The following is a 57,671-nucleotide window of genomic DNA, read 5'->3' as shown; positions in this document are numbered from 1 at the left end:
CTGCTCCCACTCGTAGGACTCGTGCAGCTCGGGCTGCTCCCACTCGAACGATTCGTGGACACTCATCAGTTGACTCCTTCTAAGGCGGCTGGAAAGGCTGGAACGGTGCTCTGCCGGCGGCGCTCAGGCGCCGTAGATGACGATGCGGCGGCCCTGGCGCACCCAGCGCCCGGACGTGCGACGGCCCTGGAGGCCGCCGCCGAGGACGACCGGGACCAGGCCGGGGAGGTGGCGGCCGGCGGCGGTGGCCACGGCCTGCGTCGCCGCCTGTCGGGGCGGCAGCTGGCGCGTACGCACGGCGATCCTCGCGGCGTCCTGCGCGGTGCGGACGAAGGCGCGGGCGACCTCGAACTCACGGTCCTCTTGCGAGAGCGCCTCGAGCTCGAAGCGGCCGCCCAGCCAGCGTCCGGCGGCGGTGCCGAGCTGGCCGCCGGTGCTGCCGCCGAGCGCGGAGCCGACGATGCCGCCCACCTGGGGCAGGACCTGCCGAGCGGCGTTCTTGAGCACGCCGCCGAGGGCCCGTCCTGCGGCCGACCCGGCGAAACTGCGGGCCGCCGAGGTCGCCGAGCGGACGAGGCTGCCGAGGAAGTCCTCGAGCTCGTCCTCACCGCTGACCTCGAGCAGCCGACCGGCCAGCTCCATCTCCATGGCCTCGGCCTCGTGGCCGGCCTCGAAGGACTCGTACTCCTGGGCGGCGCCGTACTCCTGGGACTCGTAGGTCTCGTAGCCGGTCTCGCCGGTCTCGCCGCTTAGCTCGAACATGGCGCGGTCGATGTCGTGCATGGGTGTCTCCTGTCGGTCGATGGCTCTGCCCACATCCATGCAAGTTCCGTGCCACGCCTACCCGGCGGCGCTCCGGCGAGTCGAGCGAATTGACGTTCGCTTGAGCGGCACCGGGTCAGCGCATGGGCGAAGCCGGCTTCGTCACGAGGGCGCGGTACTTCGCGACAGTGCGGCGCGCGATCGGGTCGCCGACGCGGGTCAGGAGCTCCGCGAGCTCGCGGTCGCTGGCGCCGGGGTTCTGCTCGAGCGCCATCGCGACTCGGACCCGAGTGGAGGTCACGGCACCGAAGTAGGCGGCCATCGGTACCTGCCGGCCGTCGGGGCAGCGTGTCACCTTGCCAGTGACGACGCGACCGACAGTCGACGGGTGCACCTCGAGCGCGGCAGCGACCTCCTGGCGGCGCAGATGTGCGTGCCCCTGAGGTCCGTCCAGGATGAAGCCGCGCTGTCGGACCGCGAGCTCGTCGGCGACCCGCTGCAGCATGTGCCCGCGCGCCGCGACAGCTGCGAACAGACGCTGCGCGGCCTCCCTGTGAGGCGCCACCCAGGCGCGTGCCTCGAGCGTCTGCACCAGGAGGTCCGGCACCACGACGAGGCCCACGGCGGCGGCATCGGCGACGTGGGCGACGAGCGGTCCGCCCCCTTCGGGCTGCGTGAACACGACGTCGGTCGGGGAGCTGCGGGCCCCGCCACCCGCGAGCGCGACGTACGGCCGGGTGCGCGCCCGCAGAACCTCCACGGCTCCACGGACAGCCGCCTCCGTCGTGCCGGTCGCGGCCGCCACGTCGGCGTACCTCTCGTCCGCGACCTCCGCGAGCCAGCGGTCTGCGAGCTCCTGGACGATCGGCGGCACTTCGCCGTCGGCCACAAGCGCTGCCGCCTGGACGCGTACGCAGTCGACACGGGAGCGGGCCGCGATACCGGGCGGGCCAATAGCGCGCAGACCCGCAACGACGAGGGCGACGGCGTCCGCGGGGGCATCCGGCGGGACCGGCATCAGCCCGTGGTCGTCGAGCGCCGCAACTACGAGCTCGAGGACCGGGCGCAGAGTGGCCGGCAGCTCGGCCGCCGCGTCACGGAGGAGATCCCCCCGCCAATCCACGGTGGCCTCGGGCTCGAAGTCCCAGTGGGCCGTCGCGCAGGCGGCGCAGCGGTCAGCCACCGTCGCCAGCCCGCACGTGGGGCAGGAACGCCACGGAACTCGCTCGAGCAGCGGGTTGTCAGCGACCGCCCGGTCTATCGCCGCATCGAGCTCGACGGCACTCGCAGGGAGCAGGGCTAGGAAGGACAGGATTCGCAGCCCCGGCCGCGCCTCGAGCCGGGGGGTCAAGCCGAGTGCCGGCCCCGACCGTTCCACCAGGCACACGCTACTCCCGGCCAGGCCGTGCGCGCACCGCTCCAGCCGGCGCAGCACCCCGGCATCGGCCAGACGTCGTGGTCGACCCGTCACGCCCATCCACGAGTGCCAGTGTCACGACATGATTGCCAGCGGGTCCAACCGACGGAACGATGTCTGGAACGCCATGGCAGGCAGCGTGCGTTCCAGTACTGCACGGGCGCATGTCGGTGCAGGCCCTGTTGACGAGCTTCACCGACGCGAGGATGCTGGGCGGAAAGGGGGTCGCAGTCGCCGTCGTCCCAGAACGGCGGCCACGAGGCCCACGGGGTGGTGCACCATGCCTTCCGAAAAGAAAACCAGGACCTTCTGGAACCGAGGATGGGCAGTCATCCTCGGTATCGGAGCATTGGCTTCGGTAATCATCGCGGTGTTCGGGGTGTTCAACCTGTTCAAAGACCCGGCTGACCAGGCGTCGCTCGCGGTCACCCTCGGTGCGCCGATGACCCTCCAGCAGTACACCTCGATGAGGGAGGCCGAGGACTCAGGGACTGACACGGGAGCACCCCGATCTGAGTCCGGCCAGATGGCGGTCATCCTGGTCGGCGAATGGCCCACCTCCGATGTCGCCTCGAGCCCAGGCGACCGCGATACGGTCACCGACCTCGCAACCAACCCTCTCGGCCCGATACTTCCGGACCCGGGTCCTGTGGCACCGGACCCCAACACACCGGATCCCATCGCACCGGACCCGGATCCCGCCGCACCGGATCCGGACCCGGTAACGCCGGACCCGGACCCCATCGCGCCAGACCCCGAGCCGGACCCCTTGGCGCCCGATTCCGCAGCGCCGACAGATCCGAACGCACGATCGGACCCAGCCCCTGAAAATCCCGGCGGTCCGGATGCTGTGGCTCCGCTCGAGGCAACGTACGGCATTACCGTCGAGGATGTGAAGTCGTTGAATATTGTGCCGGTTTCTCCAGCGAGAGCTGTCGACGCCAACGACCCGGACCGTCCCGAATTGCAGCCCGAAGAGGTTGAAGCACGACTGGCGAAGATGTTCAGTGCCGTGGCGACAACCCAAGGTGACGGCGTCCTCAACCTGCTGGGACACACGGTCACCGTCAACTACACGCTCGATGGCTTCGCCGGGGTTCCGCTCGTCCTCACATGGTCGATCAGCGGCCCGCCAGTACCTGGTGAATGGGCGGCCAGCGAAGTGGAATACGACATCCGGGCAACGACGGATCATGACGACGGAACGTTGGACCTCTGGGTGCCGGACCTCAAAGCGGGGGGCGCGTATGTCGTCACTGCCAAGCTCTTCCATGCTGACAGCAACATTCCGATCAGGACGGAGCACCTCACTGTCGAGAACGCGCAGTAGGACAGCAGCCGACGGGGATTCGCGAGCCGCCACGCTGCCGACCACCCGATCGATGCCGGTCGAAGCCACGTTCAAACCCGCCCTGACGCGCAGGAGCTTCTCCTTCAGGATCCACAACCGCACGCGAACGGGACATAATCGTGCGCCGTACTTCGGCGGCTAGATGTAGTTCCCCGGCACGTTGTGAACGTGTGATGTAGCGAAGACCTCCGGGACGATGTGGGTTACCACACTCGCATCAGCCACCGGAGGTCTTCGTGACGCACGCTAACGCGCTTCTGACGCCCAAGGGACGGCTTCGCCTGGCCAGGACCGTCGTCGACGATGGGTGGACCCTCGCTCGAGCCGCGGAACGACATCAGGTCTCTCGCGCGACAGCGAAGAAGTGGACCGACCGGTACGGTGCCGGCCTACCGATGACGGACCGTTCTTCACGGCCTCACCGGACACCGGCCCGGCTGGACCGACGCACCGAACGGCGGATCATCGCGTTGCGCTTCACCCGCCGGTGGGGGCCGCATCAGATCGCGTACCGGCTGGGCTTGCACCCGTCCCAGGTGTGGCGGGTGCTGCGCCGGTACCGGATGCCGTTGCTGGCGCACCTGGACCAGGCCACCGGGCTCCCGGCACGCCGGACCCGTGCAATCCGATACGAGCTGAAGCGCCCCGGGGTTCGTGGAGGGCCTGATTCCCCGAGAGGATGAGGGTTATGCCGGTACCGAGGAAGTATCCGCAGGAGTTGCGGGAGCGGGCCATGCGGCTCGTGCAGGAGGCGCGCAAGGAGGATCCGAAGCTGTCGTTGAACGCGGCAGTCGTGCGGATCGGACAGCGCACGGGCGTGAATCCGGACACGCTGCGGGGCTGGTGCAAGCAGGCCGCGATCGATGCGGGCGAACGGCCGGGCACGTCGTCGTCGGACGCGGCGAGGATCAAGCAGCTCGAGGCTGAGAACCGTGAGCTGAAGCGGGCGAACGAGATTATGTTGGCGGCGTCCTCGTTCTTCGCGCGGGAGCTCGACCCGCGCAAGGCGTCTGAGCGCGTCGGTGCGGACGGGTAGACTGCCGTTGACGATCTCCCCTCATCGACACGCTTCCCGCGCCCGACGACGCTGCAGCCGACGAGGGCTCCTGAGAGGTCACCATCGGCGAGGTCGGCACGATCGAGGTCAGCTCCCTGTGACCGGTGGGGTCGATCTGGCCCACTCGGTCGGGAAGTCACGTCGTGAATGCGTGCATGTGGACCGCACCGGACGCCTCGCAGCAGGACTTCGGCCTCCAGAGAGCAACGGTGACTTTCGCCCAGCGATAGGCGTCGCGTCGGTCATCAATGCTTGTTTGGGATGATCCACCACGGCTCGGCACCCGGAAGCGGCGGGAAGAGGTCGTACTCCGACGCGATCACCACGCCCGATCCACGCGAACCGGCGTACGTCGGTCGAATGGCAGCGCCAGGACGTAGCGAGGCGTGGCCATATCCGCTTTGAGCCTGCTCGGCCTCCCGCCGTCGCCGCGCTTCGGCAATCTGGCGACGCCGTTCGTTCTCCATGCGTTCTACGGCGGCCGGCCATGCAGTGCGGAACTTGTCGTCGCCGTTGCACATGAGAACGAGAGACGGGTGGGCGGCGATGAATCCATCGTCGATTACGCGATGGCCTGACCAGTTCAGATACCACCACCGGGGAGCATCCAACGCATCTGGGGCGGCACCCTGCCGCTCGATCTCAAGCCAGAACTGTGCCACTGCCTCGGTGGCTTCCAGCAAATTGGTAGCTGCCGGCGGTCGTTTGGGAAAGACCCCATTGTGGACAACCTGCAGGGTCACCGACGCAGCCTCCAGAAGTGCCCAAGCAGCCTGCCGGTTCAGTTTGAAAGCACCCGAAGTGATGACGAAGTTGAGACGATCCTGGATGTCCTGATGCAACGCCCAGACTACCGGCCCCACCAAGTTGCCATTGCGGTCGCGCGAGAGCCTCCGATGCGTCGCCTCCAGGTGTCGTCCATAGGGGTTCTGGGAAACCCATACCCAGTCAGCTGCCCACTTTTCAATGATCTGCTGGTTCTTGCGCCGTTCAAATCGACTGCTGTCGTTCCAGCGCTTGATGGCGACTCGCGTGAACTCGTCGAATTGCCACCATGTCGGCGGACCGGCGAGATGGGCGACCGTGCTTGCAGCGTACGCAACGAGTTGCTCGGTGAGTTCAGGTTCCTTCGGCCCAACCCCTCGTGCCAGTACTGCAGTGTCTTGTTGCATCGGGACCTCCCACGGATCGTGGCGTCTCCCCACGGCGTCTTTGGCCGTGGTCTGACTCATCACACTGTGGCGCGCAGGCGCCCCATTCGCGTCGACCCTGGGTTGTGACTCTCCGCTCAACCCAGAGGAGGAGTCTCATGCGCGCGCGGCCGTGTTGAACGGCGCCTGAGTGCATGAACGCACCGATTGAGGCCCCACGTTGCGCAACGCAAGTGCGGCGTACGCCCTAGCGAGGATTCGACTCCGGCGTTGACGCCGTCGATGCAGCGAGCGTTCGGAGGCGTACGGGTCAGTCTCTTGCGCCGGGCTTGGCCGGATAGCGGTTTCAGCGAGATACTGAGACAACCTCGGGGGGACTGTAATGGGTACAAGTGAGGACGCTCGCGGGACGCCGATTCGCGTCGTCTTGGTGGACGATGAGCGTCTAATCCGGGCGGGTCTTCGGATGCTGCTGGATGCCGAAGAGCATATCGACGTCGTCGGTGAGGCATCCAATGGTCAGGAGGCTGTCGAGATCTCCTCGGTACTGCTCCCGGACGTCGTCGTGATGGACCTGCGAATGCCCGTCATGAATGGCACGGAGGCGACGCGGCAACTGACTTCTGACCGGTTCGAGCAGGAGAGCGGCCCTGTGCCGGCGATTCTGGTCTTGACGACCTTCAATGACAATGATGCGGTGCGTGCGTCGTTGCGTGCCGGCGCGTCCGGCTTCATCTTGAAAAACTCTGCCCCAGCGGTTTTGGCAGATGCGATCGCTGCTCTAGCGGACGGAGGCGGGTGGCTAGACCCGTCTGTGACTCGAGGCCTTCTGCAGGACTTTGCAGATCGTCCGGACCCGCACATGCCGACGCCGGTAGAACTAGAGCAGCTCACTCGTCGCGAGCGGGAGGTGCTGGTCCTGATGGCGCATGGTCGCAGCAACACGCAGATCGCTGGCGAGCTGTTCCTGAGCGAGGCGACTGTAAAGACGCACATCCATCGGATCTTCCTCAAGCTGGGTCTGACAGACCGGGCGCAGGCGGTTTCCGTCGCGTTCAGGACGGGTTTGGTGCGGTCCGGGCGGTGGGCCGAAAAATCGGCTTCGGCCATGCGACCGGCCGATGATTCGTAGTGAGTCGCTGAATCGGAGGCTGTGCACGGCCGCATACATCTGACGGTCGATCAGTCAGGTCGAACCCGGGATGGATGCGAAGTCGGTCCGATTTCGAGAGGCTGTGTCGAAGGCGCGTCGGAGGGAGCCGTCATGCCGGACACGCCGGACACGCCGGTTCGAACGCCGGCGATGGCGAGGCATCGCGTACCCGTCCCCGGGCCCTTCGACATCGCGCTAGTCGCGCTTCTCGGCGCGTTTTACGCCGCCGTTCTCGTGACGAGTGATGTTCCGCACGTCAACCTCTCCTTCGCTATCCCGTGGTGCGTCATTACTCTGGTGCCGCTCCTCTGGCGCTCGCAGGCACCCATTATCTGCCTTGTGCTCGTGCTTGTACTGCTGTGGATCGCGCTGGCGGTGCTCGGTGCCGAGGTGCTCAGCGAGGCGGCGCAGTTCGTCTGGATTGGTCCGCTTGTAGCGCTCGGGGCCACGGCAGCACGTCGCCCGCTGCGGGCTTCTCTGCTGAGCTTGTTAATTGGCTTCGTTTCCCTGGCCGCGTTCGTCTTGGTGGTATGGCCGGAATCGGCGGAGTGGGACATCTTCTTGAGCGCGGTGGCCTGCGGCTTCGCCTGGGGGTTTGGTCTCCTCGCACGGCGCCATCATGAGCGCATCGGGGAACTCCGAGACCGGCAAGAGCGGGACCGGGATGCGGTACAGCTGGAGCGGTCGAAAATCGCCTTTGACCTGAATGAGATCATTCGGTCCGCCGTGAACCGAATGAGGGACGAAACAGCGGAAGCGCGCCGGGCGATCAAGCATGATCGCGACCGGGCGATCATCGCACTGTCAGCGATCGAGGCAACCGGTATCGAAGTCATGCACGAGCTTCGGCGGCTTCTGCACGTCCTACACGATGATCCCAACCTCGTTCCGCGTGAGCCCGCCGACCACAGCAGAGACCGAGCTGGCACGACGCGGAGCCTGTTGGCCGTGAGCCGATCGGATGTCTGGATTGCGGTGGGGGCGATCGCAGCGAGCGTGTTCTTTACACTGCTCGCGCTTGAGGGCACAGCAGCGATGCTCGCCTCCATGTACTTCGTGGTTGCATTCAGCGTGCTGGTCTGGCGTCATCGGTTCCCGGTCCTCGTCTTCGTGGCCGTAATCGTCGGGCATGCGATCGGCGTCGTGCTGTTCCACGACAGCGATTTCGTCTGGGACAGCTTCACCGCGTACGTACCAGTCTTGGTAGCACTGGCGGCAGTAGCGGCCGATACGAAGCTATGGGTCTCGCTGCCGATCTTCTTGGTCGCCTGGTTGTACTTGGCTGTGCCGTCCCTCGAGTACCCTGACCTCCTTCGCGAGAACCTTTCAGCTCACGCGTTGGTAGCGATCACTGTTTGGGTGTCGGCTTTTCTCGCAGGAAGGCGGGCACGTCAAATCGCACAACTCGAAGCTGACGAGGTGACTGCGAGCAAGGCCGTCGAGTTGGAGCGGACTCGACTGGCGTATGAGCTCCATGATGTGGTTGGCCACGCCGTCACCGTCATGGTTCTTCAGGCGGCCGGGGCAGCGCGGATCATGGAACGGGATCCGGCCCGCGCGGAGGACGCGTTGCCCGCGATCGAGGCGGCTGGTGTTGAGGCGGCGCAGGAGCTCGAACGGTTCATCAGTCTGCTCGGCGACGGCGAGGGCTCACTCATCAACCCGCAATCAGGGCGCCGATTGGGCCTAGCCGACCTGGAGGACTTGGTGGAGAGAGTCCGGCCGACTGTGGGCCGAATCGAGGTGCAGCTAACGGGCGTGCCGCGCCGTCTCGAATCAAGCGTCGACTGGGCGGCCTACTGCGTATTGCGCGAGGCGTTGGCCAATGCCGTGAAGCATGCTGGGTCTGAGGTGCAGGTCGATATCTCGATCTCGTGGGCGGACGAACTCGTGCTGCTTCGAGTCGCGAGCAATCACGGGGTGGGCGCACGCTTGCCGTCCTCCGACCTGTCTGGGGGCTACGGGTTGGTGAGTCTTCGTGAGCGCGTGCAAGTCGCCGGCGGTGAACTGCACTGGTCAGAGGACGACGGCGTCTTCACCGTCGATGCGCGCTTCCCACTGACATCGGACGCGATGGCGCGGTGAGGCCGAGCGGCATTTCCTCAAGAGACGCTGACTCGCCACGCTTCTGCACCTGGCTCGAGAGGGACCGATATCGGTCGCGGAGAAACCGGGCGTTTCTTGGCTGCAACACAGGCGCGCCCTTGGCGACACGGGGGAGCTGCGCGCGTCGTCTGCGAGCTACCAGGAAACGACTGCATCCGCGAGTAGCGCCATGGATGCACTCGGGTACATCCCGAGATGGAACGGGGAGTGACATCCAACGGCGGACGCGGAGTGCTGGCACGAGCGTCAGAGTGTGACGTGCCAATTCACCGCCGTACCTCACGCCGCGAAATGCGTGACGGCTAGCAGCGAGAGAGGGGACAAGATGTCCGAACCGCAGACTACTCCGCAGGCAACGGCGCACAAGACCGGAAGGTTCTGGACTGTCGCCGGCGTCCTGGTCGGGTTGGCGGCGCTGGTGATCGGGTGGTTCGCATGGCTCAACCCGGATCCAGTTGGGCAGCCGAGTACCCGGGAGGATCGCCTGTCGTACATCGAGCAGGTGGACGCTTCGTGTGCGGAGTACCTCGAGTTCTTCGCCACGCTGGCGCTTGACGGTGAGGTCTCATCTTCCGAGGACCTCGTGAGAATCATCGATGACATGCGGAGTTCAGCGCAGGCGCTGGATCACCTGTGGCGAACGTGGCAGTCGATCGCGCCGCCTCGTGACGCTGACTACAGCATCCTGCGACCGACGCTCGACGCCTTGGAATCCATGAGGATGTCGACGGATAGCGTGACCGACTACCTCCAGCGGGGGCTTTCGGGCGGCGCAATCGACCAGGCAGTGCTCGCTAGCGAGCTGGAGCAAATGACGCAGCACGCTACCGACTTCCGACGGCTCGCCCGCGAGTACGGCTTTGCAATCTGCCCCCAGCTGGGCGCATAGACGGGAGTTCCGCAATGAACCTCAACCATCCCGCCCGCACTCTCGCGGTTGCTGCAGTGCTGACCGCACTAGCACAGACTGCCCTACTCTCCAGTTGTGCGATGGTCCCAGACCCCGAGCCGGCGGGCGATCAGCGGCCTGTCGACGAGTCATATGACGGCGAGCAGTTCGATGATGGCTCCGACTCACTCGATGATTCGACCGACTACGGAAGTGACGAAGCAGGTACTGAAGACGACTTCGAGGGGGAGCAGTTCGAAGACGACGAGTTCGAGGCTGGAGACAATGGTATGGGCGGAGATATTGCTGGCTTCGTGCCTTCGGAGCTTGTCGGCGTTTGGTCGGGCGGCGATGGCTGGTGGCTTACTTTCGCCGCGGACGGCTCATACGTATGGACGGGCAGGAACAGCGTCACAGACTTCCAGGACTCGGGCGTCGCCATCGTGTCCGGCTCGACACTGGAGCTCTACTCTGCGAGCGGCACTCTCGAACAGATGTCATTCTCGATCGAGCCGCCCGCCGTCGAAGAGGTCTATGGCGTGCAACTCGGGGACACATTGACGCTGAGATGGGCCGGAGGTCAATCCACGTACATGCGAGACTGAGCCTCGAAACCGTTGTTCTGCTCAAGTTGCGCCGCGTCGCGCTCGCCCAAACAGGCTCTGGTACAACGTGTTTGTTGGAGACGGTGGTCGGTCGGCATCGACGCGTGTGGCAGCGGTTGTTATCGTCGGCAGCATGCGGGTGCTTTGCTCATTTGTGGGTGGTGCTGGTCATTTCATCCCACAACTCCCGCTCCTCCGAGCGCTCGTCAGCGCGGGCCACGAGCTCACTCTGATTGGCCGAGCGTCGGGCGCGCGCTCAGCCCCCGAGGAGCTCTTTCGGCGGACCGTGGCCCGGCCCGATCGTCGAACAGAGCTCAGCGACGAGATCTCTTCTTTGGCGCCCGTCAACATCGAGGCTGAGCTGTCGGTTGTAGCGGACCACTTCGCGGGTGCGGCCGCTCGCCAGTCGGCTGCGGCGGTCGAGCCGGAGTTGGCCGACCTGGACCTAGTGGTGTGCGACGAGCTGGACTTTGGCGCAATGGCTGCGGGGAGAAGCGCGGGTGTTCCGGTCGTGGTCGTCTCGGTGGTCGCTTCCGGCGCTTTGGTGCGTCGGGATCGCATTGGAGATGCTCTTGACCGCTTGCGCGCGGAGTTGGGTTTGTCCCAACCGATCCGCTACCGGGGAGATCTCTTCGTGGTTCCCTTTGCGCCGATGATGCGGGATCCGCGCTTTCCTGCCCCCGAGGATGCCGTGTGGATGCGGCCCGATGCGGGACGTGAGCCTGAACCCGATGGATCGCTCGTGGTAACTCTCGGCACCGAGTTCAATACCGAGTCGGGCGACCTCTTCGACCGGATTCTGGCCGCAATCGCGGAGTTGAGTTTCCCGGCTGTTGTGGCCGTGGGACGCGATCTAGACCCGGCCCGCTTCGGGCCCCAGTCTTCGCACGTTCGCGTCGAGCAGTATGTTGACCTCGGTGCCCTCGTCCCACACGCATCCGTCGTTCTGCATCACGGAGGCAGCGGACTCTTCCTTCAATCGGTTTTGGGTGGCGCTCCGCAGATCGTTTTTCCTATGGGCGCGGACCAACCATTCACTGCCAAGCGTGTGCAGCAGCTCGGCGTGGGTCTCGTCCTCGATCCGATCACCGCGCCGCCGGTGGACATCCTGAATGCCATCGCGGAACTCCATAGTGATGCGGATACTCGTACTCGCGTTCTAGATCTGCGAGCAGAAACGCTCGCTCTCCCGGAACCGTCTGCGGTCATTCCCTACCTCGATGCCCTTGTCCGGTGAGTGATGGCCAGGACCCACTGAGTCCTCCCAGCGGGTCCGGACACGCGACTCTTCGAGGGCTCTGCCACCGAGCTCGAACTTGAAGACGAGCACATCCAGGGTGCGAGCGCGCGGGCCCGATCGAAAACTGTCATGTCTCAGGAGATCAGTGAGAGGTCTGCATCTTGCATCGGTGACGTTTCGACGTGGTTTGGTGGTGACAGTTCCTCGACGTTTGGGGGATGAGCCGTAACGAGCCAGTCGATCCTCGTGTCCGGCTCGCGATCACGCCGTGGCCACCGGATGCGCCGCGCGAGGTGGTGCCGACGTTCTGCCATGAGCAGAAAACTCGCGGGAGACGTTCTACCTGAGACGCCGGCAGGTCGAGGTCGCGGGCCCGGCCGCGGCCGCGTCGAGGTCGAACTCGGAGACTAGCGCATCCAAATCGCGTGATAGACCGTCGGAGTCAAGCCAGGGTCGATGACTTGATCCGCGCACGTTTATCCAACACTTTTGACCCGAGACGGCTCGAGGTAGGTCGAGCTAATCGGGTACTGTCGAAAAGCGATAGCGACGATCACGGCAAGGAATTCGTGATCAAGTCGAGATTGTCCGAGGCATCCCGGCCTATGCCGAGACGGCGAGCTCGGACCGAGGAGATCCATCGGTCGCCAGTTCGATCCTGGCCCGCCCCACAAAAGCCCTGTTGATCTGGGCTTTCTGCCCTTTTAGTCCGTGTCGCCGCGGTCGATTTCCGAAGGGCTGGGGGATCGGGCACGGTGCGACTCGCCAGCTCTCGCGTGTGCTGGAGCCGCAACGAATCGATCTCGAATGAGATCAACTCCCAGCAGCAACCGCAGCTGGGACAACTCGCCCCTCCACCAGACCCAAGAAATTCACCTCGAGCTCTATTGCACTGGGCGATGAACACGTCGAGTCAGCACGAGCTGGTTGCCGATGTACGTCGGGCGGCGTGAATGGGTACAGGGCAACGAGGTCCCCTACTCGACCTGAGGCCGCACCGTGTTCAACACGCGGACGCCCTGAGGGACCCGAGGTAGCCACGGGCGGTCACCAATCGTCGGCGCCATACGTTCGCGTTCACTTCTTCGCGATGCGAGCGAGGAGTTGCTTGACGAGCACCTCGTAGCTCTGATCCTCCGGTTTGACGGGCTTCGGAGCTTCCTTTGCTTCGGGAGTCAGCTCACGCGGTGCGATGCCGGCGGCACGGACCTTCGCCATCTCGGGATCGACCGGATACCACTGACGATTCTCCTCCTCCCGCGCGCTCACGAGCAGGAGCTTATACAGCGATCTCTCGAGATTTAGCCTGTCGTCGACCAGGCCGCGCACGGCCGTCGATGTCGCCGTGGTCTTCTCACGCGCCGCCGTCAGGGGCGCGCGCTCCTTGTCTGCGAGTTCACGGATGGCGCGCTCGGCACTCTGGTCCGCCGCGTCGACACTCAGGAGTGCACTTCCGAGGGTGTACAGGACGCCCAGGCTCACGTGTGTGCGCGCACGAACTAGATCCTCACGGAAGTCCCTGGCCGCTGCGGCCGCCTCGCGCCCTTCCTTCTTCGCGGCCTCCGTGGCCTTGGAGCTGGCCGTCGCCTGCGCCGTGGTTTCAGCTTGCTCCGCTCGCTTGTTCGCAGTCTCGACCAGCGTGTCGAGACTGGTCCGCGCCGCGAGGGAGGATTTCGCGCTCTCGCATGCACGGCGTCCAGTCTCCGACGCGGTGCGAATGCGCTCGAGGTGCGCCCTCAGTTGAGGTTCGCTCTTCGGCGGTGGGGCCGCGGCATCAACGAGATCCGACAGGGCTGCATCGAGAGACTCCGTCGCGTCCGTCAGCGCCTTCCATACGTCGCTGTGATCAGGCATGCTGTCCTCTCTTCGTGGGGCCTTGGTCAGAGCCACGTGGTCGCCCGGTGACACGCGAGGGTGTACGTGACATCAGGGTCTTGGTCGAAGTCGCCCCACACGCGTAGAACGGCGGCCTCGCAGGCGAATCGGTCCGCGAGGTGCTTGTCGGCGCCGTCGGGCTCCGGCAGTGCGGCGGCCCAGGCTCGACGTTCGCGGCCGCGGAACCCGTCTTGGAGGAGATCTGGCCTCCGAGAGGTGCCGGTCCCGGGGGTCCAATCCAGCTCGCGGAAGCGATCGATTAGGAACAACTGGCGACGCCGCGCGTACAGCGTCCGAGACGCGTTCCCGCGCTTCGACCTCGCGTTCAGGTAGAGCCAGAGAGCTTCGTAGGGCGAGAGAGGGGCGTCGCCGAGGGAGTCTGGTGTGGACGCCGCGAGATTTCGCGATGCAACAGTGTGCATCTGGAGAAGTCGAATCAACAGGTCGTTGCGTCGGAGACGACCGATGGAGATCCGCACAGTGCCGGTTGGAAGTGCGGGGAACGGTACCTCGGAGTACAGTGCTTCTCGGACGTACCAAGCCACTCTCGCTCGAACGATGGAAAGCCATCTGCCGGCGGCCAGCTGCCGAAGTTCGCTGTCGATCGCGCCTTCGAGGAACGCCCGGTATCCGCGATGATCGACGTCGACACTGCTGGGGTCGCGATAGATGAAGTTCGCGAGTGTCGCGGCGGCGCCGCGATTGTTCGGGTCGTCGTTGAGGGCGTCGTGGAGGAGCGGGACCGCGGCCTGGCGCAATTCAGGTGTTGACTCGAGGGCGGTGGTCGCGACGTACTGATACGCGATCGAGGTCGGCTCGCTTGCGCCGTTCAATCCCGGGCGGATCGACCGGTACGCTCGCGCCATCTCCGAGATGACCTCTCCCGCGACTAGTGCAGCCAATCGACCGGGCTGCGATGGCTCGGGAATGTCCTTGAGCCGACTGCCGTTGACGTCGAGGCGTCGCGCGATCGTCACTCGACCGTTCCGCGAGATCGCCATGGAGACGGCGCCGTCCGTCTCGTTCTCGACCTTCAACTGCCACGGGCTCGTCCCGAAAACGAGCTTCACGAGGGATTGGAGCGCGGCGACGAAATTGTTCTGGGAGACTTCCGAGATCGCCTTCGCCTGGTCCACGATATCAGTGCCGACCGGGAACTCGATGCCGCTATTCGGTCGTCCCGCCATCGCGTCGATCGTCGTCATCAGGCGAGTCGCGTCGAGGCCGGATCCGTCGTTCTTGGACGTGATGGAGATCGTCATTCTCGGCTTGGTGGCCCACCAGTACGCAAGCAGCACCACTGCCGCGACGGCGAGACTCAAATATAGGACCCACCATCCCCAAGCCCAGTTCAAGAGCTGGGCCACGAAGGTCGAGTAGTCCGGGTCGACGGGAGTACCGCTATCGCCACGATCACCGAACCACATCGCCCGCGTCGCAAAGAGCGTCGGCGTTCCTATCGCGAGGACAACCCCCAGGACCCCCGCGAGCTCGCGCTGCCAATTCCACGTTTCCCTGTCGCTGAACAGGCCGAACAGGACGAGAAGTCGCGCGACGGCGATCAGTGCGATCGCGGCCAGGGAGACGAACGTGACGATCGGAGCGAGAGGCTTAACCACGTCGGTCTGGAACGTCGTCCAAAGCTCGCCCAAACCCTTCGCATCCACCGTCGGGCGTACTCCTTCGGACGCCGCTGTGTGCTCGTCAAGGCAGAGCTTGTTGTCATCTCGCGCCGTGCGCAGCGCGTCGATCATCGCCAGCGCCGCTTCGAACTCCTGCTCCTCGTTAAGCGCTCCCGCGATTTCGCAGACAGCTGCGTTGATTTCAGTCTCGGTCGCTGGCGGCTTCTCGGCGGCAAGAACGCAATCGATGACCCGTCGTGCGATCGGGGCAACGGGTTGTGTATCCCCGTCGTCCGTCGCATTGGCTGCCTCGAAGAGTTCCGCCGTAACGGACGCCGCCGAGGCCGGGTCAAGTTCTCCGAGTGCCCCGAGTACCGTGCAGGCTTCGTCGGCGGCTGCGGCACTCGGCGCGCTCGTCGGGAGGGGCGCAACGGCGAGAAGAGCGACCGCAAAGAAGCCGGCGGCCAATCCGCCGGCAAGTAACCGCCCCCACGGTGGCATCGCCGCCCCAATGCTCGTTCCAAGCTGGTTCAGACCTGCGCCAATGCTGGCGCCCCGCTAGATCAACTGTCAAGAAGAAGGCCCCGTTCGGGGGGCGGATGCCTGAGCCGCGCCGGCGTCTACTGAGCCGCACGGGCGAGCGAGCGGGGCGTCGTTCGTTGCCTCGCTCGCGGTGGTCTCCTCGGTGGCCAAGGGTCGGCTCAGATTCGCCGAGTCACTGGTTTGTGCCGCCGTTCAAGATCAGGGCCACACTGTCCCTATGCAACCGGAATGGTATGACTCCGCATTTCTCCAAGGACTTGCAGGCGCGCTTATCGGTGCTGCCGCAGCGATCGGAGGCGCCTGGATAGGTGCCAGGCAGGCGGGCAAGAGCGCTGCCGAGACTGCGGCCAAAGACCGAGAGGCACTCGCGGAAGTTGGCACTGCAGATCGTCAGGCGATCCAGGACCAAGCTCACCGCGATCGCTTGCACACGGCCGATCTCGCCACGAGGGAACGCCTGCACCAGAACCGAACCGACTTGATCGAACGATTGAGCGATCAGCATACCGAGACGAAGGTGTTCTATCTGACCTGTCATCGGTTGCATCGTGAAATGAACGACGCAGCGGTTAACGATCGAGCCGAGCAATTCATGTCGCTCTCAAACGAGTTCGGCGAAGCGTGGGAGCGGCGATGGCAGGAGCTCGACGGACGGGTGACCGACTTGACATTGCAGGCGGCGCTGTTCGTTGATGAGTCCGCGGGTCCGCGACTCGAGGCAGGGCAGGCAGCCGTCGGGAGGTGCCAGCGTGCGATCTTGGACAACGCTCAAGCCGAGGAAGAGGGGAAGATTCGAGGGGGCTCCACGACGCGGATCCTGCGAATCAATGAGGATAGGCTCGCTTACCTCCTCGAACTCGACCGACAGATCCTTCGTTCGATCCTCTTGCTTGCAATGGTGACGAATCCGGCCAACAAGAACTGGTTCGAGCAACAGTACCCAGCGCCAAACGATGGATAATCGTTGAATCTCTCGAGCAACAAGACACTCGGCTGGGGCTCCGATTCTGGGGGAGTTTGGCAGAGCCATTTCCCGATGCCGGTGGGGAGGGTGTAGCACTGAGTTAGCCGATCGATCCCTCTGGCTCGGAGGTGACGCTCTAATGGATGACCATACGGTGGTCGGTCGTGTGCTCGCCATCTTGGCGCGGTTGGGTCTCGCGCTATATCGGGCTCGCCGAGATCACGGCGATGACGTCGATACCCAAGCCAACCGTGCGAAGGATCGCAGAGGATCTCGTTCGGCGTGGGAAGCTGGAGCGGACACCGCTCGGATACGGACTGGGATCGTTGCGAAGTCTCGGGCCTCCGTTGCCTCAGTACGAGCTCGACCATCGGACCGAGTCCTTCGCCGACCGGTTCACCTCGTCTATGGACGGGTGGAAGCTTTTGTCTCCCCGGCGCGTCTGAACACCGACCGATCCGGATAGAGCGGCCACATGTATCGCGGCGCTGAAATGATCATGGTCGCGCAGACGGAACTTGGGCATGGTTCCGAAAGGCAACCATCCGGTTCCCGTTCGAAACGACCACCGAGCGTGTGACCAGCGAGAATGCACTCAACCACGACGGCGTCCCGTGGACCGACCGGGTAATCGACGAGGAGTTTTTCGTCGTGCTCCGACCGATATTTCTCGAACGACTAGCCATGCAATGGTAGGTCACCTCGTTTACCGCCTACTGGCCGGCGCGCTGTTCTACGGAGCACACAACCCTCTGTTCCCGGCTACGTCACTGTGTCTCCACCGGAATCGATCACGCGAGCCTCCGTACGGACGGGTACACCTCGACTTGGCCGTGATTGTGCAGCAGGCGCGAGCCGTCAGTAGTCCCGTTTCACGAGATGCCCCTCCAACAGGTCGCTTTCCCTTCCTCCGTTTTGCCCACTATGGTCAGCGGCAGAAGAGCCGAGTTCTTGGGGGAGTGCCGTGCGCGGGATCCGAACTTTCGCTGTCGCCCCGGATCGCCGAGTAAACGTAGGGACCATGGGGGTTCGGTCGACCGCCTTTGTCATGGCGGCGATCCTCGCTCTTGCGGCTTTGTCCGGCTGTGCACCCGCTGAACCGGACCCCGGGTCGCGGATCACGGTTGCCGTCGACGGGGACTCGGATGCCGCCACCGTGACCGCCGGGACACTGACTGAGACATCCCTCGACGGCCTGCGGGAAGCAACCGCCGCCGGCGCCGTGATCGGCGTACCGACGCAGATCGAACTCGACGGGGAGATGCCAACGACCGGCGTGCAGCTGACTCGGGTGTACCCGGAACCGCTGCCGGAGGAGACGGCCGCCGCGTTTATGTTCTTCAACGATGAACTGGGCGGATGGCAGGCAGTCCCATCAGAGCTATCCGCCGACCGACGGACGCTTACCGCGACCGTGCACCACCTGTCGTTGTGGGACGACATTGTCGCCGGCGGACAGCAGGCCCTGCAGTCAGTCGTGAATGGGGCGAAATCCGCCGGACAGAGCGTGCAGGAAGCCGCGGCGGCCGTCGGGAACTCATTGGAGGAAGCGAATACGAACATCGGCAAGGCGTTCGCGGACGGAGCCGACGCCCTCTACTTCGGCATCGGGAAGATCTTCGACACCCGCGTCGACGACCCAGTCTGCGACATGCCGGTAACACCGCTGTGGGTAGAGTCGGTCGTCGTCATCGACTATAACGCCAACAACCCGATCCTCTTCTGTACGGGACGAGACGCGAACTCACCAGAACTTCTCGTGGTGAAGGCGCGCGTGAACCGAGGATTCGCCTACACGGTCACAGCGGCAGCCACGCCGCAATGGTCGTACAACTCCACGGTCGAACAGGCAGCGTTCGACGCGGCACTCCAAGCTGTGGGGAACATAGACACCGTCATCGCCCAGTCCATCTCCGATCTAAGTGCAAACGGCGTCATCGTCGGGCCAGCACAGGAGATCAGCTACGGGTTCAGCTCGACGGCGGTGGACTCCGTCCCGATCGGTTCCCCCCTCGTCACTTTGCACCCTCCCACAGTGCCCCAGTTCCTGACATCTTCAATCGCCAGCGCCCTGGTGAAGTGGGGCCTCTCAAGTACGGACGGATACTTGGCGGCAACCATTGCGGTGGCCTCCTGCACAAACGCCCTCAAAGACACATCCGACGTGCTGTCTGGGGCAGCCGCCGTACTCGACTGCCTAGGGGAGGCCGACGAAGAGATCGCAAACAAGCTCGCGCTTGCGCTGCTCGAGACGGGGAGCTCCCCGCAAGCCGCCGGCGCAGCAGCCGGATCGATGGTCGCGAAAGCCAGCCTCGTGCTGGCAGTGATCGCACCTGCGACGGCTGCCCTGAACTTCGTCGCCGAATCGGTCACTCCTGAAAGCACACGCACGGTCACCGTCTTCACCACAGGCGGTGGCGAGCTCGACGACCTCTCGTCGTGGGTGATCGGGTACGGCACCCTCGGACCGCTCACGGCGGGGATGAGTATCGACCAGATCACCGAGGCGCTGTCCGCAGAGGCTGGGCAGACCATTGAGACGGGCAGGTACGACGACTTCAGCGGGTACTGCCGACAGGGTGCCCTGTCTTCCACCGGGACGACGGCGCACATCGGCTACCTCGCCGAATCCGCAGGCTCGAACGGCCCAGTGGACCGGTTCAGCATCTCCGGGCCGTACGAACCGTCCGACGGCTTCACAGTGAACGACCTCCCGCGCACAGCCGGAGGCAACAGCGTCGGGTCCACCGAAGCCGACATACGAGCCGAATTCGGCGCCATGGAAGAGCGAGCGAACCCATACGTCGAAGGCGGGAAGCTTCTCACTACCCTCGGGCCCGGAATCAGCGGGATCGTCTTCGTCACCGACGAGACCGGCACCGTGACACAGGTCGTCACTGGAAACGTGCCGCAGGTGTACTACTCCGAAGGGTGCGCGTAGATGACTTGATCCGCGCACGCTTATCCAGCACTCTTGATCCGAGACCGCCCGAGAATCCTCGAGTCCATCGGGTAACATCGGGAACCGACAGCGCCGATCGTGGCAAGGAATTCCAGATCACGTCGAGAGTATTCGAGGCATCCCGGCTCGTGCCGAGACAGCGGATTCGCACCGAGGAGATCCATCGGTCACGGGTTCAAGTCCCGTCCGCCCTACCTCCAGATCTCGACCTTCGCTCGTGACGCCGGTCGTTCCGGCACGTCGTCCTCACTCGTGTTCGGGCAGCACCGGCGCCGACCATCCCGGATCGCGGCCGAGCTGCGCAGCGCGTGCGACGGATGCCGCGCCGAAGCGATCGCGGACGGCGTCGAGCACCGAATCGAGGCGCGCCCCGTCGTCCCAGTCGATCGGCAGCTCGGGCTGGAGGCGATCGCCGCGGGCCAGGTGGGAGAACGAGACGCCGATCAGGGTGATGCCGCGCTCGGCGATCTCGGGCAGGACGGCGGCGAGCAGTTCCCGCGCGATGGCGAGCAGGACCGCGGTGCGGTCGGTCGCGGACCGGAGGGTGCGCGACCTGCTGGCCTTCGCGAAGTCGCCGTAGCGGAGGCGCAGCACGACCGTGCGGCACCCGCGGTCCCCGTCGCGGAGACGGCGGGCGAGTCGATCGACGATCTGGGTCAGGATGAGGTCGAGCTCGTCGGCCGTGCGGGGGCGGCTGCCGAGTGCGCGTTGCGAGCCGATGGAGCCGCGTCGGCGCGTCGTGTCGACGGGACGGGGGTCGCGGAGCCGGGCCAGCGCGTGCAGGTGCGCGCCGGTCGCCCTGCCCAGCAGCCGCTCCGCGGTCGCGGCTTCGAGCTCCGCCAGCTGCCCGACGGTGCGGATGCCGAGGCGGTGCAGCTTCTCGGCAGTGACGTCGCCGACGCCCCACAGCCGTTCCACCGGCAGCGGGAGCAGGAACGCCGCCTCCCGCTCGGGCTCGACCAGGAGGAGCCCGTCGGGCTTGCTCACCGCGCTGGCGACCTTGGCGAGGAACTTGGTGCGTGCGATCCCGACCGAGATCGCCAACCCGACCTCCGCACGGACCCGCCCACGCAAGCGCACCGCGATCTGCTCGGGCGTGCCCGCGATGCGTCGGAGACCCCCGACCTCCAGGAACGCCTCGTCGATGGAGAGCCCCTCCACGAACGGGGTCGCGTCGCGGAAGATCGCGAACACGGCTCGACTGGCCTCCGAGTACGCGTCCATCCGCGGGGGGACGACGACCGCATCCGGGCAGAGGTCCCGGGCCTGCCGGCCGCCCATCGCGGTGCGCACTCCGCGAGCCTTCGCCTCGTAGCTCGCCGCCAGCACGACGCCGCCGCCGACGATGACCGGGCGGCCCCGCAACCCGGGCGCGTCGCGCTGCTCGACCGACGCGTAGAACGCATCGAGATCGGCGTGCAGCACGGTCGCCTCGCCCCGCATCGCGTCCCTCCCGCCGATCGTCCGTCAAGCGGATCGTCGCACGCACCGGGGACACGGGATGCTTCATCGCGACGACGGGGAACGCCATGTGCGAAATCACACCAGAACTGGGGGGCGGTCATGGTTGACGAACGACCAGATGCCTGAGTACTTCTGGTAGGCGAAGCCTCCTGGCCGCCACGAGAGGAACACCTCATGCCGAAGATGCGCAGGACGACACAGCACCCCTCGCTGCTGCCCGGATGGACGATCGAGTTCGGCGACGACGGGCGCACGATGACGGTGATCGCGCCCGAGGGCGTGCGCCTGACCGGTGATGTCCTCCGCGGCATCGGATGGGCCGACGCGGTCGACGCCGCCGGCATGAACTCGCCCGAGATCGATGCGCGCTGGCTGGCCGAATTCACCTCCGAGCGACCGTTGCGGCGTCCGCGCGGCGGGTCCGCGGAGTTCGACGCCGAGGTGGCGCGGCTCTACCGCAAGGCGGTGCTCGCCGGTCTGACGCCGCGCGAGGCCATCGCCGCCCTGCATGGGGTGGACGCGCAGACGGCGGGCAAGTGGATCACCGAGGCCAAGCGCAACGGCCTCATCGGTTCGCTGACCGAGGAGCGTTCACGCGCCCTGCGCGAGCTCGGAGAGGGCTGAAATCTCGCTCGGTGCCCCGGGTCGATCACGTCGTCGGGTCGGGAAGCCCGCGCAGGCCAGTCCTTTTTTCAGGACGCGCGAGCCGCGGCATCCGACCCCCCGGATGAGAGCGCGCACGAACGTGACGACCGCCACGACGATGCCGATGGCGGAACCCACGATCGCGAGGATGAGCCCGGTCGAAGACGGGCCTCGACCGCGGGATGGCGCCGCCGCGCCATCCCGTTCAGCGGTGCCGTGCGGATCGCCGGATCTCCGCGGCGTAGTCGTCGAGCGCGTCGAGGATGCCGGTGTGCTGCCAGACCCGGTTCCGCGCGCGCCCGGAACGTTCGACGAGAACGCCCCGTTCGACGAGGGTCTCGATCGTGCGCTTGGCGGTGACGTCGTTGAAGCCGAGTTCACGCGTGAGATACCGGCTGTTGATGATCGGCTGGGCGATCAGGCGGGGAAGGAGCGCCCAGGCCTTCGAGACCGACCTGATGCCGGCGAGCTTCTGGCGAGATGCCTCGAGTTGGTCGGCGAGGGCGTCGACCAGGGCGCGGCCTGAACTCGCTGCATATCGGGATGCGTCGGCGAAGCTGTGCGCGATCGGGCCGGCGTCGCCGTCGCGGAACGCCCGCAGCGCCTCGAAGTATCGGCTCACGTCGACGAGCAGGCCCGCCGAGAGCGGCACGGTCGTGTGGGTGGCGAGTCCCTTGTTGCGCAGCATGGCTTGGGCGAGCGCGCGACCGGTGCGGCCGTTGCCGTCGACGAACGGGTGGATGGACTCGAACTGGGCGTGCGCGACGGCGATCTGCAGGAGCGCGGGCAGGTCGACGCGGCCGGCGAAGGCCACCAGGTCGTCGATCGCGGCGGGAATCCGTTCCGGTTGCGGCGCGATGTAGTCCGCACCGCGCGGGCCGGCGTTGTCGCGGCCGCCGATCCAGACGAGCTCGGTCCGGAATGCACCGGCCTGGTCTTCGAGCCCGACCTGACGGCGGAGGAGTTCGCGGTGCATCGCCAGGATGCTGTCGGCGTCGAGATGCTCGGACAGCGTGATCGCCGCCTCCATCGCCCGAACGTTGCCGATGACGGTGGCGGCGTTCGCGCGATCGCCCTCGTCGATCTCGGCGAGGGCGAGCTGGCGGGCCGAGGCGGTCAGCTGCTCGATCTGGCTGCTCGAGGCGCTCTCGGTGCGGAGCAGGATCGCCGACATGGGTCCGAGTGCGGGATGCTCCGCGCCGAGGCGGATGAGGGCGTACCGGTCGAAGTCGGCGAGCGCGAGCGCGGCCTCCTCGATATCGGCCGTGTCGATGCCCGAGAGGCGGGGCGACCACTCAGCGATGCTCGCCGTCTGCGCGGAGACGTACGGGCCCGTCTGACGGCGGACCTCGGCGTTGGAGAATCCCGCCGGGTTCCGGGGCCGCCACTCGCGCGGCTCGGCGGTGGTCGGGGGGATCGCGATCCGGAGGCTCGCGACATCCGGCAGCTCATCTGAAGCCATGAGCGAAGTTTACCTACATATAACCTCTTATATGTAAGTAAGCAGGAACTCCACGTGTAGTCGAATGATGCCGCGGAGATCCTCAGCGGACCGCGGCCGCCTCCACCTCGGGAGCGTCGGAGAACGCCAGCTTCGGCACGAACGCGAGCACCACCGCCGCGACGGCGGCGGTCAGGCCGCAGACGAGCCAGACCGTCACGTAGCCGGCGAAGCTCCCGGCGGTCCCCGTGGCGGCTTCGCCCGCCGCGCCGAGGAGCGCGATGCCGAACACGCACGACGCGATCGCGCCGCCGACGGTCTTCACCGAGTTCGTGAGGCCCGTCGCGACGCCGGTCTGCTGCTGCGGCGCGGCGGCCGCGGCGGCCGCCGGGAGCGCCGCCACGAGCGCCCCCGAGCCGATGCCCGCGATGACCAAGTTGGTGAGCGCCTGCCCGTACGCGTCGTGGAACGGCAGGAAGAGCAGGTAGCCGATCGACACGAGCGCGCTCGCGCCGATGAGCGCCACACGCGGCGACAGCCAGCGCGTGACGAACGGGAAGAGCATCGCGCCGACCACGAGGGAGAGCACGTACGAGCCGATCAGCAGGGAGGTCTGGAAGCTCGTCGCACCGAGGCCGTAGCCGTAGGTCGCGGCATCCGTCCTGGCGAACGTCGAGAGCGGCGCCTGCGCGCCGAGCACGCTGACGCCGAACAGGCCGGCGGTGAGGAAGACCGGCCAGAGCGTCGTCGAGCGGAACATGCGCACGTCGATGAGCGGGTCGGGATGCCGCAGCTCGTACCGCACGAACGGGACGACGAGCAGGACGCCGAGGGCGACGAGCGCCCACGAGAGCAGGTCGCCGGGGCCGTTCAGCCGCATGAAGCTCAGCCCGCCGGTGAGCGAGATGAGGGCCAGCGAGATGAGGATGAGGCCGCCGGTGTCGAGCGTGCCGCCCGTGAGGTCCGGCGATTCCTTCACTCCGAACAGGATCACGAAGAAGCACGCGATGACCGCGACGGCCGGCACCAGCAGCAGCACCCGCATCGGCAGCGCCTCGGCGAGCGCGCCCGCTGAGAGCGCCCCGGCGATCGCACCGAGCTCGAGGGCCGCGACCAGGAACCCGGCGGCGCGGCGCGTCATCGCGGCCGGGCGGTCGGCGGAACGGCTCCGCGACCACACCAGCGCGATCTCGAGGGGGAGCCAGACGACGTAGAACCCCTGAAGCGCCCAGGCGACGAGGAACACCCAGAAGACGTCCGTGAACGCGAGCGCGGTCGACGCCACCGCGGTGATCGCGGTCGACCAGACCAGCATCCGCTTGTGGCCCACCATGTCGCCGAGCTTCGCGAACGCCGGCACCACGAGCGCGGAGAGCATGAGCTGCGAGCCCTCGAGCCAGTTCACGTCGGCGTCGTGCACGCCGAGGTGGCGCGCGATGTCGGTGAGCAGCGGCGTGTAGTAGCCCTGGATGATGCCGCTCGTGAACTCCACGAAGGCGAGGAAGCCGACGATCGCGGCGACGGGTCCGAGCTTCGCAGCGCGCTTCATGGCGGGTCCTTCGGGTGGGTGGAGCGAGGGCGGGGGCATTCGGGCGGAGTCCGTGGTCCGGATCCGAGGGTGGGTTCACCCTAGTCGGTCGGATGTCTCATTCCGGCAACGAACGGATGAGCGCGCGGTGGAACCGCTCGCCCCGCTCGAGGCTGTCGATGCTCACGCGCTCGTCGACGCCGTGGATGGACGCGCGCTGCGCCGCGGTCATAGCGAGCGGCGCGAACCGGTAGACCGCGGGGGCGAACCGGTGGAAGTGACGCGAGTCGGTCGCCGCCATCATCAGGTACGGCGCCGTGATCGCCTCGGGGTACGAGGCCCGGACCGCGTCGGCGATCGCGCGGAACTGCGGGGCGTCGACCGGCGACTCGGGCGAGGGGTCGTCGCCCTCGAGCACGTCGATGGCCACCTGGCGTTCGCGGATGACCTGTCGCAGCCGCCGGACGACGGATGCCACGTCCTCGCCGATCGCCACCCGGAGGTTGATCGTCGCCGACGCCTCGGCGGGCAGCACGTTCGCCGCCGAACCGCCGCCGAGCATCGTCGGCGCGACCGTGGTCTGCACGAGCGCGGCAGGCTCGCCGCCGATCCGTGCGAACACGCGCGCCGTGAGCCAGGGAAGCGCCGTCAGCAGGCGGAGGAGCAGGCGGGCGCCGCCCTTCGTGTGCGGAGCGAAGGCTCGGAGCATCGAGCGCATGGACCGCGGCATCCGCTTGGGGAACGGGTTGGGCGACAGTCGCGCCACGGCGCGCGCGACGCGTGCCGCTGCGGTCAGCCGCGGCGGCGCCGAGGCGTGCCCGCCGTCGCCGCGCGCGCTGAGCCGCACGGTCATGACGCCCTTCTCGCCGACGCCGACCATCGCCGCGGGCACCTTCAGGAAGGGGAGCGGTGCGTCGACGACGGCCCCGCCCTCGTCGAGGACGAGCCACGGGATGACGCCTTGCTCGCGCAGGAGGTCGGCGGCGGCGATCGCGGCGCCGCCGTACGACTCCTCGTTGCCGCCGAACGAGAGGTAGACGTCGCGGGCGGGGGCGAATCCCTCGGCGAGCAGGTTCTCGGCGGCCTCGAGCAGCACCAGCAGCGGGCCCTTGTCGTCGAGGGCGCCGCGGCCCCAGACAGAGCCGTCGTGGATCCGACCCTCGAAGGGCGGGAACGTCCACCCGTGCGATGCGTCGGCGGGCACCACGTCGAAGTGGGCCATGAGCACGACGGGGTCGCCGTCGCCGCGGCCGCGCCAGTGGTAGAGGAGGCCGAGGTCGGTGACGCGCTCGAACGCGAGGTGCTCGTGCACGAGCGGGTAGAGCTCGACGAGCAGCTCGCGGAACCGGTCGAAGTCGCCCCGGCCGCGCTCGTCGAGCTCGGCCGAGACCGTCTCGAGCCGGATCATGCGAGCAAGCCGCTCGGGGGCGCCGGCGCGCACGACGGGGGAGTGGGACATGCGTCCCACTCTAAGGTGCCGCGCGCGCCGCGCCCGGCTCAGCTCGCGTCCTGCTTGGCCCCGTCGTGGCCGGCCACGATGGTCCCCCCGGCGAGCCCGGCGAGGATCGAGCCGACATCCAGACCCGTGAGCGACTTGACGACCTCGGTGCCCTCGCCGAGCACCTGGCCGACGGTCTTGGTCATGGCCGACGCGCCGTCGGTCGAGACGACCGTCAGCGTGTCGATGTTGGCGATCGGCTCGGCGGCCGCACGGACGATCTCGGGCAGGCGCGAGATGATCTCCTGCGCGAGCGCGGCCTCGCCGTACTTCTTGAGGGCCTCGGCCTTGGCATCGGTGGCCGCCGCCTCGGCGACGCCCTCGGCCTGGATGGCATCGGCGCGCGCCTCGCCCTCGGCGCGGATACCGGCCGCGAGCGCGACCTGGCGGTCGCGCTCGGCCTCACCGGCGAAGCGGACGGCGGACGCGGCCGCCTCGGCGTCCTGCACGGCGGCGACCTTGTTCGCCTCGGCGATCTTCGTGCGCTTGAACGCCTCGGCTTCGGTGCTGGCGTTCGCGGCGTCGCGCTTCGCGGTGGCGCGCTGCACCTCGGCGTAGGCCTCGGCCTCGGCGGGCTTGCGGATCTCGATGTCGAGGCGCTCCTGCGTGACGAGCGCCTGCTCGGAGAGCGCGTCGCGCTCCTCGACGGCGACGAGCTTGTCCTGCTCGGCCTTCGCGAGCTGGCCGGCCGCTTCGGCCTCGGCGTTCGCGCGGTCGGTCTCGGCCTTGATCGTGGCCTGCTTGAGGCTCAGCGCCTTCTGACGCTCGGCGATCTGCTCGGCGGCCTCGATGCGCGCGAACTCGCTCGCCCGCGCGGCCTCGGCCTCGCTGACCTCGGCCACCTGGCGGGCGCGAGCGGCCTCGGCGCGACCGAGGTTGGCGAGGTAGTCGCTGCCCGGCGTCGAGATGTCGCTGATGTTCAGCAGGTCGACCTGGAGGCCCTGCTCCGCGAGGTCGGCCTTCGTCTCGGCGACGACGCGGTCGGAGAGCGACTTGCGGTCGGAGATGATCTGCTCGATCGTCATGTCGCCCACGATCGACCGGAGCGAGCCCTCGAGCGACTCCGAGATGATCTCGGTCAGCAGGTCCTGCTGCGACAGGAAGCGCTGGGCCGCGCGGCGCACGCCCTCCTCGGTGCCGCTGACCTTGAAGTTGATCGAGGCCTTGATCGCGATCTTGATGCGGTTGCGGTCGACGCCCTCGACCGTGATGCCGATCTGGCGCTGCTCGAGCGAGATCGGGAAGCCCTGCTGCAGGATCGGCCAGACGAACGTGCGTCCGCCGATCACGACGCGCTGGCCGGCGGACTCCGCCGAGGCGCGCCCGCCGGCGCGGCCGACGATGACGAGCGCCTCGTTCGGCGGCACGCGTCGGATGCGCCCGGCGATGAAGCCGAGGAGTCCGAGGAAGGCGACGACGATCGCGAGGATCGCGCCGATCTGGATGATCTCAGGGGTCATGGTTCTTCCGATTCGGGTCGATGGTGCGCGGGTGATGGTGCAGGGTGTGACGGATGTCGCGGCGCGACGCCCGGCGGGTCAGGAACGGTCGGCGACCACCTTCACGCGGCTGCCCGCGTGCGCGATCACGCGGATGCGGGCGCCCTCGTCGATCGGGGAGTCGGCGTACGCCAGGCGCCGCTCGATCTCCGCCGGACCGTCGAGGCTCACCTCGCCGCCGGCGGGCGAGATCGATGCCGTGGCGACCCCGGTGAGGCCCACCGCCGAGGCCGGCTCCCCGTCGGAGGACCGCGCGAGCGAACGGACGGTGAGGACGGCGACGACATAGGCCACGACCGCGAGCGCTCCCGCCACCACGTAGGCCCAGACGAGCTCCAGCCCGCTGCTCGCGGTGAGCGCGCCGGCGGCGCCGAACACGGTCATGCCGATGGCGAGCGCGGTGCCCGAGATCGCGCCGTCGCCGACCTCGAAGTGGTCGAGCACGTCGCCGATGACCAGCGAGATGAGCAGCAGGGCGAGGCCGAGGCCTCCGACGATGAGGAAGGGGAGCAGCACAACGGGCCTCTCTGCACGACGATGTCTCCGCCCGGGTCAAGCGGAGACGGTCCTCACCCTATCGGCGGGGCGGCGAGACGCGCCAGACTCACGACGCGGCCACGGGCCGGACGAGCAGCGCATCGACGGCGGCGTCGCCTCGAATAGCGCGCAGGAGTCGTACGACCTCGTCGGCGACCGCCGGGGTGATGCCGCGGCACGGAATGCTGTACGGCCCGAGCGGCGGCAGACCGCCGCCGCGGATGCGGATGACCTCCCAGCCGACCTCGCGGAGCGCCTCGTCCTTCTCGACGTCGGACCCCTCCTTCACCCCGCGGTGCGCGCGCCCCGAGCGGCCCGGATCGTCGTACTCGATCGCGACGCGCAGCTCGGCGACGAGGATGTCGGGCCAGACCTCCTGCCGGCCGTGGAACATGCGGGCGGTGCGCACCGCGTTCGCGCGGTGGTGGAGTCGGATCCGCTCGCCGAGCAGGACCCTCAGCCGCTGCTCGGTCATCGACGTGCCGACCCGGAGGCCGTGCTTCATGAACGGCATGCCCGCCTCGCGGGCGGCACCCGGCGAGGCGGCGTTCGCGCGGCACTTCGCGCACCCCGTGCCGGTCAGCACCTCCACCACGCTCGCGCGGTACCGATCGTGGCCCCGGACGCAGGCCCAGTCGTACTCCGCACCGATGCGCGTCTCGGCGGCGAGCCGACGTCGCTGCGCGGGAGCGACGCGGCCCAGCAGCTCGCCGCGGCTCCGCTGCGTCTCGTGCACGAGCATGCAGACCGGGCAGGCCCGGCGCAGCGCGACCACGCCGGCATCGTCGGCGTCGGCTCCGTGGCCGCACCCGAATCTCACCGCGACCATTCGACACGCCCTCCCTGCATGACCCGATGCTCGCGGATGCCACCGACACCACGACCGGCGACCTGCGACCGGTGCCACGGACCGGGGTTCGCGGATCACGCCGTCGGAGGTCCGAGGCAGAATCGAGGCGTGCGGATCGCGATCGCGACGACGAGCGCGGGGCGCGTGGCGTTCCTCGACCCCGACGGCGACCTGCGCGGCGAATGCGACCCGGCCGATGCCCCGCGCGAGGTCGCGCGGCTCGAAGCCGAAGCCGCGCCGCGGTGGGTCTGGCGCGACACGCGCGAGTGGGCGCCTGCGCTCCTCGAGGCGGGGGTGCGGGTGGCGCGGTGCCACGACCTGCGGCTGTGCGGCGCGATCCTCGCCTCGTCGACCGCCGTCGCCGCGGCCGGTCCGGTCGCGCGCGAGCGGCCCGCGTGGCTGCCGGCCGGCCCCGCGGAAGGCGGGTTCGAGTCCGAGGCCGCACCCGCGGCATCCGTCGATCGCGGGCCGGTGCTGTTCGACCTCGACCAGGTGCCCGAGCCCGGGACGGCCGGGTCGCCGTCCGTCGCCGACCTCGTCGTCGAGCACGATCGCCAGGTCCACCTCGCCGAGTCGTCCGATCGCCCCACGTCGATGCGACTGCTGCTCGCCGCCGAATCCGCCGGCGCGCTCATCGCCGCCGAGCTCCACGCCGCCGGCCTGCCATGGCGGCGTTCCGTTCACGAACGGGTGCTCGAGGAGGCGCTCGGCCCTCGCCCGCCGGTGGGCCGCAAGCCCGCGCGCATGGACGAGCTCGCCGCGCAGGTCCGTCGCGAGCTCGAGGCGCCCACGCTGCGCCTCGACTCGCAGGCCGACCTCCTCCGCGCACTGCGCGCGGCGGGCATCGGCGTCGACTCGACCGCGAAGTGGGAGCTGCGCGAGCACGAGCATCCGGCCGTCGCGCCACTCCTGGCGTACAAGCGGCTCGCGCGGCTCCTGTCGGCGAACGGCTGGGCCTGGCTCGACGAGTGGGTGGTCGACGAGCGGTTCCGCGCCGACTACGTGGCGGGCGGCACCGCGACGGGGCGCTGGGCGACGTCGGGCGGGGGAGCACTGCAGCTTCCGAAGGCCGTGCGGGCCGCGGTGGTCGCCGACCCGGGGTGGAGCCTGGTCGTGGCGGATGCCTCGCAGCTCGAGCCGCGCGTCCTCGCCGCGCTCGCGCGCGACCCCGCGATGGCCGCGGCCGGGCGCGGTCGCGACATGTACCGTTCGATCGTCGACGCGGGCGTGGTCGCGACGCGCGACGAGGCGAAGGTCGCCCTGCTCGGCGCGATGTACGGTGCGACCACCGGCGACAGCGGGCGGCTCGTGCCGCAGCTCGCGCGCGCCTACCCGCGCGCCATGGCCCTCGTCGATCGCGCCGCTCGCGACGGCGAGGCGGGCCGGCAGGTGACGACGCTCCTCGGCCGCTCGTCGCCGCTGCCGCCGCCGTCGTGGCACGCGGCGCAGGCGGCGGCCTCCCAGCCCGATGCGACCGTCGTCGACGAGCGCCGTGCCCGCTCGTCCGCGCGTGACTGGGGCCGCTTCACGCGCAACTTCGTGGTGCAGGGCACGGCGGCCGAGTGGGCGCTCTGCTGGCTCGCGGGCGTGCGCACCCGGCTCGCCGGGATGGCCGCGGGCGGACCGTCGGCGGCCGCCTCCGGTCGGGTGTTCGAGCGCGCACCCCACCTCGTCTACTTCCTGCACGACGAGCTCATCGTGCACACGCCGGCCGAACATGCCGATGCCGTCGCCGATGCGGTCCGCGCCGCTGCGGCGGAGGCCGGGCGGCTGCTGTTCGGCGACGCGCCCGTCGAGTTCCCGCTCGACCTGGCCGTGACGGCCAGCTACGCGTCGGCCGGCGCCTGAGCCGTCCGCGACGGCCGGCGGCCGCGTTTCGGGCGCTCGGTGCTCGGCGCGAAGGCCGACGCGTCGAGGTCGGACGTCGCAACGCCGTCGAGCCACGCGAGCATCGCGTCGGCGCGGGCGCGCTCCGCGGACGTGGCAGCGGCGGCGAGCCCCGCGCGCGGATGCGCGCCGACCTCGTCCACGTCCGCCGTGGCCGGGGCCTCCGCCTCATCGCGCCGAGCGCGCCAGCGCACGCGTTCCGCCTCGATCACGGGGGTGGCATCGACGGCGGGCATGGACACGGCGATGAGCACGCGATCCACGCTCTCGTGCCACGGATCGGCCCCGGCGCCGTCGGCCCCGCCGAGCCACGCGTTCGCTGCGGCACGTCCGGCCCCCGTGATGCGGTACAGGGGGAGTCCGTCGTCGGTCGACCCGGCAGGCTCCACCAGGCCCTGGTTCGTCAGCCGGTCGAGCGTCGCATAGGTCTGCCCCACGTTCACCTCCCGGCGCCCGCCGGTGCGCGCGGCGAGGTCGCCGTGCAGCTGGAACCCGTAGGCGGGTCCGTTCGTGAGCAGCACGAGCAGCGCATCGCGGACGGCCACGTCGCCTCCTCGGGGTCGGGTGGAATCACTCACCGAGTAGGGAGTTTAGCGCCTGCGCCGCGGATCGCCGCGGATTCTCCTTGTCAGCCCGGGCGAACCGGGGCATACTCGACCTGACGACACGCTCGTCACAACCGAACACGCCACCGCCGCCAGGCACCGGTCCAGAGGTCGTAGGGGAAGACGCACCTCACGAGGAACGGAGCAGGAGATGGCGGAACAGGTCACGCGGGCCCAGCGCGCCGCGCGAGGCATGCTGTTCGTGCACTCGTCCCCGCGGGCGGTCGGCCCGCACGTCGAGTGGGCGGTCGGTCGCGCCCTCGGCACTCCCGTGAACTTCGAGTGGACCGAGCAGCCCGTCCTGCCGGGCACGGTGAGGACCGAGTTCTCGTGGATCGGCGAGCCCGGATCGGGTGCGCGGATCGCGTCCGCGCTGCGAGGCTGGGAGCAGCTGCGCTTCGAGGTGAGCGAGGACCCGGGCATGGACTCCGATGGGGCCCGCTGGATGCACACGCCCGAACTCGGCGTGTACTACGCGCAGACCGACACGGCGGGCAACGTCGTGATCCCCGAGGACCGCATCCGCTACGCGATGGAGGTCGCCGCGTTCGACGCGGGCGAGCTGCATCGCGAGCTGAGGCTCGCGCTGGGCCAGGCGTGGGACGACGAGCTCGAGCCGTTCCGGCACGCGAGCGACTTCGCCCCGGTGATCTGGCTGCACCGCGTGGGCTGACGCGCACCGCGAGGTGGCGTGACGCGTCGACCGGTCGACGAAGGTCCCGGGGGCGTACGAGCGAAACCGCAGGCGGTGGACTGCATCGGGCCCCGACGCCGTGAGGCGATCGGGGCCCGATGCATGCGACGGATGCCGCGGCATCCGCTGTTCGTCAGACGGCGCGGAACGCGGCGACCGCGTTGTGCCCGCCGAAGCCGAACGAGTTGCTGATGGCGACGAGGTCGCCGTCGCCGAGCGGACGCGGCGAGGTCACCACGTCGAGCGGGATCTCCGGGTCCTGGTCGTCGAGGTTGATCGTCGGGGGAGCGGTGCGCTCGTGGAGCGCCAGCACCGTGAAGATCGACTCGATCGCGCCGGCGCCGCCGAGCAGGTGCCCGGTCGAGGCCTTCGTCGCGGTCACGGCGATGTCGTCGAGCGCGTCGCCGAAGACGCGCCGCAGCGCGTTGTACTCGGCGATGTCGCCGACGGGGGTGCTCGTCGCGTGCGCGTTGACGTGACGCACGTCGGCGAGGCTCGCGCCCGCACCCTCGATCGCGGCCTTCATCGCGCGCGCCGCCGCCGAACCCTCGGGGTCGGGCGCCGTGATGTGGTACGCGTCGCTCGTGATGGCGCCGCCGAGCAGCTCGGCGTAGATGCGCGCACCGCGCGCCTTCGCGTGCTCCTCCGTCTCGAGGACGAGCGCCGCGGCGCCCTCGCCCATGACGAAGCCGTCGCGGCCGACGTCGTACGGACGCGAGGCGATCGCCGGGTCGTCGTTGCGGCGGGAGAGGGCCTGCATCGACGAGAACGAGGCGATGGTCACCGGATGGATCGCCGCCTCGGAGCCGCCCGCGATGACGACGTCGGCGACGCCGTCCTGCAGGTGCTCCCACGCGTTGACGAGCGACTCGGTGCTCGACGCGCAGGCCGACACGACGGTGCGGATGCCCGCTCGCGCGTGCAGGTCCATGCCGACCGCGGCGCCCGGGCCGTTCGGCATCAGCATCGGCACGGTCATCGGCAGCACGCGGCGGGGGCCGCGCTCGCGCAGGGTGTCCCACGCGTCGAGCAGCGTCCAGACGCCGCCGATGCCGGTCGCCCAGTCGATGGCGAGTCGCTCCGGGGCGACCTCGGGCGCACCGGCATCCGCCCACGCCTCGCGCCCGGCGATGAGGGCGAACTGGCTGGACGGGTCGAGGCGCTTGAGCTCGTGGCGCTCGAGCACGTCGGCGGGCTGCACCTGGGCCGTCGCGGCGAAGGTCACGGGCAGCTCGTACTGCCCGACCCACTCCTGCTCGAGGGTGCGCGCGCCGGACTCGCCGGCGAGCAGGGCCTTCCAACTGTCACGGGCGGTGCCGCCGATCGGCGTGGTCGCACCGATGCCCGTGATCACGATCTTCTTGGTCATACGAAGTCACTCCGATGGGGCGATGGGAACGAGAGGCGTGCGAACGGAACGGACGGGCCGGCGCACGCCGGCCCGTCCGCACGTCACTAGGCCTGCGCGTTGACGATGAAGTCGACGGCGTCACCGACGGTCTTGAGGTTCTTGACCTCTTCGTCGGGGATCTTGACGTCGAACTTCTCCTCGGCGTTGACGACGATCGTCATCATCGAGATGGAGTCGATGTCGAGGTCGTCGGTGAACGACTTGTCGAGCTCGACCGTGTCGGTCGCGATGCCGGTCTCGTCGTTGATCAGCTCGGCCAGGCCGCCAAGCACTTCTTCGCGGGTCGCTGCCATGGTTCTTCTCCTTGCAGGGGTGTCTCGTATGACCGAGACACAGTCTAGATGGACGGGGGTCGGCGGCTCAGGGCAGAACCACCACTTGGGCGCCGAACACGAGTCCGGCGCCGAAGCCGATCTGGAGGGCGAGCCCTCCGGACAGCTCGGGGTGCTCCTCGAGCAGTCGGTGCATCGCGAGCGGGATGGACGCGGCAGACGTGTTGCCGGTCGTCGCGATGTCTCGCCCGATCACGACGGTGTCGGGGAGCTTCAGCTGCTTGGCGAACTCGTCGATGATGCGCATGTTCGCCTGGTGGGGGATGAAGGCGGCGAGGTCGTCGGACGTGACGCCCGCGGCATCCAGCGCCTCCTTGGCGACCTTCGCCATGTCCCACACGGCCCAGCGGAAGACCGTCTGGCCCTCCTGCCGGAGCGTCGGCCACTCGGAGGCGCCGTCGCGGAACTCCACCAGCGTGTGGTTCATGCCCACGGCGCCCGCCTTCGAGCCGTCCGAGCCCCACACGGTCGGCGCGATGGCCGGCTCGTCGCTCGGGCCGACGACGACCGCGCCCGCACCGTCGCCGAGGAGGAACGAGATCGTGCGGTCGGTCGGGTCGACGACGTCGGAGAGCTTCTCGGCGCCGATCACGAGCGCGTACGTCGCGGCGCCCGCGCGGATGAGGGCGTCGGCCTGCGCGACCGCGTAGGCGTAGCCGGCGCACGCGGCGTTCATGTCGTAGGCGGCCGCCGGGTTCGCGCCGACCCGGTCGGCGACGACCGCCGCGATCGACGGCGTCTGCTGGACGTTCGAGATGGTCGCGACGATCACGAGGTCGATCTCGTCCGCGGGCACGCCAGATCGCGCGATCGCCTCGCGCGCGGCATCCGTCGCCAGGTCGACCGCGAGCACGTCGGCGCCCGCGCGAGCGCGGGTGATGATGCCCGTGCGCTGCTGGATCCATTCGTCGGACGAGTCGATCGGGCCGACGAGGTCGTCGTTCGGGACCGCGTTGTCGCCGCGTGCGGCGCCCACCGAGTACAGGCGGGTGTAGGCGGGACCGGTCGACTGGCTGAGCGTGGGGTGCGTCATGCGTTCTCTCGTGTCGTGGGGTGCGGGGTTCAGGCGGCCTGCTGCTCGAGGAGCTCGATCGCGGCGGGGAGGTCGTCGGGGGTCTTGACGGCGACGGTCGGCAGGCCCTTCAGCGCTCGCTTGGCGAGGCCGACCAGGGCGCCGGCCGGTGCGAGTTCGATGATCCCGGTCACGCCGGCGTCGGCGAAGGAGGCCATGCAGTGGTCCCAGCGGACGGGAGAGGCGACCTGGCCGACCAGCAGGTCGACGAAGGCGTTGCCGGATGCCACGGCCGAACCGTCGCGGTTCGTCCAGAGCGTCTGCTCGGGGTCGGCCGGCGAGAAGCCGGCGGCGACCTCTGCGAGGCGCTCGCGTGCGGGCCGCATGTAGCGCGTGTGGAACGCACCGGCGACCTGCAGCGGGATGACGCGCGCGCCGGCGGGCGGCTCGGCCTTCAGCTGCTCGAGCGCGTCGAGCGCGCCCGCGACGACGATCTGGCCGCCGCCGTTGAAGTTCGCGGGCTCGAGGCCGAGTGCCTCGAGACGCGCGAGCAGGTCGGCCTCGTCGGCGCCGATGACGGCGCTCATGCCCGTGGCGACGAGCGCAGCGGCATCCGCCATGGCCCGACCGCGCTCGGCGACGAACCGCATCGCGTCGGCATCGGCGAGGACGCCCGTCGCGGCGGCTGCGGTGATCTCGCCGACCGAGTGGCCCGCGACGCCCCCGAGGCGCGCGGCGCGACCGTCGGCCGTGAGTGCGTCGAAGGCGAGGATGCCGGCCGCGACGATCAGCGGCTGGGCGATCGCGGTGTCGCGGATCGTGTCGGCGTCGCTCTCGGTGCCGTGCAGCGCGAGGTCGACTCCGGCGGCGTCGGAGAGCGCCGAGAGGCGGTCGGCGAACGCCGGCTCGGCGAGCCAGGGTGCGAGGAAACCGGGGGTCTGGGAGCCCTGACCAGGGCAGACGACGACGATCACCGTCTCAGTCTGCCAATCCCGCGCGGGCGATGTGTGTGCACTCGCCACAAGGTATCCGGCGGACGCTTGTTCCGCCCTCACATACCGCGCGTCAGTTCGACGGACGACGGCGCGGCGTCGACTCGTGGTCGCTCATCGACCCGATGATCAGCGCCGACTGCAGGATCAGCGCCTCGCGCGCGCCCGTGGCATCCCACCCGATCACGTCGGAGACGCGCTTCAGGCGGTACCGGACCGTGTTCGGATGGACGAACAGCTCGCGCGCCGTCGCCTCGAGCGACCGGCCGTTGTCGAGGTAGCTCCAGAGCGTCGTGAGCAGCTCGGTCGAGTGCGCCTGGAGCGGACGGTAGATGCGGTGCACGAGCGTCGCGCGGGCGAGCGGGTCGCCCGCGAGCGCGCGCTCGGGGAGGAGGTCGTCGGCGTGCACCGGCCGGGGCGCGTGACGCCACGACCGTGCGACGGCGAAGCCGGCCAGCGCCGCCTTCGCGCTCTTGGACGCGTCGACGAGGTTGGGGACCTCGTGCCCGAGGACGAGGTGCCCGGGCCCGAAGTTCGACTCGAGTTGCGTGGCGATCTCCATGAACGAGAGCGCGGGCGACGTGCCCACCGACTCGTCGGAGTCGCCGCCGCGCGGCTCGGCCCGCCCGATGACGACGACGAGCCGGTTGCCCTGCACGCCGATGAGGACGTCGGCGTGCATGTGCCGGGCCGCGCGGCGCACCTGGTCGACGTCGAAGAGCTTCGGCGCCGTGCCGACGAGCACCGCGACCTCGCCGTGGCCGTGCCAGCCGAGGGCCGCGATGCGGCTCGGCAGTTCGTCGTCGTACTCGCCCGACAGGATCGAGTCGACGACGAGCGCCTCGAGGCGCGCGTCCCAGAGGCCGCGCGCCTCGGCGGCACGCGCGTAGACGTCGGCGGCCGCGAAGGCGATCTCGCGCGAGTAGAGCAGGATCGCCTCGCGCAGCGGCTCGCCGCCGTCCTTGACGCGCTCCTCGACGACCTCGACCGTGACGCGGATGAGCTGCAGCGTCTGCTGCAGGCTCACCGAGCGGAGGAGCTCTCGCGGCGCCGCGCCGAACACGTCGGCGGCGATCCACGGCGTCGACCGCGGATCGTCGAACCAGGCGATGAACGACGAGATGCCCGCCTGGGCGACGAGGCCCACCGCCGAGCGCCGGCTCGGCGGCATCTCGCCGTACCAGGGCAGCGTGTCCTCCAGACGCTTCAGCGTCTGCGTCGAGAGCTCACCCGAGATGGTGCGCAACCATGCGAGGGTCTCCGCCTTGGTCCTGGGCTTCGTCGCCACCGTCGGAACGCCTGCTAGCTCTCGCCGCCGGCGTTGCCGGTCGTGCCCGCGTTCACGTCGTGGAGCCGGTACCGCTCGATCGCCTGCGCCGGGAGCGAGCGATCGACCTCGCCGCGCTCGGCGAGGAGCTGCAGCGTCCGGACCACGACCGAGGGACCGTCGATCTTGAAGAACCGACGGGCCGCCGGACGTGTGTCGGAGAAGCCGAAGCCGTCGGCGCCGAGCGTCGCGTACTGGCCCGGCACGTACGGCCGGATCTGCTCCTGCACGGCGTGCATGTAGTCGGACACCGCGACGAAGGGTCCGCGGGCGCCCGCGAGCTTCTGCGTCAGGTACGGCACGTGGCGGTCGGCCTCCGGGTGGAGGAAGTTGTGCTCGTCGGCACGGAGGCCGTCGCGCGCGAGCTCCGACCAGCTGGTCACCGACCACACGTCGGCCGAGATGCCCCAGTCCTGCGCGAGCAGGTGCTGCGCCTCGATGATCCACGGAACCGCGACGCCCGAGGCGAGCAGCTGGGCCTTCGGGCCGTCGCCCGAGCCCTCCGCGATGCGGTGGATGCCGCGGACGATGCCGTCCACGTCGACCGACTCGGGCTCGGCGGGCTGCACGAGCGGCTCGTTGTAGACCGTCAGGTAGTACATGACGTTGGGGTCGGCGTGGCTGCCGCCGTACATGCGGTCGAGGCCCGACCGCATGATGTGGCCGATCTCGTAGCCGTAGGCGGGGTCATACGAGACGACCGCGGGGTTCGTCGCCGCGAGCAGCGGCGAGTGGCCGTCGGCGTGCTGCAGGCCCTCGCCCGTGAGCGTGGTCCGGCCGGCCGTCGCGCCGATGATGAAGCCGCGAGCCATCTGGTCGCCCGCCGCCCACATCGCGTCGCCCGTGCGCTGGAACCCGAACATCGAGTAGAAGACGTAGATCGGGATGAGCGGCTCGCCCTGCGTCGAGTACGACGTGCCGACGGCCGTGAACGCCGCGAGCGCGCCGGCCTCGTTGATGCCGACGTGGACGATCTGGCCCTGCGGGCTCTCCTTGTAGGCCAGGAGCAGCTCGCGGTCGACCGACGTGTAGTGCTGGCCCATCGGGTTGTAGATCTTCGCGTTCGGGAAGAACGCGTCCATGCCGAAGGTGCGGGCCTCGTCGGGGATGATCGGCACGATGCGGTTGCCGAAGTCCTTCGACCGCATGAGGTCCTTCAGGAGCCGGACGAACGCCATGGTCGTCGCGATCTCCTGCGTGCCCGACCCCTTCTTCGCGATCGCGTACGCCGAGTCGTCGGGCAGCGAGATCGCGGTGTGGTTCGACCGGCGCTCGGGCAGGTAGCCGCCGAGCTCGCGGCGACGCTCGTGGAGGTACTGGATCGCCTCGTCGTCGTGGCCGGGGTGGTAGTACGGCGGGAGGTAGGGGTTCTCCTCCAGCTGCGCGTCGGAGATCGGGATGCGCATGGTGTCGCGGAACGTCTTCAGGTTGTCCAGCGTCATCTTCTTCATCTGGTGCGTCGCGTTGCGCCCCTCGAAGGCCGGACCGAGGCCGTAGCCCTTGATGGTCTTGGCGAGGATGACGGTGGGCTGGCCCTTGTGCTCGGTCGCGGCCTTGAACGCCGCGTAGACCTTGCGGTAGTCGTGGCCGCCGCGCTTGAGGTTCCAGATCTGCTCGTCCGAGAGGTCCTTGACGAGCTCGAGCGCGCGGGGGTCGCGGCCGAAGAAGTTCTCGCGCACGTACGCGCCGGACTCCGCCTTATAGGTCTGGTAGTCGCCGTCGGGCGTCACGTTCATGAGGTTGCGCAGCGCGCCGTCGTGGTCGCGTGCGAGCAGGTCGTCCCACTCGCGGCCCCAGACGACCTTGATGACGTTCCAGCCGGCGCCGCGGAAGAAGCTCTCGAGCTCCTGGATGATCTTGCCGTTGCCGCGCACGGGGCCGTCGAGCCGCTGCAGGTTGCAGTTGATGACGAAGGTGAGGTTGTCGAGGCCCTCGTTCGCGGCGACCTGGAGCTGGCCGCGGCTCTCGACCTCGTCCATCTCGCCGTCGCCGAGGAATGCCCAGACGTGCTGGTCGGAGGCGTCCTTGATGCCGCGGTTGGTGAGGTACTTGTTCGCCTGCGCCTGGTAGATCGCGTTGATCGGGCCGAGTCCCATCGACACGGTCGGGAACTGCCAGAACTCGGGCATGAGCCGCGGGTGCGGGTACGACGAGAGGCCCGCCGGCGCGTGCGACTTCTCCTGGCGGAAGCCGTCGAGCTGGTCGGTCGAGAGCCGTCCCTCGAGGAACGCCCGGGCGTAGGTGCCGGGGGAGGCGTGACCCTGGACGAAGATCTGGTCGCCGCCGCCCGGGTGGTCCTGGCCGCGGAAGAAGTGGTTGAAGCCGACCTCGTAGAGCGCGGCCGACGACGCGTACGTCGAGATGTGGCCGCCGACGGCGATGCCGGGTCGCTGCGCGCGGTGCACGGTCATCGCGGCGTTCCAGCGGATCCACGCGCGGTAGCGCCGCTCGAGCTCCTCGTCGCCGGGGAACTCCGGCTCGTTCTCCGGCGCGATGGTGTTCAGGTAGTCCGTGGTCGGCACCATCGGGACGCCGAGGTGGAGCTCCTTGGAGCGCTTGAGCAGGCTGAGCATGATCTCGCGCCCGCGCTGGTGGCCCTTCTCGGCGACGAGGGCGTCGAGGGACTCCGCCCACTCGTTGGTCTCCTCCGGATCGGAGTCCATCGCCTCGACCGAGTACGGGTCCTGGTCGTTGACAGTCACACTCGACCTCTCTCTTCAGCAGATCGTGCCTCTTGACCGTGCGTTGCGCACGACGAAGACCGGGTCACGGTCGGGGGGCACCACGCCATCCTAGTGATTCTACGGGGCGGCATGGCGGGCTAGGCTGGCGCGCGTCCAGACGGAACCCGAGGGAGGCGCTCGTGATCCTCGGCCACGGGGCGCTCGCCCCCGGATTCGCACTGCCCGATCAGCACGGCGCGCCGCAGCGCCTCGGCGATCGGCGCGGCATCCGGCCCGTGGTCCTCGCGTTCGTGCCGTTCGCCTTCTCCCGCATCTGCACTCGCGAACTGGGCGAGCTGGATGCCGCTCTGCCGATGTTCGAGGCCGCGGGCGCCGAGCTGTTCGTCGCCTCGGTCGACTCGAAGCACGCGCTGCGAGCATGGGCGGAGGAGGAGCACATCGGGCTGACCCTCCTCTCCGACTTCTGGCCGCACGGCGCGGTCGCGCGTGCCTACGGCGCCTTCGACGAGGCGGCCGGGTTCGCGCGGCGCGCGTCGTTCGCGATCGGTGCCGACGGCGTCATCCGCTCGTCGTTCGAGGCTGCGCCCGGGGAGGCGCGCCCGCTCGAGGCGTATCGCGAGGCTCTCGCATCGCTCGGTTAGGCGAGGGCGAGCGGATGCCGCGTCCGCGCGACGCTACGATCGAAGTGCCGCCGCACGCGGCGAGGGGCCTTTAGCTCAGTTGGTAGAGCGCCACGCTTACACCGTGGATGTCGTCGGTTCGAGCCCGGCAGGGCCCACCGTCGATCGATCACCCTCGACCGGGCCGGAGCCCGCGGCGGCGATAGGGTGAGTGGGTGCCAGTCCGCCTCGCCGACGTCCTCTCGACCGTGGAACGACTCTGGCCTGCTGCCGGCGCCGAGCCGTGGGATGCGCCCGGGCTCGTGACCGGCGATCCGTCGCGCGACGTCGAGCGCGTCCTGCTGACGGTCGACGCCGTCGCGGCGACCGTCGACGAGGCCGTCGCCTCCGGCGCCGACCTGGTCGTGGCGCACCATCCGCTGCTGCTCCGCGGCGTCACGTCGATCGCGGAGGACCGCTACAAGGGCGCGCTGCTCGCGAAGCTCATCCGCGCCGACTGCGCGCTCGTGGGGGCGCACACGAACGCCGACATCGTCGAGACCGGCACCTCCGCGGTGCTCGCCGAGCGCCTCGGCCTCGTCGAGGTCGCTCCGATCGTGCCGAACGCGACGGATGCCGCGCGCGGACTCGGTCGCGTGGGGCGCCTCGCCGAACCGACGACGCTCGGCCGCCTCGCGCGCCGCCTCGCGGACATCCTGCCGCCCACGGCGACGGGCGTGCGCGTCGCCGGCGGGTTCGACGACCCCGTCGGGACCGTCGCCGTCTGCGGCGGTGCCGGCGACTCGCTCCTGTCGCACGAGGCCGTGCGCACCGCCGACGCGTACGTCACCGCCGACCTGCGTCACCACCCGGCCTCCGAGGCCCGCGAGCAGGCGATGCTCGGCGGCGGCCCCGCACTCGTCGACGTCTCGCACTGGGCGAGCGAGTGGCTCTGGCTGGATGCCGCTGCCCGGGAGCTCCGCGAGGCGCACCCCGAGCTCGAGGTCGTGGTGAGCGACCTCCGCACCGACCCGTGGGACTTCCAGGTCGTCCAGTGACCCGTCCGACGCCGAACGCCCAGACCTCGATCCACCCCGAACCCACGAGGAGCACCACGTGAAGGCCAGCCCCGCCGACCAGGAGCAGCTGCTCCGCCTCCAGGCCGTCGACACCCGTCTGCAGCAGCTCGCCCACCGCCTCCGCTCACTGCCCCAGACGGCCGAGCTCGCCTCGCTCGCGGAGCGCGACACCGCGGTCCGCGGCCGGCGCGCCGAGGCGGTCGGGACCCTCGAGGACGCACGGACCGAGCTCGGACGCATCGAGTCCGACGTCGAGGTGGTCGAGAAGCGCATCGCGCGCGACGGCGACCGGCTGACGCACACCTCGTCGCTGAAGGACGTCCAGGCGCTCGAGGCCGAGCTCGCATCGCTCCGGAAGCGCCTCAGCGACCTCGAGGACGCCGAGCTCATCGTGATGGAGAAGGTCGAGGAGGCCGAGGCCCACGTGGCCGGAATCGATCGCGAGCGCGCCGAGCTCGCCGAGTCGACGGCGTCGCTCGAGGCGGCCCGCGACGACGCGGCCGGGGGCCTCGGCACGGAGCGCGAGCAGGCCGAGCGCGATCGGGCGACCCTCGCCGGGACGATCCCCGACGACCTGCTGCGCTTCTACGAGGACCGCCGGGTGCGCGGCGGCGGCATCGGCGCGGCGCTCCTGCGCCAGCGCACGTGCGGCGGCTGCACGATCACGCTCACCGGGTCCGACCTCGAGGCCGTCCGTCGTGCCGCCGACGACGAGGTCGTGCAGTGCCCGGAGTGCGACCGGATCCTGGTCCGCACGGCCGAGTCGGGACTCTGAGCGACGCGCCGCGTTCGGGGCGGTAGCCTTGAGGAGCGAGCGGGTCGGCAAGACGGCCGCGTCGCCCGAGCGATCGGGCGCCGAGGAACGTCCGGGCTCCGCAGGGCAGGACGGTGGGTAACGCCCACCCGGGGTGACCCGCGAGACAGTGCCACAGAAAGCAGACCGCCACGGGCTTCGGCCCGCGGTAAGGGTGAAACGGTGGGGTAAGAGCCCACCAGCGGCCGCGGTGACGCGGTCGGCTCGGTAAACCTCGTCCGGAGCAAGGCCAGACAGGGGACCATGGGGCGGCCCGTCCCGTCCCCGGGTAGGCCGCTGGAGGGCTGCGGTGACGCAGCTCCGAGAGAGATGGCCGTCCAGCCGGTGTCGCGCAAGCGCCCGGTGAACAGAACCCGGCGTATCAGCCGGCCCGCTCGCCTCGCCCGCCCCGCGCGGGCACGCGGTTCAGAACTTCGCCGCGAGCGCGGCGGCGCCGAGGATGCCCGCGTTGTTGCGGTGCACGGCCGGCACGATCGGCGTCTTCAGGTCGAGCAGCGGCAGGAAGTGCTCGTGGTGCTTCGACACGCCGCCGCCCACGATGAACAGGTCGGGGGAGAACAGGAACTCCACGTGCGCGTAGTAGCGCTGGAGCCGCTCCGCCCAGTGCTTCCACGACAGGCCCTCGCGCTCCATCACGGAGTACGCGGCGCGCGTCTCGGCGTCGTGGCCGTCGATCTCGAGGTGCCCGAGCTCGCTGTTCGGCACCACGACGCCGTCGAAGACGAGCGCCGAGCCGATCCCGGTACCGAGCGTCGTGAGGATGACGAGGCCGTCCTCGTCCTTCGCGGCGCCGAAGTTCGCCTCGGCGTAGCCGGCGGCATCCGCGTCGTTGATGAAGTGGATCTCGCTGCGGAGCTCCTTCTCGAACATCTGCTCGGCGTCGAGGCCGATCCACTCGTCCGAGACGTTCGCCGCGGACAGCGTGCGACCGTGCTTGACGATCGCGGGGAAGCACACGCCGAGCGGGAGCGACGTGTGGCCGCGGTCCGCGACCTCGGCGAGGAGTTCGCCGGTGGCCTCGAGGATGTCGGCCGGCCGGCCGCCGGGCGGCGTCTTCACCTTGATGCGGTCGGTGACGAGTTCGCCGGTGCCGAGGTCGACCACCGCACCCTTGATGCCGGTTCCGCCGATGTCGATGCCGATCGCGCGTTCAGTCGCCATGGCGCCACGATACCGCGCGGGCGTCGCGAGTCCGCGCCCGGCTCGGGCCCGTCGACCCGCTCAGGGCAGGGTCAGGATCTCGGCGCCGCGCTCGGTGACGACGAGCGTGTGCTCGAACTGCGCGGTGAGCGACCGGTCGCGGGTGACGACGGTCCAGTCGTCCTCCCAGAGGTCCCACTCGGTCGTCCCGAGCGTCAGCATGGGCTCGATCGTGAACACCATGCCGGTCTCGAGCACCGTCGTGGCGTTCGGGTCGTCGAAGTGGGGGATGACGAGCCCGGTGTGGAACGCGCGCCCGACGCCGTGGCCCGTGTAGTCGCGCACGACGCCGTAGCCGAAGCGCCTGGCGTACGACTCGATGGCGCGGCCGACGACGTTCACCTGTCGACCGGGGGCGACGGCGCGGATGCCGCGGGCCAGCGCCTCGCGCGTGCGATCGACGAGCAGCCGCGCCTCCTCGTCGGCCTCGCCGACCACGAAGGTGGCGTTCGTGTCGCCGTGCATGCCGTCGAGGTAGGCGGTCACGTCGAGGTTGACGAGGTCGCCGTCGGCGAGGACGGTGTCGTCGGGGATCCCGTGGCAGATCACCTCGTTCACCGACGTGCACGAGGACTTCGGGTACCCGCGGTAGCCGAGCGTCGACGGGTAGGCACCGCGGTCGATGACGTGCTCGTGCGCGATCCGGTCGAGTTCGTCGGTCGTCACGCCGGGACGGATGGCGGCCGCGGCGGCCGCGATCGCGCCGGCCGCGACGCGCCCGGCGGCCCGGATCCGCTCGACCTCGGCGGGGGAGTAGCGGTCGCCGCGCGTGTTCGGCGACGGCGCCGCGCGTCCCACGTACTCGGGTCGCGGGATCGACGCCGGGACGGCGCGCAGGGGTGAGAGTCGGCCGGGGATCAGGCGACCGGCGGGGTCCTTGGGCATAGGATCAGCCTATGTCGAGGGACGTGGAGCATCAGTTCTGGTACAACCTCAACACCGGTGAGGTCGAGGAGGGATTCGTCTCGCCGGCCGTCGAGCGCGTGGGTCCGTTCGAGACGCGCGCGGAGGCCGAGCAGGCGCTGGAGATCCTCCGTGCCAACAGCGCGAAATGGGCCGAGGAGGACGCCGCCGAGGAGTGACGCCCGGCCCGGCGGGCCCGGTGGCCGCTCAGTAGGAGTGCTCCTCCGTCGGGTAGGCGCCCGAGGCGACATCCGCCGCCCACTCGCGCGCCGCGTCGCCGAGGATCCCCGCGAGGTCCGCGTACTGCTTGACGAACCGCGGGATGCGCCCCGTGGTCAGCCCGGCCCAGTCGGTCCACACGAGCAGCTGCCCGTCGCAGTGCGGGCCGCCGCCGACCGAGATGGTCGGGATGTGCAGCAGCTCGGTGACCTGGCGTGCGGCGTCGGCCGGCACCATCTCGAGCACGACGGCGAATGCGCCCGCGTCCTGGATCGCCTGCGCGTCGGCGAGCAGCTGCTTCACGCCCTCGCCGCGCCCCTGGATGATGTGGCCCCCGAGGCCGTGCTCGCTCTGCGGCGTGTAGCCGATGTGCGCCATCACCGGGATGCCGGCGCCCACGATCCGGCGGATCTGCTTCTGGCTGCGTTCGCCGCCCTCGAGCTTCACCGCGTGCGCGCCGGCCTCCTTCATGAAGCGGATGGCGGTGTGCAGCGCCTCGTCGGGCCCGTTCTCGTACGAGCCGAACGGCATGTCGGCGATGACGAACGCGCGCTCGACCGCGCCGGCGACGGCGCGCGTGAGGGGGATAAGCTCGTCGACCGTGACGGGGAGGGTCGTCTCGTAGCCGAGCACGTTGTTGCCCGCCGAGTCGCCGACGAGCAGGAAGTCGATGCCGGCCCGGTCGAAGATGCGCGCGGTGAGCTGGTCGTAGCTCGTCAGTCCCGTGATCTTGATTCCGTCGCGCTTGGCGGTCTGGAAGTGCCGCGTGCGGACGCGCTTGGGGCCGCTCGCGGCACTCGACGCCCCGCCGTAGGGGTTCTCGGCCACAGGGGCCTCGGAGGGGGTCGCTGCGCCGTCGGATGCGTGGTCGGACATGGCGCCAGTCTCGCACAGCACCGCCGTCATCCGGGCGGGACGGCCGGGCCCGACCGACTACGCTGAGACCATCGAGGAAGGGTGTGCATGGACAAGCAGCGCGACTTCGTTCTCCGGACCATCGAGGAACGAGGAGTCAAGTTCGTCAGGCTCTGGTTCACCGACGTCGTCGGCACGCTCAAGTCGGTCGCGATCGCGCCGGCCGAGGTCGAGGGCGCGTTCACGGAGGGCATCGGCTTCGACGGCTCGGCGATCGAGGGCCTCAGCCGCACCTTCGAGTCAGACCTGCTCGCCTACCCCGACCCGACCACCTTCCAGACGCTGCCCTGGCGGGGCGACATCGACCCCACGGCGCGCATGTTCTGCGACATCACCACTCCCGACGGCGAGCCGGCCGTCGCCGATCCGCGCAACGTCCTCAAGCGCACGCTCGCTCGCGCCGCCGACGCCGGGTTCACGTTCTACACGCACCCCGAGATCGAGTTCTACCTCCTGAAGTCGTCGAAGTACGGCCCCGAGGGCCCGCAGCCGGTCGACTCGGCGGGATACTTCGACAACGTCCCCGGCGGCACCGCGCACGACTTCCGCCGCCGGTCCGTCCGCATGCTGGAGGACCTCGGCATCTCGGTCGAGTTCAGCCACCACGAGGCCGGACCCGGCCAGAACGAGATCGACCTCCGCTACGCCGACGCGCTCACGACCGCCGACAACATCATGACCTTCCGCACGGTCGTGAAGGAGGTGGCGATCGAGCAGGGCGTGTACGCGACGTTCATGCCGAAGCCGTTCTCGGACAAGCCCGGTTCGGGCATGCACACGCACCTGTCGCTCTTCGAGGGCGATGCGAACGCCTTCTACGAGCCCGGCGCGCAGTACCAGCTCTCCAAGATCGGCCGCCAGTTCATCGCGGGCCTGCTCCGTCACGCGAACGAGATCTCGGCGGTCACGAACCAGTTCGTGAACTCCTACAAGCGTCTCTGGGGCGGCGACGAGGCGCCGAGCTTCATCTGCTGGGGCCACAACAACCGCTCGGCGCTCGTCCGCGTGCCGCTCTACAAGCCGAACAAGGGCCAGAGCGCACGCGTCGAGTACCGCGCCATCGACTCCGCGGCGAACCCCTACCTCGCCTTCTCGCTGCTCCTCGCCGCCGGCCTCAAGGGCATCGAGGAGGGCTACGAGCTGCCCTCCGAGGCCGAGGACGACGTCTGGGCGCTGACCGACAGCGAGCGCCGGGCGCTCGGCTACCGGCCCCTTCCCGCGAGCCTCGACCACGCGATCGAGTACATGGAGACCTCCGAGCTCGTCGCCGACACGCTCGGCGAGCACGTCTTCAACTACGTGCTCGCGAACAAGCGCGCCGAGTGGCGCGACTACCGGACGCAGGTCACGCCGTTCGAGCTGCACCGCAACCTCGAGATCCTCTGACGGTCGGCACCGGATGACGCGCACCGCCCCGACCCTCGGTGCGCTCGCGCGCGCCGGCTTCGACGACCTCGATCTCGCGGCCGGGCAGTCCACCGATCTCGCCGAGGCGGCGGGCATCGAGCCGGAGGGACTGGTCGACGCGCTCGGCGCGGCCGCCGACCCCGACCAGGCGCTCGCGGAGCTCCGCCGACTCCACGAGCGCGCCCCGGAGCCGATCGCTGCGCTCCTCCGCGATCCCGCCGCGCTGGACCGCGCCGCTCGCCTCCTCGGCGCGTCACGCGGCTTCGCCGAGTTCTTCCTCCGGAACCTCGACGAGCTGGCGCTGCTGCACGACCAGCCCGCACCGCCGCCGTCGGAGGCCGAGGCCGCAGACGAACTCGTCGCGGCCGCGGCATCCGTCGACGCACCGCTCGCGCAGCAGGCGGATGCCGGCGCGCGGGCGTTGCGCGTCCGCTACCGGCGCCTGCTCGCCGGCGTCGCGATCTGGGACCTCACCCGCGCGGACGCCGTCGACGCCCTCGACACCGTCGCATCGGGGCTCGCCGACCTGGCCGGGGGAGCGATCGAGGCCGCCATCCATCTGGCACGGAGGCTCGCCGCACGCGGCGACGGCGAGCCGGCCGCGCCGGGCAGGTTCCCGGCGGCCGAGGTGGCCGCGACGCGGCTCTCGGTCATCGGCATGGGCAAGGCCGGCGCTCGGGAGCTCAACTACGTCAGCGACGTCGACGTCATCTTCGTCGCCGAGTCCGCCGACGAGGACGTGGTCTCGACGCCACGCGCACTGGAGATCGCGACGAGGCTCGCGATGACGATGATGCGCGCCATCGGCGAACCCGGGATCGAGCCGCCGCTCTGGGAGGTCGACCCGAACCTGCGGCCGGAGGGCAAGGACGGCGCGCTGGTGCGCACGCTCGAATCGCACCTGCAGTACTACGACCGCTGGGCGAAGAGCTGGGAATTCCAGGCGCTGCTCAAGGCCCGGCCGCTCGCGGGCGATCGCGACCTCGGTGCGCGGTACGCGGCGGGCGTCGCGCCCAAGGTGTGGTCGAGCTCATCGCGCGAGGGCTTCGTCGAGTCGGTCCAGCGCATGCGGGAGCGCGTGACCGACCACATCCCGTCCGACGAGGTCGACGTCCAGCTGAAGCTCGGGCCGGGAGGTCTCCGCGACATCGAGTTCACGGTGCAGCTCCTGCAGCTCGTCCACGGTGCCACCGACGAGACGATCCGCCAGGCCGGAACCCTTCCCGCCCTCGCGGCCCTCGCCGAGCACGGGTACGTCGGTCGCGAGGAGGCCGCCGAGTTCTCACGCGACTACCGGGTCCTCCGTGTCCTCGAGCACCGGCTGCAGCTCGCGCGCCTGCGCCGCACGCACCTCATGCCGCGCGACGACGCGGAGCGGCGGGTCCTCGCGCGCGCGTCCGGGCTCGCCCGGACGGCCGGCGAGGTCACCGACACCTGGCAGGCGACCCGCCGTCGAGTGCGCGGCCTGCACGAACGCCTGTTCTACCGTCCACTGCTCTCCGCGGTCGCCGCCCTCCCCGCAGACGGGCTCGAGCTCACGAGCGCGCAGGCCGAAGCCCGTCTCGCCGCGATCGGGTTCCAGGACCCGCGCGGCGCTCTCGCCCACATCGCCGCGCTCACCGCGGGCGTGTCCCGCCGCGCGACGATCCAGCGCCACCTGATGCCGGTGCTCATCTCGTGGTTCGCGAGCGGCGCCGACCCCGACTACGGCCTGCTCGCCTTCCGACGGGTCAGCGACGCGCTCGGCACCACGCACTGGTACCTGCGACTCCTGCGCGACTCGTCCGATGCGGCGCTGCGGCTCACGCGCGTGCTCTCCGGTTCCCGCTTCGCGGGCGAACTGCTCGAGCGCATCCCGGAGGCGGTCGCGTGGCTGGAGGACGTCGAGGAGCTCCGGCCGCGTCCGCTCTCGGCACTCCGCGAGGAGGGCGACGCCGTCCTGGCTCGCCACGGCGACCTGGAGGCCGCGGCCAAGGTGCTGCGTGCCATGCGACGCCGCGAGGTGCTCCGGCTCGCCCTTGCCGCGATCCTCGACGTCTGCACGGTCGAGGAACTCGGCCACGGGCTGAGCGACGTCGTCGAGGCCCACCTGGAGTCGCTGCTCCGGGCCATCCGACGCGGCGACGACGGCATCGAGTTCGCCGTCATCGGCATGGGGCGGTTCGGCGGAAGCGAGCTGGGCATCGGCTCGGACGCCGACATCCTCTACGTCTACCGGCCGACCACCGCCGAGCCCGACGCCGCCCACACCCGGGCGCTGAAGATCGTGTCGGAGCTCGTGCGCACGAGCGAGGACGCCCGACTCCCGTTCGAGCTCGACGCCGGACTCCGCCCCGAGGGACGAAACGGGGTGATCGCCCGCTCACTCGAGGCGTACCGGGCGTACTATGCGCGCTGGTCGCTGACGTGGGAGGCGCAGGCGCTGCTCCGCGCGCGCGGTGTCGCCGGCGACCGGCCGCTCATCGACGACTTCACCGAGCTGGCGGACACCGTGCGCTACCCGAGCGGGATCGCCGACCAGGAGGTCCGCGAGGTCAAGCGCATCAAGGCGCGCGTCGAGAACGAGCGCCTCCCGCAGGGGGCCGATCCGACCCGGCACCTGAAGCTCGGGCGCGGTTCCCTGAGCGATGTCGAGTGGTTCGTGCAGCTCATCCAGCTCGAGCACGCCGCAGACGTCCCGGCACTCCGGACGACCTCGACGCTCGATGCGCTCGCGGCCTCCGTCGCGGCGCGCCTGCTCGACCCGTCCGACGCCGAGACCCTCCGCGCGGCCTGGATCGTCGCCTCGCGCGCGCGTTCGGCCCTGACGCTCTGGCTCGACAAGACGACCGACGTGCTTCCGGTCGAGCGCACGCAGCTCGAGGGCGTCGCGCGCATCATGGGCTACCCGCCCGGCTCGGCCACGGCCCTCGAACACGACTACCTCGCCGTCACGCGTCGCGCGCGGGCCGTCTTCGAGCGCGGCTTCTACGGCGTCGAACCGCGCCGCGAGCCGACGGTCGGCTGAGGCGCGTCCGTCCTGATCCTGCCCCGGCCCTTCGCCGATCGTCGCGCGCCGTCCTGACGTCGTGCTCGTCCGGGACGACACGAGGGCCCGTGTCGCAGAACGCGACACGGGCCCTCGGCTCTCTGGGGGGATGGGGGAGAGAGACTAGACGCCGAAGTAGAGCTCGAACTCGAACGGGTGCGGACGCTGGGCCAGCGGCTTCAGCTCCTTCTCGCGCTTGTAGTCGATCCAGGTCTCGATGAGCTCCTTGGTGAACACGCCGCCCTCGAGGAGGAAGTCGTGGTCGGCCTCGAGCGCGTCGAGCACGGCGTCGAGCGAACCCGGCACCTGCGGGATGGCCTTGGCCTCCTCGGGCGGGAGCTCGTAGAGGTCCTTGTCGACGGGCTCGTGCGGCTCGATGCGGTTCTTGATGCCGTCGAGGCCGGCCATGAGCTGCGCGGCGAAGGCGAGGTACGGGTTGCCCGAGGCATCCGGCGCACGGAACTCGATGCGCTTGGCCTTGGGGTTCGTGCCCGTGATCGGGATGCGGATCGCGGCGGAACGGTTGCCCGCCGAGTACACGAGGTTGACCGGGGCCTCGAAGCCCGGCACGAGGCGGTGGTACGAGTTCACCGTCGGGTTGGTGAAGGCGAGCAGGGCGGGGGCGTGACGGAGGATGCCGCCGATGTACCAGCGAGCGACGTCCGACAGGCCGCCGTAGCCGGCCTCGTCGTAGAACAGCGGCTTGCCGTCGTTCCAGAGCGACTGGTGCGTGTGCATGCCCGAGCCGTTGTCGCCGAAGAGCGGCTTCGGCATGAACGTCGCCGTCTTGCCCCACTCGTTCGCCGTGTTCTTGACGATGTACTTGAACTTCAGGATGTCGTCCGCCGCGTGGACCATCGTGTCGAACTTGTAGTTGATCTCACCCTGGCCGGCGGTGCCGACCTCGTGGTGCGAGCGCTCGACCTCGAGGCCGGCCTCCATGAGCTTGAGCACGATGTCGTCGCGGAGGTCGGCGTGCTGGTCGACCGGCGAGACCGGGAAGTAGCCGCCCTTGTAGGCGGTCTTGTTGGCCAGGTTCCCGCCCTCCTCGGCGCGGCCCGAGTTCCAGGCGCCCTCGCTGGAGTCGACCGAGTAGAAGCTCGCGTTCTGCTTCACCTCGTAGCGGACATCGTCGAAGATGTAGAACTCGGCCTCGGGGGCGAAGAAGGCCGTGTCGGCGATGCCGGTCGAGGCGAGGTACTTCTCGGCCTTCTTGGCGACCTGGCGCGGGTCCTTGCCGTAGATCTCGCCGTTGCGCGGGTTGTAGATGTCGAAGACCATGATGAGCGTCCGCTCGGCGCGGAACGGGTCGACGTAGGCCGTCGAGACGTCGGGGATGAGCTGCATGTCGGACTCGTGGATCGACGCGAAGCCGCGGATCGAGGAGCCGTCGAAGAGCTGGCCGACGGTGAAGAAGTCCTCGTCGACGGTGGAGGCCGGGATGTTGAAGTGCTGCTGCACGCCCGGGAGGTCGGTGAAGCGGATGTCGAGGAACTTGACGTCCGTCTCCTTGATGAACTTGAGGACTTCGGAAGAATCACTGAACATGTGACGGTGCTCCAAGGGAAGGTTGGGGACGAGGACGCAGTCGTTCGACCGGTTGCGACGCTATCCGGGCGGGGTTTCCCTGCCATGACACCGATGTTTCGAGCGTGTTACACGGTGGCCGATCGGTAGACTCGTCCGGTGCCAGACCCCGCGAACCCGACCGGCGACATCCCGCCCAGCACCTACCCCGGCGAACGGCTCGGCCTCCCCGAGGAGGGCACGGGGTCCGTCGGCCGTGTCGGTCGCCGCATCGCGGCGATCATGGTCGACTGGCTCATCGCGAACGTCATCGCCTTGCTCGTCGGGCCCTACGCATCGACGGCACAGTCCTGGGCGACGCTCGGGATCTTCGCGCTGATGCAGGTGATCTTCATCCCGACGATCGGCGGCAGCGTCGGCCACCGGCTGCTCGGCATGCGCGTGGTCCCGATCCGCGGCGGCTGGGTCGGCCCGTGGCGGCCGGTGGTCCGCACGCTCCTGCTCGTCGTCGTCGTTCCCGCGCTCGTCTGGGACTCGGACCAGCGCGGATTCCACGACAAGGTCGCGGGCACCGTCCTCATCCGCGCCTGATCGGCCCTCCGGGCCGCAGACGGCTGCGGCATCCGCTCTCGTGAACGGATGCCGCGGGACGTCGTCGCGGGTCAGCGCATGCGACCGCGCTGCGGGCGCACCCGCATCGGGTCGACGCCCTTCGGGATGGGCAGCGGCGCCTGGAGCGAGTTGAGCCGGTTCGTGACCGCGAGTACCTCGGGCTTGGTGAGGCTGCGCTTGGTCTTCCGGAGCGTCGCGGCGAGTCGGTGCAACTCGACCGAGCCCTCCTCGTGTCCGACCGAGAACGTGGTCACGGGCACGTTCGGGAGCACGCGCTCGACCTTGCGCTTCTCGTCGGCGAGCATGCGCTCGGTCCGCGAACGGGGCCCTTCGCTGATCAGCGCGACGCCGCCGCGCCCGACGGCGCGGTAGACGGCATCCTGCGTCTTGCCGTTCACGGCCACCGGCATCTCGTTGCCGACCCAGCTGCCGCGGAGCCCGCTGCGGAGGACCGCGCCGACCGCACCGGGCTGGCCGTCGATCTGCGAGTAGGCCGCGCGCTCTGCGCGGCGGCCGAGGATCACGAGGGCGATCAGCAGGCCTGCGAGGACGCCGGCGATGATCCAGAGCGCGATCGTGAAGCCGTTCCCACCGCTCAGCCACAGCGCGAGGCCGAGGCCGACGGCGACGGGCGCGAGGAAGCCGAGGAGCATGAGCCACTGGGCGCTGGAGTCGTAGCGGCGGGTCATCTGGAAGACCTGCCACATCTGCTTCATGCGGCCGGGCTCCTTCGGGGGCTTGGGAGCGGACCCGGCGTCCTTCGTGCGTGCCATGCCTCAAGGATACCGGCGGCGGAGGGGCCGCTCGGACCGCGAGCGCGGATCCGAGCGGCCCCGATGGCACCCGTCGTTCAGGCGTCGTTCAGCCGACCGCCTGCGCGAAGCCGAGCGAGGCGTCCGCGAGGTGCGCGAGCTCCGGCGGGAGCTGGCGGCCCTTCGCCTGCATGGACTGCGCCCAGAGGCGTCCGGCGCGGTAGGAGGAGCGGACGAGCGGACCGGCGAGCACGCCGAGGAAGCCGATCTCCTCGGCTTCTGCCTTGAGCTCGACGAACTCCTCCGGACGCACCCATCGCGCCACCGGCAGGTGCCGCGGGCTCGGACGGAGGTACTGGGTGATCGTGATGATGTCGGTGCCGGCGTCGTGCAGGTCGCGGAGCGCCTGCGACACCTCCGCGCGTTCCTCGCCCATCCCGAGGATCAGGTTGGACTTCGTGATGAGGCCCGCGGCGCGTCCCTGCGTGATGACGTCGAGCGAGCGCTCGTAGCGGAACGCCGGACGGATCCGCTTGAAGATGCGCGGGACGGTCTCCACGTTGTGCGCGAACACCTCGGGCCGCGCGGAGAACACCTCGCCGAGCAGGTCCGGGTCGCCCGAGAAGTCGGGGACCAGGATCTCGACTCCGGTGCCGGGGGACTGGGCGTGGATCTGGCGGATCGTCTCGGCGTACAGCCAGGCGCCCTCGTCGGGCAGGTCGTCGCGGGCGACGCCCGTCACGGTCGAGTAGCGCAGCTGCATCCGCACCACCGACTCGGCGACGCGGCGGGGCTCGTCGACGTCGTAGTCGGCCGGCTTGCCCGTGTCGATCTGGCAGAAGTCGCAGCGACGCGTGCACTGGGAGCCCCCGATGAGGAAGGTCGCCTCGCGGTCCTCCCAGCACTCGTAGATGTTCGGGCAGCCCGCCTCCTGGCAGACGGTGTGCAGCTCCTCGGACTTGACGAGCTGCTGCAGCTGCCGGTACTCCGGCCCCATCTTCGCGCGGGTCTTGATCCACTCGGGCTTGCGCTCGATCGGGGTCTCCGCATTGCGGACCTCGAGGCGCAGCATCCGCCGCCCGCCGGGATCGGCGCTCATGCGACCACCGCCGGTGCGAACTCGGCGTCGAGCCGGGCCTGCACCGCGCTCGCGACGTCGGCAGGCGTCACGGTGCGACCGAGGACGCGCGACATCGTCGTGACGCCGGCGTCGCGGATGCCGCACGCGACGATCTTCGCGTACGGATCGAGCGAGTTCGAGCAGTTGAGCGCGAACCCGTGCATCGTGACGCCCTCGGCGACGCGGATGCCGATCGCGGCGATCTTCTCCTCGACTCCGTCGCGGACGATCCAGACGCCGGAACGCCCGTCGACGCGGCGGCCGTCGATGCCGTACCCGGCGAGGACGTCGATGAGCACGCCCTCGAGCCGTCGGACGTAGCCGACGACGTCGATGGGTTCGGCGAGGCGGAGGATCGGGTAGCCCACGAGTTGGCCGGGCCCGTGCCAGGTGATCTTGCCCCCGCGGTCGACGTCGACGACGGGGGTGCCGTCGGTCGGCCGCTCGTCGGGAGACGTCCGCTTGCCGGCGGTGTAGACCGGCTCGTGTTCGAGGAGGATGACGGTGTCGGGTCGCTGACCGGAGACCACCGCCTGATGGACGGCGCGCTGGAGGGAGAGGCCCTCGCTGTACGGCACGGAGTTGGCGCTTAGCCCCGTGTCGACGTAGTCGAGCATGGGGTCCAGTCTAGGCGGCGTCCCGTCCTCCACCGTCCGGTGGCTTCCGCGGGGATCCCGGGCGGAGGCGAGGAGCGCTCCGCGCGGCGGTCGGTCCGGGCAGGATCGGGCGACATGCCCCCTCGCTCGCGTCGCGCGCACCGATCCGTCGGCCGCCGCACCGTCCCAGCCGTTCCCGCGCCACGCGCCCCGCACGCCCCGAGCACGACGGACGCGATGCTGGCGGGCTACCGGATCCTCCGGAGGCTGGCGTCGGGCGAGCGCGCCGACGTGCACCTCGCGGTGGTGGGGAGGCCCCCGATCGCATCCCCGGACGAACCCGAACCCGAGCCCGTGCTCGTCGTCGTCCGCGTCTACGATCGCTCCGCCGACGACGAGGCGATCGCGAGGGAGATCGACGCGATGGAGCACGACCCGACGTGCACCGTGCCACGGCTCCTCGACGTCGCGACGCTTCCCGACGGTCGTGCGTGCCTCGTCGTCGAACGGATCGGCGGGCGAACGCTCGCATCGATGCTCGACGGCGCGCACCTCTCGCCCGGCCAGGTGGTCACCGCCTTGGCTCCGCTCCTCGTCGCCGTGCGCGAACTCGGTCGCCGCGGACTCGTGCACAGCCGACTCGCACCGTCGGACGTGCTCGTCGACGAGGCCGGGCGTCCGCGCCTCATCGGGCTCGGCGCGCTCGCGCGGACCGATGCGCGAGTGCCCGCCTCGGAACGAACCGAGCACGCCCGGCGTGCGCACGCCGCGCTCGTCGACCTCATGGAGGCGGTCGTGGCGGGGTCGATCGCGCCGGCGCGCTTCGGTCCGCCGATCGAACTCGCGCGGGGGATGCTGCACGGCCGCCCGTTCGCCCCCGACCACGAGACGATCGAGCGGGCGCTGTTCGCGATCGCCGAACCGGTGCCGCTCATCGTCCCGCAGCGGTCGGCACCGGGCGGATCGCTGCCCTCGCGGGTGCCGCCGGCGGTGGCCGGAACGGACCGGGTCGAATCGGATGGGGGAGCGCTGCACGCGTTTCCATCGACGACGGAGCCGCCGAGGCTCGCCCTGCCGGAACCTGTGGTCCCGCCGGTCCTCCCGTCCCGCCGGAGCACGGCGCGTCGCCTCGCCGAGTTGGCGCAGTTGCCCGGCATCGCCGACGGGCTGGAGGGAACGCTCGACGAGGGCGCCGCAGCCGCCCTGCGCCGGCGGCTCCGGGGATGGATTCGACGCCGTCCGGCGGTCCTCGCCACGGGCGGGTTCGTCGGCGCGGGGGCGCTCGTGCTCCTGCTCACGGCCGTGCCGCCCGCCGCGGCGGGCGACGCCGCGCCGACGGTAGCCGACTCCGCAGCCGACACACACGCGAACGCGTCGACGGATCCGACCTCCGACCCGACGGCCGAGGCGGCCTCCGAGGCCGTCGGAGACGGGACGGACGTCGTCGCACGGGACGCATCCGGAGAGATCGAGGCCGAAGGGATGGATCCGGCCGCGGTGGCGGCCGCCCTGCTCGAGATCCGCCAGGGGTGCCTCGCCGGCCGGGATCTGGCCTGCGTCGCGGCGTACGCCCAACCCGGCGCGCCGATCGAGGCCCGGGACGTCGCCGCGATCGCGGGCGGCGAGTCGATCGGCCCGGGACCGGCGGACCTGTCCGCGATCTCCGTCACCGCCGACCTCGGCGACGCCGTCGTGGTCAGCGTGCCCGGCGCCGATGGACGCGAACCGGCCTCGCTCCTGATGATGCGGAGCGAGGCCGGTTGGCGTCTGCGGGAGTGGTTCGACTAGATGCCGAGGTCGCCCTCGAAGTCGCCCTCCTCGAGGCGTGCCTTGACCGCCGTGAGGAAGCGGGCGGCGTCGGCACCGTCGATGATCCGGTGGTCGTACGACAGGGCGAGGTACACCATCGAGCGGATCGCGATCGCGTCGGAGCCGTCTTCGGAGATCACGACCGGGCGCTTGACGACCACGCCTGTGCCGAGGATCGCGGTCTGCGGGAGGAACACGACCGGGGTGTCGAACAGCGCGCCGCGCGATCCGGTGTTCGTCAGCGTGAAGGTGCCACCCGCCAGCTCGTCGGGCTTGAGCTGGTTGTTGCGCGTGCGCTCGGCCAGGTCGGCGATCTGACCGGCCAGGCCGGCGATGTCGAGTTCGCCCGCGTCGCGCACGACCGGCGTGAGCAGGCCGCGCTCGGTGTCGACCGCGATGCTCAGGTTCTCCCGCTCCGGGTAGACGATGGCGTCACCGTCGACCGTCGAGTTGATGATCGGGTAGGCGCGCAGCGCCTCGACGGCGGCGAGGGCGAAGAACGGCAGGAACGAGAGCTTCGTCCCGGTCTTCTCCTGGAACGTGCCCTTGACGCGGTCCCGCAGTCGCGCGACGCGCGTGACGTCGACCTCGACGACCGAGGTGAGCTGTGCCGTCGACTGCATCGAGACGACCGCGCGCTCGGCGACGACCTTGCGCAGTCGCGTCATGGGCTGCGTGGTGCCGCGCAGCGGCGAGGTCTCGAGCGGCTGGCGCTCGGCCTTGGCGGCGGGGGCCTCGGCGGCTGCGGCGGGGGTGCCCGCCGAGAGCACGTCCTGCTTGCGGATCCGCCCGCCCACGCCGGTGCCGGTGACCGAGGCGAGGTCGACGCCCTGCTCGTTGGCGAGCTTGCGGACGATCGGGGTCACGTAGCCGGAGGTGCCGGCGTGCGCGCCGCCCTGCGGCTGCGCGGAGGCCTCCTGCTGCGGGGCCGGGGCCTGCGGCTGCGCCGGGGCCTCCTGCTGCGGAGCCGGGGCCGGGGCCTGGGCCT

Annotated in this window: 48 protein-coding genes, 1 tRNA gene, 1 other RNA gene and 1 pseudogene; 24 read left to right on the top strand and 27 right to left on the bottom strand. The window is 69.6% G+C overall.

What is annotated here, in order from left to right; translation table 11 throughout:
* Positions 1-123 precede the first annotated feature (123 nt).
* Together GLX25_RS07300 and GLX25_RS07295 are read right to left on the bottom strand one after the other, a co-directional pair.
* Positions 124-783: a hypothetical protein gene (locus GLX25_RS07300; RefSeq protein ID WP_155841694.1), complete on the bottom strand. Its 660-nt coding sequence runs from the start codon at positions 781-783 to the stop codon at positions 124-126.
* A 115-nt stretch (positions 784-898) separates the two neighbouring features.
* Positions 899-2,140 carry an RNA polymerase factor sigma-54 gene (locus GLX25_RS07295; protein ID WP_166548573.1) on the bottom strand — a complete coding sequence of 414 codons (1,242 nt, stop codon included), beginning with the start codon at positions 2,138-2,140 and terminating at the stop codon, positions 899-901.
* Positions 2,141-2,459: 319 nt separating this feature from the next.
* On the opposite strand from GLX25_RS07295, the gene GLX25_RS18325 reads away from it, so the two are divergent.
* The 3 genes and pseudogenes from GLX25_RS18325 to GLX25_RS07275 all read left to right on the top strand — a co-directional run bounded on the left by GLX25_RS18325 (position 2,460) and on the right by GLX25_RS07275 (position 4,566).
* On the top strand, positions 2,460-3,509 hold the full coding sequence (locus GLX25_RS18325; RefSeq protein ID WP_166548563.1) for a hypothetical protein: 1,050 nt from the start codon (positions 2,460-2,462) through the stop codon (positions 3,507-3,509).
* 257 nt (positions 3,510-3,766) lie between these two features.
* A pseudogene (locus GLX25_RS07280) lies at positions 3,767-4,180 on the top strand (helix-turn-helix domain-containing protein); the annotation flags it as partial.
* Between the two features lie 38 nt (positions 4,181-4,218).
* A complete protein-coding gene (locus GLX25_RS07275) occupies positions 4,219-4,566 on the top strand; it encodes a transposase (protein ID WP_166548572.1) in 348 nt (115 codons plus the stop codon).
* Between the two features lie 266 nt (positions 4,567-4,832).
* Here the strand turns inward: GLX25_RS07275 and GLX25_RS07270 are convergent, their stop codons facing one another.
* Positions 4,833-5,759, bottom strand: coding sequence for a hypothetical protein (locus GLX25_RS07270; RefSeq protein WP_155841687.1), 927 nt, complete (start codon positions 5,757-5,759; stop codon positions 4,833-4,835).
* Positions 5,760-6,120: 361 nt separating this feature from the next.
* On the opposite strand from GLX25_RS07270, the gene GLX25_RS07265 reads away from it, so the two are divergent.
* From GLX25_RS07265 to GLX25_RS07245, 5 genes are all read left to right on the top strand, one after another.
* Positions 6,121-6,870: a response regulator transcription factor gene (locus GLX25_RS07265; protein WP_155841685.1), complete on the top strand. Its 750-nt coding sequence runs from the start codon at positions 6,121-6,123 to the stop codon at positions 6,868-6,870.
* A 132-nt stretch (positions 6,871-7,002) separates the two neighbouring features.
* Positions 7,003-8,976 (top strand): sensor histidine kinase, encoded by a 1,974-nt coding sequence (locus GLX25_RS07260; RefSeq protein ID WP_155841684.1) that lies wholly within the window; start codon positions 7,003-7,005, stop codon positions 8,974-8,976.
* A gap of 346 nt (positions 8,977-9,322) precedes the next feature.
* A complete protein-coding gene (locus GLX25_RS07255; protein WP_155841682.1) occupies positions 9,323-9,886 on the top strand; it encodes a hypothetical protein in 564 nt (187 codons plus the stop codon).
* A gap of 101 nt (positions 9,887-9,987) precedes the next feature.
* Positions 9,988-10,491 carry a hypothetical protein gene (locus tag GLX25_RS07250; RefSeq protein WP_155841680.1) on the top strand — a complete coding sequence of 168 codons (504 nt, stop codon included), beginning with the start codon at positions 9,988-9,990 and terminating at the stop codon, positions 10,489-10,491.
* 286 nt (positions 10,492-10,777) lie between these two features.
* Positions 10,778-11,728, top strand: coding sequence for a glycosyltransferase (locus GLX25_RS07245; RefSeq protein ID WP_155841679.1), 951 nt, complete (start codon positions 10,778-10,780; stop codon positions 11,726-11,728).
* Positions 11,729-12,808: 1,080 nt separating this feature from the next.
* On the opposite strand, the gene GLX25_RS07240 is transcribed toward GLX25_RS07245, so the two are convergent.
* A complete protein-coding gene (locus GLX25_RS07240) occupies positions 12,809-13,585 on the bottom strand; it encodes a hypothetical protein (protein WP_155841677.1) in 777 nt (258 codons plus the stop codon).
* A gap of 26 nt (positions 13,586-13,611) precedes the next feature.
* Positions 13,612-15,729 (bottom strand): hypothetical protein, encoded by a 2,118-nt coding sequence (locus tag GLX25_RS07235; protein WP_155841675.1) that lies wholly within the window; start codon positions 15,727-15,729, stop codon positions 13,612-13,614.
* A gap of 259 nt (positions 15,730-15,988) precedes the next feature.
* Here GLX25_RS07235 and GLX25_RS07230 point away from each other — a divergent pair, with 259 nt between their 5' ends.
* The 3 genes from GLX25_RS07230 to GLX25_RS07220 all read left to right on the top strand — a co-directional run bounded on the left by GLX25_RS07230 (position 15,989) and on the right by GLX25_RS07220 (position 19,676).
* The gene (locus GLX25_RS07230) at positions 15,989-16,732 is read left to right on the top strand and encodes a hypothetical protein (protein ID WP_155841673.1); all 744 of its coding nucleotides are present in this window, start codon (positions 15,989-15,991) and stop codon (positions 16,730-16,732) included.
* 146 nt (positions 16,733-16,878) lie between these two features.
* Complete coding sequence (locus GLX25_RS19480; protein WP_155841671.1) at positions 16,879-17,181, top strand: helix-turn-helix domain-containing protein; 303 nt, start codon at positions 16,879-16,881, stop codon at positions 17,179-17,181.
* A gap of 575 nt (positions 17,182-17,756) precedes the next feature.
* Positions 17,757-19,676, top strand: a complete 1,920-nt coding sequence (locus GLX25_RS07220; RefSeq protein WP_155841669.1) for a hypothetical protein — start codon at positions 17,757-17,759, stop codon at positions 19,674-19,676.
* A 267-nt stretch (positions 19,677-19,943) separates the two neighbouring features.
* On the opposite strand, the gene dinB is transcribed toward GLX25_RS07220, so the two are convergent.
* Positions 19,944-21,140, bottom strand: a complete 1,197-nt coding sequence (gene dinB, locus GLX25_RS07215) for a DNA polymerase IV (protein WP_155841668.1) — start codon at positions 21,138-21,140, stop codon at positions 19,944-19,946.
* A gap of 276 nt (positions 21,141-21,416) precedes the next feature.
* Between dinB and GLX25_RS07210 the strand changes: the two genes are divergently transcribed.
* Positions 21,417-21,785, top strand: a complete 369-nt coding sequence (locus GLX25_RS07210; RefSeq protein ID WP_155841667.1) for a hypothetical protein — start codon at positions 21,417-21,419, stop codon at positions 21,783-21,785.
* Between the two features lie 226 nt (positions 21,786-22,011).
* Here the strand turns inward: GLX25_RS07210 and GLX25_RS07205 are convergent, their stop codons facing one another.
* The 6 genes from GLX25_RS07205 to GLX25_RS07180 all read right to left on the bottom strand — a co-directional run bounded on the left by GLX25_RS07205 (position 22,012) and on the right by GLX25_RS07180 (position 29,129).
* Positions 22,012-23,268, bottom strand: a complete 1,257-nt coding sequence (locus GLX25_RS07205; protein WP_155841665.1) for a Fic family protein — start codon at positions 23,266-23,268, stop codon at positions 22,012-22,014.
* An 82-nt stretch (positions 23,269-23,350) separates the two neighbouring features.
* Entirely contained in the window at positions 23,351-24,796 is a 1,446-nt protein-coding gene (locus tag GLX25_RS07200; RefSeq protein WP_205719843.1) for an MFS transporter, read from the bottom strand.
* Positions 24,797-24,893: 97 nt separating this feature from the next.
* Complete coding sequence (locus GLX25_RS07195) at positions 24,894-26,234, bottom strand: M20/M25/M40 family metallo-hydrolase (protein WP_155841662.1); 1,341 nt, start codon at positions 26,232-26,234, stop codon at positions 24,894-24,896.
* Between the two features lie 38 nt (positions 26,235-26,272).
* Entirely contained in the window at positions 26,273-27,733 is a 1,461-nt protein-coding gene (locus GLX25_RS07190; RefSeq protein ID WP_155841661.1) for a flotillin family protein, read from the bottom strand.
* Between the two features lie 78 nt (positions 27,734-27,811).
* A complete protein-coding gene (locus tag GLX25_RS07185; protein ID WP_271192441.1) occupies positions 27,812-28,288 on the bottom strand; it encodes an NfeD family protein in 477 nt (158 codons plus the stop codon).
* Positions 28,289-28,376: 88 nt separating this feature from the next.
* Entirely contained in the window at positions 28,377-29,129 is a 753-nt protein-coding gene (locus GLX25_RS07180) for a hypothetical protein (RefSeq protein WP_155841660.1), read from the bottom strand.
* 138 nt (positions 29,130-29,267) lie between these two features.
* Here GLX25_RS07180 and GLX25_RS07175 point away from each other — a divergent pair, with 138 nt between their 5' ends.
* On the top strand, positions 29,268-31,007 hold the full coding sequence (locus GLX25_RS07175) for a bifunctional 3'-5' exonuclease/DNA polymerase (RefSeq protein WP_271192439.1): 1,740 nt from the start codon (positions 29,268-29,270) through the stop codon (positions 31,005-31,007).
* Here GLX25_RS07175 and GLX25_RS07170 read toward each other — a convergent pair.
* Positions 30,986-31,591: a PadR family transcriptional regulator gene (locus GLX25_RS07170; RefSeq protein ID WP_166548571.1), complete on the bottom strand. Its 606-nt coding sequence runs from the start codon at positions 31,589-31,591 to the stop codon at positions 30,986-30,988. The genes GLX25_RS07175 and GLX25_RS07170 overlap by 22 nt on opposite strands.
* A gap of 211 nt (positions 31,592-31,802) precedes the next feature.
* On the opposite strand from GLX25_RS07170, the gene GLX25_RS07165 reads away from it, so the two are divergent.
* Positions 31,803-32,324, top strand: a complete 522-nt coding sequence (locus tag GLX25_RS07165; protein WP_240898221.1) for a DUF3145 domain-containing protein — start codon at positions 31,803-31,805, stop codon at positions 32,322-32,324.
* Positions 32,325-32,478: 154 nt separating this feature from the next.
* On the opposite strand, the gene GLX25_RS07160 is transcribed toward GLX25_RS07165, so the two are convergent.
* From GLX25_RS07160 to aceE, 6 genes are all read right to left on the bottom strand, one after another.
* Positions 32,479-33,714 (bottom strand): beta-ketoacyl-[acyl-carrier-protein] synthase family protein, encoded by a 1,236-nt coding sequence (locus GLX25_RS07160; RefSeq protein ID WP_155841656.1) that lies wholly within the window; start codon positions 33,712-33,714, stop codon positions 32,479-32,481.
* 86 nt (positions 33,715-33,800) lie between these two features.
* On the bottom strand, positions 33,801-34,049 hold the full coding sequence (locus GLX25_RS07155) for an acyl carrier protein (RefSeq protein WP_155841654.1): 249 nt from the start codon (positions 34,047-34,049) through the stop codon (positions 33,801-33,803).
* 67 nt (positions 34,050-34,116) lie between these two features.
* Positions 34,117-35,121 (bottom strand): beta-ketoacyl-ACP synthase III, encoded by a 1,005-nt coding sequence (locus tag GLX25_RS07150; protein WP_155841651.1) that lies wholly within the window; start codon positions 35,119-35,121, stop codon positions 34,117-34,119.
* Positions 35,122-35,150: 29 nt separating this feature from the next.
* Positions 35,151-36,074, bottom strand: coding sequence for an ACP S-malonyltransferase (locus GLX25_RS07145; RefSeq protein WP_166548570.1), 924 nt, complete (start codon positions 36,072-36,074; stop codon positions 35,151-35,153).
* 91 nt (positions 36,075-36,165) lie between these two features.
* Positions 36,166-37,380, bottom strand: a complete 1,215-nt coding sequence (locus tag GLX25_RS07140) for a PucR family transcriptional regulator (protein WP_166548569.1) — start codon at positions 37,378-37,380, stop codon at positions 36,166-36,168.
* A gap of 14 nt (positions 37,381-37,394) precedes the next feature.
* Positions 37,395-40,121: a pyruvate dehydrogenase (acetyl-transferring), homodimeric type gene (gene aceE, locus GLX25_RS07135; RefSeq protein ID WP_166548568.1), complete on the bottom strand. Its 2,727-nt coding sequence runs from the start codon at positions 40,119-40,121 to the stop codon at positions 37,395-37,397.
* Positions 40,122-40,282: 161 nt separating this feature from the next.
* Here aceE and GLX25_RS07130 point away from each other — a divergent pair, with 161 nt between their 5' ends.
* The 5 genes from GLX25_RS07130 (at position 40,283) to rnpB (ending at position 42,972) form a co-directional block, all read left to right on the top strand.
* On the top strand, positions 40,283-40,744 hold the full coding sequence (locus GLX25_RS07130) for a peroxiredoxin (protein ID WP_166548567.1): 462 nt from the start codon (positions 40,283-40,285) through the stop codon (positions 40,742-40,744).
* A 64-nt stretch (positions 40,745-40,808) separates the two neighbouring features.
* Positions 40,809-40,881 (top strand) — tRNA-Val (locus GLX25_RS07125).
* A 57-nt stretch (positions 40,882-40,938) separates the two neighbouring features.
* Complete coding sequence (locus GLX25_RS07120) at positions 40,939-41,760, top strand: Nif3-like dinuclear metal center hexameric protein (RefSeq protein ID WP_166548566.1); 822 nt, start codon at positions 40,939-40,941, stop codon at positions 41,758-41,760.
* A 58-nt stretch (positions 41,761-41,818) separates the two neighbouring features.
* Positions 41,819-42,556 carry a zinc ribbon domain-containing protein gene (locus GLX25_RS07115; protein WP_166548565.1) on the top strand — a complete coding sequence of 246 codons (738 nt, stop codon included), beginning with the start codon at positions 41,819-41,821 and terminating at the stop codon, positions 42,554-42,556.
* A 40-nt stretch (positions 42,557-42,596) separates the two neighbouring features.
* Positions 42,597-42,972, top strand: an RNA gene (gene rnpB, locus GLX25_RS07110) — RNase P RNA component class A.
* 28 nt (positions 42,973-43,000) lie between these two features.
* On the opposite strand, the gene ppgK is transcribed toward rnpB, so the two are convergent.
* The gene (ppgK, locus tag GLX25_RS07105) at positions 43,001-43,756 is read right to left on the bottom strand and encodes a polyphosphate--glucose phosphotransferase (RefSeq protein WP_155841647.1); all 756 of its coding nucleotides are present in this window, start codon (positions 43,754-43,756) and stop codon (positions 43,001-43,003) included.
* A gap of 60 nt (positions 43,757-43,816) precedes the next feature.
* Positions 43,817-44,680, bottom strand: a complete 864-nt coding sequence (gene map, locus GLX25_RS07100; RefSeq protein WP_155841645.1) for a type I methionyl aminopeptidase — start codon at positions 44,678-44,680, stop codon at positions 43,817-43,819.
* A gap of 11 nt (positions 44,681-44,691) precedes the next feature.
* On the opposite strand from map, the gene GLX25_RS07095 reads away from it, so the two are divergent.
* Positions 44,692-44,877, top strand: coding sequence for an SPOR domain-containing protein (locus GLX25_RS07095; protein WP_155051278.1), 186 nt, complete (start codon positions 44,692-44,694; stop codon positions 44,875-44,877).
* Between the two features lie 28 nt (positions 44,878-44,905).
* Here GLX25_RS07095 and panB read toward each other — a convergent pair whose 3' ends face one another.
* Entirely contained in the window at positions 44,906-45,793 is an 888-nt protein-coding gene (panB, locus tag GLX25_RS07090; protein ID WP_155841643.1) for a 3-methyl-2-oxobutanoate hydroxymethyltransferase, read from the bottom strand.
* 87 nt (positions 45,794-45,880) lie between these two features.
* On the opposite strand from panB, the gene GLX25_RS07085 reads away from it, so the two are divergent.
* Complete coding sequence (locus GLX25_RS07085; RefSeq protein ID WP_155841641.1) at positions 45,881-47,218, top strand: glutamine synthetase family protein; 1,338 nt, start codon at positions 45,881-45,883, stop codon at positions 47,216-47,218.
* Between the two features lie 13 nt (positions 47,219-47,231).
* Complete coding sequence (locus GLX25_RS07080; protein ID WP_155841639.1) at positions 47,232-50,246, top strand: bifunctional [glutamine synthetase] adenylyltransferase/[glutamine synthetase]-adenylyl-L-tyrosine phosphorylase; 3,015 nt, start codon at positions 47,232-47,234, stop codon at positions 50,244-50,246.
* Between the two features lie 144 nt (positions 50,247-50,390).
* On the opposite strand, the gene glnA is transcribed toward GLX25_RS07080, so the two are convergent.
* Positions 50,391-51,815, bottom strand: a complete 1,425-nt coding sequence (gene glnA / locus GLX25_RS07075; RefSeq protein ID WP_155841637.1) for a type I glutamate--ammonia ligase — start codon at positions 51,813-51,815, stop codon at positions 50,391-50,393.
* Positions 51,816-51,953: 138 nt separating this feature from the next.
* On the opposite strand from glnA, the gene GLX25_RS07070 reads away from it, so the two are divergent.
* Positions 51,954-52,385 (top strand): RDD family protein, encoded by a 432-nt coding sequence (locus GLX25_RS07070; RefSeq protein ID WP_166548564.1) that lies wholly within the window; start codon positions 51,954-51,956, stop codon positions 52,383-52,385.
* Positions 52,386-52,456: 71 nt separating this feature from the next.
* Here the strand turns inward: GLX25_RS07070 and GLX25_RS07065 are convergent, their stop codons facing one another.
* The 3 genes from GLX25_RS07065 to lipB all read right to left on the bottom strand — a co-directional run bounded on the left by GLX25_RS07065 (position 52,457) and on the right by lipB (position 54,895).
* Complete coding sequence (locus GLX25_RS07065; protein ID WP_155841635.1) at positions 52,457-53,179, bottom strand: DUF4191 domain-containing protein; 723 nt, start codon at positions 53,177-53,179, stop codon at positions 52,457-52,459.
* Between the two features lie 88 nt (positions 53,180-53,267).
* The gene (gene lipA / locus GLX25_RS07060; protein WP_155841633.1) at positions 53,268-54,257 is read right to left on the bottom strand and encodes a lipoyl synthase; all 990 of its coding nucleotides are present in this window, start codon (positions 54,255-54,257) and stop codon (positions 53,268-53,270) included.
* Positions 54,254-54,895 (bottom strand): lipoyl(octanoyl) transferase LipB, encoded by a 642-nt coding sequence (gene lipB / locus GLX25_RS07055; RefSeq protein ID WP_155841631.1) that lies wholly within the window; start codon positions 54,893-54,895, stop codon positions 54,254-54,256. Before lipB ends, lipA begins: the two co-directional genes overlap by 4 nt.
* 114 nt (positions 54,896-55,009) lie before the next feature.
* Here lipB and GLX25_RS07050 point away from each other — a divergent pair, with 114 nt between their 5' ends.
* Complete coding sequence (locus GLX25_RS07050; protein ID WP_155841629.1) at positions 55,010-56,662, top strand: serine/threonine-protein kinase; 1,653 nt, start codon at positions 55,010-55,012, stop codon at positions 56,660-56,662.
* Here the strand turns inward: GLX25_RS07050 and sucB are convergent.
* Positions 56,659-57,671 (bottom strand): 2-oxoglutarate dehydrogenase, E2 component, dihydrolipoamide succinyltransferase (gene sucB, locus GLX25_RS07045; protein ID WP_155841627.1); only part of this gene is annotated, 1,013 nt, incomplete at its 5' end. The two genes, GLX25_RS07050 and sucB, sit on opposite strands and share 4 nt — an antisense overlap.

Origin of the sequence: Agromyces luteolus (assembly GCF_009729855.1) — a bacterium.
Taxonomy (GTDB): domain Bacteria; phylum Actinomycetota; class Actinomycetes; order Actinomycetales; family Microbacteriaceae; genus Agromyces; species Agromyces luteolus.
Note: the sequence above shows the minus strand (reverse complement) of the source record. Positions and strands in the feature narration are given on the sequence as shown.

Excerpts from the sequence above, each read along its gene's own strand:
- GLX25_RS07300 (WP_155841694.1), bottom strand. The coding sequence starts at position 783 with ATGCACGACATCGACCGCGCCATGTTCGAGCTAAGCGGCGAGACCGGC.
- GLX25_RS18325 (WP_166548563.1), top strand. The coding sequence starts at position 2,460 with ATGCCTTCCGAAAAGAAAACCAGGACCTTCTGGAACCGAGGATGGGCA.
- GLX25_RS07275 (WP_166548572.1), top strand. The coding sequence starts at position 4,219 with ATGCCGGTACCGAGGAAGTATCCGCAGGAGTTGCGGGAGCGGGCCATG.
- GLX25_RS07270 (WP_155841687.1), bottom strand. The coding sequence starts at position 5,759 with ATGCAACAAGACACTGCAGTACTGGCACGAGGGGTTGGGCCGAAGGAA.
- GLX25_RS07265 (WP_155841685.1), top strand. The coding sequence starts at position 6,121 with ATGGGTACAAGTGAGGACGCTCGCGGGACGCCGATTCGCGTCGTCTTG.
- GLX25_RS07260 (WP_155841684.1), top strand. The coding sequence starts at position 7,003 with ATGCCGGACACGCCGGACACGCCGGTTCGAACGCCGGCGATGGCGAGG.
- GLX25_RS07255 (WP_155841682.1), top strand. The coding sequence starts at position 9,323 with ATGTCCGAACCGCAGACTACTCCGCAGGCAACGGCGCACAAGACCGGA.
- GLX25_RS07250 (WP_155841680.1), top strand. The coding sequence starts at position 9,988 with ATGGTCCCAGACCCCGAGCCGGCGGGCGATCAGCGGCCTGTCGACGAG.
- GLX25_RS07240 (WP_155841677.1), bottom strand. The coding sequence starts at position 13,585 with ATGCCTGATCACAGCGACGTATGGAAGGCGCTGACGGACGCGACGGAG.
- GLX25_RS07235 (WP_155841675.1), bottom strand. The coding sequence starts at position 15,729 with ATGCCACCGTGGGGGCGGTTACTTGCCGGCGGATTGGCCGCCGGCTTC.
- GLX25_RS07230 (WP_155841673.1), top strand. The coding sequence starts at position 15,989 with ATGCAACCGGAATGGTATGACTCCGCATTTCTCCAAGGACTTGCAGGC.
- GLX25_RS19480 (WP_155841671.1), top strand. The coding sequence starts at position 16,879 with ATGACCATACGGTGGTCGGTCGTGTGCTCGCCATCTTGGCGCGGTTGG.
- GLX25_RS07220 (WP_155841669.1), top strand. The coding sequence starts at position 17,757 with ATGGGGGTTCGGTCGACCGCCTTTGTCATGGCGGCGATCCTCGCTCTT.
- dinB (WP_155841668.1), bottom strand. The coding sequence starts at position 21,140 with ATGCGGGGCGAGGCGACCGTGCTGCACGCCGATCTCGATGCGTTCTAC.
- GLX25_RS07210 (WP_155841667.1), top strand. The coding sequence starts at position 21,417 with ATGACGGTGATCGCGCCCGAGGGCGTGCGCCTGACCGGTGATGTCCTC.
- GLX25_RS07205 (WP_155841665.1), bottom strand. The coding sequence starts at position 23,268 with ATGGCTTCAGATGAGCTGCCGGATGTCGCGAGCCTCCGGATCGCGATC.
- GLX25_RS07200 (WP_205719843.1), bottom strand. The coding sequence starts at position 24,796 with ATGAAGCGCGCTGCGAAGCTCGGACCCGTCGCCGCGATCGTCGGCTTC.
- GLX25_RS07195 (WP_155841662.1), bottom strand. The coding sequence starts at position 26,234 with ATGTCCCACTCCCCCGTCGTGCGCGCCGGCGCCCCCGAGCGGCTTGCT.
- GLX25_RS07190 (WP_155841661.1), bottom strand. The coding sequence starts at position 27,733 with ATGACCCCTGAGATCATCCAGATCGGCGCGATCCTCGCGATCGTCGTC.
- GLX25_RS07165 (WP_240898221.1), top strand. The coding sequence starts at position 31,803 with ATGGCGGAACAGGTCACGCGGGCCCAGCGCGCCGCGCGAGGCATGCTG.
- GLX25_RS07160 (WP_155841656.1), bottom strand. The coding sequence starts at position 33,714 with ATGACCAAGAAGATCGTGATCACGGGCATCGGTGCGACCACGCCGATC.
- GLX25_RS07155 (WP_155841654.1), bottom strand. The coding sequence starts at position 34,049 with ATGGCAGCGACCCGCGAAGAAGTGCTTGGCGGCCTGGCCGAGCTGATC.
- GLX25_RS07150 (WP_155841651.1), bottom strand. The coding sequence starts at position 35,121 with ATGACGCACCCCACGCTCAGCCAGTCGACCGGTCCCGCCTACACCCGC.
- ppgK (WP_155841647.1), bottom strand. The coding sequence starts at position 43,756 with ATGGCGACTGAACGCGCGATCGGCATCGACATCGGCGGAACCGGCATC.
- map (WP_155841645.1), bottom strand. The coding sequence starts at position 44,680 with ATGCCCAAGGACCCCGCCGGTCGCCTGATCCCCGGCCGACTCTCACCC.
- GLX25_RS07095 (WP_155051278.1), top strand. The coding sequence starts at position 44,692 with ATGTCGAGGGACGTGGAGCATCAGTTCTGGTACAACCTCAACACCGGT.
- panB (WP_155841643.1), bottom strand. The coding sequence starts at position 45,793 with ATGTCCGACCACGCATCCGACGGCGCAGCGACCCCCTCCGAGGCCCCT.
- GLX25_RS07085 (WP_155841641.1), top strand. The coding sequence starts at position 45,881 with ATGGACAAGCAGCGCGACTTCGTTCTCCGGACCATCGAGGAACGAGGA.
- GLX25_RS07080 (WP_155841639.1), top strand. The coding sequence starts at position 47,232 with ATGACGCGCACCGCCCCGACCCTCGGTGCGCTCGCGCGCGCCGGCTTC.
- glnA (WP_155841637.1), bottom strand. The coding sequence starts at position 51,815 with ATGTTCAGTGATTCTTCCGAAGTCCTCAAGTTCATCAAGGAGACGGAC.
- GLX25_RS07065 (WP_155841635.1), bottom strand. The coding sequence starts at position 53,179 with ATGGCACGCACGAAGGACGCCGGGTCCGCTCCCAAGCCCCCGAAGGAG.
- lipA (WP_155841633.1), bottom strand. The coding sequence starts at position 54,257 with ATGAGCGCCGATCCCGGCGGGCGGCGGATGCTGCGCCTCGAGGTCCGC.
- lipB (WP_155841631.1), bottom strand. The coding sequence starts at position 54,895 with ATGCTCGACTACGTCGACACGGGGCTAAGCGCCAACTCCGTGCCGTAC.
- GLX25_RS07050 (WP_155841629.1), top strand. The coding sequence starts at position 55,010 with ATGCCCCCTCGCTCGCGTCGCGCGCACCGATCCGTCGGCCGCCGCACC.